Source organism: Billgrantia endophytica, assembly GCF_002879615.1.
GTDB classification, from domain to species: domain Bacteria; phylum Pseudomonadota; class Gammaproteobacteria; order Pseudomonadales; family Halomonadaceae; genus Halomonas; species Halomonas endophytica.
The window spans coordinates 72,311-128,705 of sequence record NZ_PNRF01000015.1 but is presented as its reverse complement, the minus strand read 5'-3'; the positions used below and the strand labels follow the sequence as shown (position 1 = coordinate 128,705).

Genomic DNA, 56,395 nt, shown 5'->3' with positions numbered 1-56,395 from the left:
AACTGGCCCGGGCGTTCAGGGATGGCAGCGGTTGGTGATGCCGGCCTAGTAGCCCAGTGGTTGGTCACCGGCGGCCGGTTCGCCACCACCTGTTGCCGGCACGCCGCCCTGGGGCATGGTGGTGCCGCCGCCGGGTGCCGTCTCCGGAACCGCTTCCGGCTGAGTGGCGGGGAGCTCTTCCATCGGGGTCGCCTCTTCGCTGGCCGGACCCATGCCCTCCTCGGGACGCAGTTGGATATCCTCGGACATGTCGCCGCGCTGCTCGATGTCGGTCAACTGGCCATTGGCGAAGGTCAGGGACACGCGGCGCTGTTGGACACCGCCATAGGCTTCGTCGAGACGGAAGATGTAGTCCCACTGGTTGGCGTCGAAGGGGGCTTCCAGCAGCGGGCGGCCCATCACGTTTATGACCTGCTCGCGGCTCATGCCGGGCTGGAGCTGTTCGACCATGCCTTCGGTAATGTAATTGCCTTGGGGCAGGTCGCGCTTGTAGACGCAGCCGCTGGCCAGTGTCAGGGCGAGAGTAAGGGTGGCGATTTTGATCAGCTTTTGCATTTGGGTCGGTTCTTCACTATCGTGGATTCGGTCGATCATACCCGACCCTACCTGATACTGCGAAGAGCAACCATGGCCGACCAGAACCATGAACTGCGCAAGGCGGGCCTCAAGGTCACCTTGCCCCGCGTGAAGATCCTGCAGATTCTCGAGAATGCTACGGGCCAGCACCACCTGAGCGCCGAGGATGTCTACAAGACGCTACTGGATGCCGGAGAGGACGTTGGCCTGGCCACCGTCTATCGCGTGCTGACCCAGTTCGAATCGGCTGGCCTGGTGATTCGCCACAATTTCGACGGTGGCCACGCCGTCTTCGAGATTTCCCAGGAAGAGCACCACGATCACATGGTGTGCCTGGACAGCGGCGAGATCATCGAATTCTTCGATGAGACCATCGAGCGTCGTCAGCGCGAAATCGCTGAGGAGCATGGCTTCGAGCTCGTCGATCATGCCCTGGTGCTCTATGTGCGCCCCCAAGGCTCCAGGACGACTCGCCAGGACGGCACGCAGCAGAAGAAATAGGCCGACAGATCGTGGGACAGCAGCCCGCTCACTCCAGTGCGGAGCTGCTGTCGTGCGTTCCGTTTGTGTCAGTGGCGTGCGTGCTGCTGGCTGGCATGGAGCATTTCCCGGGCATGGGCGAGGGTGCGGTCGGAGAGGCTCACGCCTCCCAGCATTCGTGCCAGCTCGCTGACCCGCCCGGCCTCGTCGAGCAGGGCCATGCGGGTCAGGGTGGTGTTGCGCTTGGCCTGCTTCTCGATATGCAGGTGGTGGTGAGCCTGGGCCGCCACCTGGGGCAGGTGGGTCACGGTCATGATCTGTCCATTCTCGCCCAGGCGGCGCAGCAACTGGCCGACGATCTCGGCGGTGGCACCGGAAATGCCGACGTCCACCTCATCGAATATCAGACTGGGGATGGTGGAGTGACGTGCCGCCACGACCTGTATGGCCAGGCTGATGCGCGAGAGCTCGCCGCCGGAGGCGACCTTGGCGAGGGGCCTCGGTGGCTGGCCCGGGTTGGCGCTGATCAGGAAGCGTACGCTCTCCATGCCGTCCGCCTGGGGGGTGTCGCGGCCCTCCACCTCGATCTCGAAGCGCGCCTTGCCCATGGCCAGGAAGGCCAGCTGTTCCTGCACCGCCTTGCCAAACCGGCCAGCGGCTTGACGCCGTGCTTCGCTCACGCTGCGCGCCTGGTTGCGCCAGGCATCGCGCAGCGATTCGACCTCGTTGCGCAGGGTATCCAGGTCCTGGCCACCCCCTTCGAGGCCCTCCAGCTCGGCTTGAAGCTGCCGATGCAGCGCGGGCAGTTCTTCCGGCATGACGTGATGCTTGCGGGCGATGCGGTGCACTTCCCCCAGGCGCGCCTCGACCCAGGCCAGTTGCTCCGGGTCCAGCTCGGTGGTGTCGACGAAGCGGTGCAGCTCCCGCGCCGCCTCCTCGATCTGGATGCGGGCGTCGCCCAGCATGGCCAATGCCTCGGCCAGGCTTCCCTGGGAGTGGCCTGGCAACACGGCAAGGCGGCTGGTGGCCTGGTGCAGAAGTGTCAGCGCGCCGCCTTCGTCATTGTCGCAGCATTCGGCGGCGAACTGGGCTTCCCGCAGCGTCTCCTCGGCATGGGCCAGCCGCTCCTGTTCGCGTTCCAGGCTTGCCAGCTCGTCGTCGGCCAGCGCCAGGGTGTCCAGTTCCTCGACCTGATAGCGTAATAGCTGGCGCCGGGCCTGTATCTCGTCGCCGCTCTCGGCCAACTGCTTGAGCCGGCGGTGGGTGGCCTGCCAGCGACGAAAGGTTTCGGCCAGCTCGGATACCGCCCCACGCTGGCCGGCGAAGTCGTCGAGCAGGCGCAGGTGGGTCTCCTCGCGCAGCAAGGCCTGATGGGCGTGCTGGCCGTGGATTTCCACCAGGTGTTCGCCCAGGGCCTTGAGGTCGGCGATGGTCGCCGGCTGGCCATTGATCCATGCCTTGGAGCGGCCGGCGGCAGTCACCACTCGGCGCAGCAGGCAGTCGTCGGCGGGGAGGTCGCGCTCCTCCAGCCAGGCGTGGGCGGCGGGCAGTTTGGAAATGTCGAAGCGTGCGCTGAGGTCGGCGCGCTCGCAGCCGTGGCGTACGCTGCCGGCATCGGCGCGTTCACCCAGGCACAGCCCCAGGGCGCCGAGCAGGATCGACTTCCCGGCACCGGTTTCGCCGGTGATGGCGGTCATGCCGTCGGCAAGCTCCAGGTCCAGGCGTTCCACGATGGCGAAGTCACGAATGGCAAGCTGAGTCAGCATCTTTCCTCCCGGCGCCTTTCCTCTCGACGGCTCGTCTCGATAGCAGGCCTGAGCGATAGGCTGGATATCCATACATGTTGTTTGGGTTTTTATACAGTAGACCAGGGCCTCTCTCAATGCACGCGTCAATTCCTTGGGAGATTTCTCTTGAGATTATGGCCGTGGCCCCCATATAGGCGGCAGATTGCGATGCTATCGCCAACCCGGATAATGTTCGGCCCGCAGGGCCGATTCACCGTTTCAGGAGATGCTCATGGCTAAAGAACCCCAGACCCCGCTGGACGACGAACTGGCCAGGCGCGAGGCAGAGGCCGAGCCGCAGCCCATGGAAGGCGAACTGGAGGATGTCGCCATCGAGGCTGCCGATGAAGCCGAAGAGCGTGCCGTTCAGATCGAAGAGGGCGACAACCCCGAGGCCGAGCTGCTGGCGGCTCAGGTCGAGGAACTCGAGCAGAGCCTGGCCGAGGCCAAGGATCAGGTGCTGCGCGCCGCCGCCGAGGCACAGAACGTGCGTCGGCGCGCCGAACAGGAAGCCGAGAAGGCGCGCAAGTTCGCCCTGGAGCGCTTCGTCAAGGAGCTTCTGCCGGTGGTCGACAGCCTGGAGAAAGCCCTGGAGGCCATGGGCGAAGATGCCAGCGAGGCCCATCGGGAGGGGGTCGCCATGACCCTGAAGATGCAGCACGACGTGCTGGGCAAGTTCGGTGTCGAGGCGATCGACCCGCAAGGCGAGCCATTCGATCCGCAGTATCACGAGGCGATGGCCATGGTGCCCAATCCCGAGCTCGAGCCCAATAGCGTGATGGACGTGATGCAGAAGGGCTACCAGCTCAATGGACGCCTGGTGCGTCCGGCCATGGTGGTCGTCAGCCAGGTCGCCGGCTGAGGTCGGTTCTCCGGAGAAGGCGAGGGAGGGCTTGAAAAATCACGCCCCGCCCCCCAGATAGACGACAACCCCGCGGCAAGCGCCGCAGAGACGAATTCAAGGCAACGACTTTTTCGAGGATTTCCTATGGGACGCATCATCGGTATTGACCTGGGGACCACCAACTCCTGTGTGGCCGTGCTAGACGGCGACAGTGCCAAGGTGATCGAGAACGCCGAAGGCACTCGCACCACGCCCTCCATCATCGCCTACACCGATGATGGCGAGACGCTGGTGGGGCAGTCGGCCAAGCGGCAGGCGGTCACCAACCCCGAGAACACCCTGTACGCCATCAAGCGCCTGATCGGCCGTCGCTTCAAGGACGATGTCGTTCAGAAGGACATCAAGATGGTGCCCTACAAGATCACCGAGGCCGACAATGGCGACGCCTGGGTGGAAGTGAAGGGCAAGAAGCTGGCGCCGCCTCAGGTCAGCGCCGAAGTGCTGAAGAAGATGAAGAAGACCGCCGAGGACTACCTGGGCGAGGAAGTCACCGAGGCGGTCATCACCGTGCCGGCCTACTTCAACGACAGCCAGCGTCAGGCCACCAAGGATGCCGGCCGCATCGCCGGCCTCGAGGTCAAGCGCATCATCAACGAGCCCACCGCGGCGGCGCTGGCCTATGGCATGGACAAGTCGCGCGGCGACAAGACCATCGCGGTCTACGACCTGGGCGGCGGCACCTTCGACATCTCCATCATCGAAGTGGCCGACGTCGACGGCGAGACCCAGTTCGAGGTGCTGGCCACCAACGGCGACACTTTCCTGGGTGGCGAAGACTTCGACATGCACCTGATCAACTACCTGGTCAGCCAGTTCAAGTCCGACAGCGGTATCGACCTGTCCGGCGACAACCTGGCCATGCAGCGCCTGAAGGAAGCCGCCGAGAAGGCCAAGATCGAACTGTCCAGCGCCCAGCAGACCGACGTCAACCTGCCGTACATCACCGCCGACAACACCGGCCCCAAGCACCTCAACGTCAAGGTGACCCGGGCCAAGCTGGAGTCGCTGGTGGAGGACCTGGTGGCCCGCTCGCTGGGGCCGTGCAAGACCGCCCTGGCCGACGCCGGCCTGTCCGCTTCCGAGATCGACGACGTGATCCTGGTCGGTGGCCAGACCCGCATGCCCATGGTGCAGAAGAAGGTCGCCGACTTCTTCGGCAAGGAAGCGCGCAAGGACGTCAACCCGGACGAGGCCGTGGCCGTGGGGGCCGCCATCCAGGGCGGCGTGCTGGGCGGTGACGTCAAGGACGTCCTGCTGCTCGACGTCACCCCGTTGACGCTGGGTATCGAGACTCTGGGCGGTGTGATGACCCCGCTGATCGAGAAGAACACCACCATCCCGACCAAGAAGACCCAGACCTTCTCGACCGCGGATGACAACCAGACGGCCGTGACCATTCACGTGCTGCAGGGTGAGCGCAAGCAGGCGGGCGGCAACAAGTCGCTGGGCCGCTTCGACCTGGCCGACATTCCGCCGGCACCGCGTGGCGTGCCGCAGGTCGAGGTCGCCTTCGACCTGGATGCCAACGGTATCCTCAATGTGTCCGCCAAGGACAAGGCGACCGGCAAGGAGCAGTCCATCGTCATCAAGGCCTCCAGCGGCCTCTCCGATGACGAAATCGAGCAGATGGTCCGCGACGCCGAGGCCCATGCCGACGAGGACAAGAAGTTCGAGGAGCTGGTGGCTCTGCGCAACCAGGCCGATGGTATGATTCACGCCTCGCGCAAGACCCTGGAAGAAGCGGGCGACAAGGCCGGCGGCGACGAGAAGCAGGCCATCGAGACCGCCATCAGCGACCTGGAAGAGGCGCTGAAGGGCGACGACAAGGAGGCTATCCAGTCCAGGCTGGATGCGCTGACCGAAGCCTCCGGCAATCTCGCCCAGAAGATGTACGCCGAGCAGGCCGAGGCCGCTCAGCAGGGCGGTGCGGAGGCTGGCGGCGAAAGCGGTGGCAAGCCGGACGAGGACGTGGTCGACGCTGAGTACGAAGAAGTCAACGACGACCAGAAGAAGCAGTAATCGCCAAGGCTATGCCACGGACGACGGCAGCGCGGGGGGATGACTCCCGCGTTGCCGTTTCCGCGGATCAGGCGTTGGTTGCCTAGACCAGGAGGCGCATGGACCCATGTCCAAACGCGATTATTACGAAGTGCTCGGCGTCGAGCGCGGGGCCGATCAGAAAGACATCAAGAAGGCCTACCGACGCCTGGCCCAGAAATACCATCCGGACCGTAATCCGGATGATGACAAGTCTGCCGAGCAGTTTCGCGAGATCTCCGAGGCCTACGAGGTCCTGAGTGACAGCGAGAAACGTGCCGCCTACGATCAGTTCGGCCATGCCGGTGTCGACGGCCAGGCCGGTGGCTTCGGTGGCGGCGGCTTCGGTGGCGCGGGAGCCGGTGGCTTCAGCGACATCTTCGGTGATGTGTTCGGCGACATCTTCGGCGGTGGCGGCGGTCGGCGCAGTCCGCATGCACCGCAGCGCGGCAGCGACCTGCGTTATAATCTGGAACTCGACCTGGAGAGTGCCGTCGCCGGTACCACCGTGGACATTCGCGTGCCCCGGCACATCGAGTGCGACCGCTGCGACGGCCACGGTGCCGAGCCGGGCTCCAGCAAGGAGACCTGCCCGACCTGCGGCGGTCATGGCCAGGTGCGCATGCAGCAGGGCTTCTTCGCCGTGCAGCAGACCTGCCCCACCTGTCACGGCAGCGGCGTGCACATCAAGGTGCCGTGCCACAAGTGCAACGGCGAAGGTCGCGTGCGCGAGACGCGTACGTTGTCGGTAAAGATCCCGGCTGGAGTGGATACCGGGGATCGCATTCGTCTCAACGGCGAAGGGGAGTCCGGTGTCAACGGTGGCCCGCCCGGCGACCTCTACGTCCAGGTGGCGATCAAGGCGCACCACATCTTCCAGCGCGACGGCAAGCACCTGCACTGCGAGGTGCCGATCAACTTCATCGATGCCGCGCTGGGCGGCGAGCTGGAAGTGCCGACGCTGAACGGCCGGGTCAAGCTCAAGATCCCCGCCGAGACCCAGACCGGCAAGCTGTTCCGCCTGCGCGGCAAGGGCGTCAAGCCGGTGCGTGGCGGCCCCCCGGGCGACCTGCTGTGCAAGGTGGTGGTCGAGACCCCGGTCAATCTCAACGACGAGCAGAAGGATCTGCTGCGTCAGCTCCAAGAGAGCCTGGACGGCAGCAACAGCCACAGCCACTCGCCCAGGAAGACCGGTTTCTTCGACGGCGTGAAGAAGTTCTTCGAGGACATGAAGCCGTAGGCGGTTTCTCCCCTTGAGCGCGACGACAGGGCCCCGGCATCACCATCGGATGCGGGGCCTTCTTGCTTCACCCCTCTGCCGTCGATACGTCGAGAATGGCAGAATAGGGGCCATTTACCTACGCGGCATGGGGAGCCCTTCATGATGGCGACGCTTCAGCGGCGGGGAGCTCGGTCCCGCGGATTCCGGTGCTTTCGTGGCCATGCCGGCGGCGAGTCGCGACCCGGGGGCGGCGCATGACCGCCGACCTGGCGATCGTGCTGGCGCTGCTGAGCGCGGCGGTGCTGATGTTCTCCTTCAACCGCCCACGCATGGATGTGGTGGCGCTGATCATGATGGTGGCATTGCCGTTGACCGGGGTGATCGGCGTGGAGGAGGCGCTGGCCGGTTTTTCGGACCCGAACATCGTGCTGATCGCGGCGCTGTTCGTGATCGGAGAGGGGCTGGTGCGCACCGGCATCGCGCAGCGCCTCGGCGACTGGCTCGTCAACCGTGCCGGACGCAGCGAGGCGCGGCTGGTCGTGCTATTGATGGTCATCGTCACCGGTGTCGGTTCGTTCATGAGCTCCACCGGTGTCGTCGCAATCTTCATCCCCATCGTGCTGCGCATCGCGCGCAACGCCGGTGCCGCTCCCGGCCGTCTGATGATGTCGCTCAGCGTCGCCGCCTTGATCAGCGGCATGATGACCCTGGTCGCGACCCCGCCGAACCTGATCGTGCATGGCGAGCTCATCCGCCACGGTTTCGACGGCTTTCATTTCTTCAGCTTCGCGCCGTTCGGCATTCCGATGCTGGTGCTGGCGATCGGCTATATGCTGGTGGCGCGACGTTGGCTGGGCGGCCCGGAGGAGAGCCCGTTGGCGCCTGGTACGCGCCCGCGTCTGGTGGAATGGGCCGAGGAGTATGAGCTTGTCGAGCGTGAACACCGCTTGCGTGTCATGAGGCACTCGCCGTTGATCGGCCGGCCGCTGGAGGCGCTCGACCTGCGCAGCGCCTCGGGGGTGAACGTCATCGCGATCGAACGTGGCGGCTACTTCTCTCGGCGGCTGATCCGGCCGCTGGCCGGGACCGAGCTGCAGGCGGGCGATGTGCTGTTCCTCGACCTGTTCGCCGGAACCGTCGACGTCGATGAGCTCTGCCGCCGTTTCGCGCTGGAGCGTCTGCCGCTGCTGGGTGCCTATTTCTCCGACCTTGCGCAGGAGATCGGCATGGTCGAAGTGATGATTCCCGACACCTCCCGGCTGATTGGCAGCTCGATCGTCGAGTCGCACTTCCGCTCGAAGTACGATCTGAACGTGGTCGGCCTGAAGCGCGGTCGCAAGGCGCATACCGGCCGCCTCATGGACGAGCGCCTGCAGCTCGGGGACACGCTGCTGGTGGCCGGCCCATGGCGTGCGATCCGCCGACTGCAACCGGACAAGCAGGACATGGTCGTCCTGAACCTGCCGGTGGAGTTCGACGATGTGGTGCCGGCGGCCTCGCGTGCCCCTTATGCACTGCTGGCCCTGGGGCTGGTCGTGGTGCTGATGGTCACCGGCGTGGTGCCGAACGTCCAGGCCGCGTTGATCGGCTGCCTGCTGATGGGGTGGTTCGGCTGCATCGGCATGGACTCCTCCTATCGAGCGATCCACTGGCAGAGCCTGGTGCTGATCGTCGGCATGCTGCCATTCTCGCTGGCACTGCAGCAGACCGGCGGCATCGACCTGGCGGCCCACCTGCTGCTCGGCATGGTCGGCGACGCCAGTCCGCGCATGGTGCTCGCCAGCATCTTTGTGGTCACCGCGGTGTTCGGGCTGTTCATCTCCAACACGGCGACCGCGGTGCTGATGGCCCCCGTGGCGCTGGCCATCGCCGAGGAACTCCAGGCCTCGCCGTATCCGTTCGCGATGACGGTGGCGCTGGCCGCTTCCGCCGCCTTCATGACTCCGGTCTCGTCGCCGGTGAACACGCTGGTGCTGGGGCCGGGCAACTACACTTTCTTTGATTTCGTGCGTGTCGGCGTGCCGTTCACCCTGGTGGCGCTGCTCACCAGCGTCGTGCTGGTACCCTGGCTGTTGCCACCGTGAAAGCGGCGGTGCGCCTTGAGGAACGCCTCGTTCATGGGCCAGCCACTGGCGTGGCCGCCGCCGCCGCCGTAGTCTTGAGTGCTCACCCATTCGTTAGAGGAAAGTGTCATGCCAATGTCGCGAACGGAGATCGCTACGGAATCAGCGGCGAAGCTGATGAATCGGCTGTGCAAGCACTGGGCGCACAAGCTGGAGGTGGAGCAGGGTGATACCGAGAGCCGTGTGGCCTTCGAGGATGGTTCCTGCCTCATGCAGGTCGAGCCGGGCAAGCTGATCGTGGCTATCGAGACGCTGGAGGAGGAGAGCCTCGACCGCCTCGAGGGTATCGTGAATGCTCACCTGGAGCGCATGGCGGGTGACGAGGACCTGGTTATCGTCTGGGAAAATTGAACGTCACGGCGTCGCCCCGTGCCGCCCACCTGGGCATGTTGCTGTGGTCGGTGCTGGTGGGCCTGTCGTTTCCCGCCGTCGAGCTGATGAGCCAGCTGCCGCCGCTGTCGCTCACGGCCCTGCGCTTCGCCATTGCCTGCGCCGGGCTGTGGTGGCTGGCGCGCCGTTCCGAGGCGTTCCTGCCACCGTGGCGGGTGTTTCCCCTCTATGCGTTGATGGGGCTTTGCCTGGCGGGCTTCTTCGGGGCCATGTTCTGGGCGGCCCACCATGCCACCGCGCTTTCCATGGCCACCCTCTATGTCACCGTGCCGCTGCTGGCCTTCCTGCTGGGGCTGGGCTTTCGTGTCGAACGGCTGACCTGGCAGCTGCCGGCCATCCTGGCGCTGGGCGCCACGGGTGCCTTGGGGTTGGCCTTGGCCGAGGCGGTGACTCATGGTGAGGGCCTGAGGTTCGGTATTGGCGAGGCGGTGTTCTTCATGGGCTGTGTCTCGTCGGGGCTCTATCCTGTGCTCAGCAAGTGGGGGCTTGCCAGGCAGTGGCTGCCCGAGTCGGCCGCGGTGCGCACTTTCTGGAGCCTGGGCCTGGGGGGCGTGCTGATCGGCCTGCTGGGCCTGGCGATCGAGCCCGTCGCCCAGCTGGCGACGATGAGCTGGCGAGACCTCCTGCTGGTCACCTACCTGGGTCTGTTCTCCAGCGCCCTGACCTTCTGGTTGATGCAGCGGGCCACCTCGGTGCTGACGCCGGGCGCCGTTACCGCCTATGGCTACCTGGTGCCCTTCGTCTCGATGCTGCTGCTGTTCGTTCAGGCTCCGGCGCGGATCGGCTGGCACTGGCTGCCGGGAAGTCTCCTGGTGCTCACGGCCATCGGGCTGTTGCTGCGTGACGGCCGCTCTTCTCGGTCCTCCCCATGATGAGCGCCGCATGGGCCCCCTCTGTTATACTGCGGCATCTTCATGCCATCGAATTCGCAGGAGTCCGCATGACCCGTATCGCCATCGTGGGTGTCGCCGGCCGCATGGGCCGCACCCTGGTCAATGCCGTGCAGCAGGACGCCGGAGCCTCCCTGGCCGGCGGCATCGTCGAGCCGGGCAGTTCGCTGGCTGGCGCCGATATCGGTGAACTGGCGGGCCTCGGCAAGCTGGGGGTGGCGGCCGTGGACTCGCTGGAGGCCATCGTCGATGATTTCGATGTGCTGATCGACTTCACCACCCCCCGGGTGACGCTGAACAATCTGGCGGCCTGCGCCAAGCACGGCAAGGGGATCGTCATCGGTACCACCGGCCTCGACGACGAGGAGCTGGCCGCTCTCGATGCCTACCGTGACAAGCTGCCGCTGGTCTTCGCCCCCAACATGAGCGTGGGGGTGAACCTGACCCTCAAGCTGCTCGCGACCGCGGCCAGGGCGCTGGGTGACGAGGGCTACGACATCGAGGTGATCGAGGCGCATCACCGCCACAAGGTGGACTCCCCTTCCGGCACGGCGCTGAAGATGGGTGACGTGGTGGCCGAATCCCTGGGGCGCACGCTCAAGGAGCATGGCGTCTTTGCCCGCGAGGGGCAGTGCGGGCCGCGCACCGACAAGGAGATCGGCTTCGCCACCGTGCGTGCCGGCGACATCGTCGGGGAGCACACGGTCATGTTCGCCACCGAGGGCGAGCGTATCGAGATCACCCACAAGGCGAGCAGCCGCATGACCTTCGCCAAGGGCGCGGTGCGCGCGGCCCGCTGGGTCGCTGGCCAGGGCAATGGCCGCTACGATATGCAGGATGTGCTCGGTCTGTGAGTTCCGACTAGTCTCTTGCCCCAAGCGTTGAGGAGTCTGGGGCCCCCGGCGCCCCTCTGGCGCCAAGGCAGGTTACTCCGCCGCTTACGTTCGACAGGGGTAGCCGCCGGGTGAGGTTTCCTGTAACATTCCAAAAATTTTGGCCGGGCGCCGGATGCTGCATCCACCATAGCGCTTGTTGAGTCGGCCACGGGCACACCGAGCAATGACAACAAGCGGGATGAAACCGGTCTTCACCGGGTTTCGTCCCGCTTTTTTACGACCTGGCTGCGGCCGGGTCGATTTCGAGTGCGAAAGGCGCTCGCCCGGCTCGAAGGGCGGAGCCGACTAGAATTCCTTGACGAGCATGGGAGGACGTTGCGTTGAACAGACCCGCGATACTGGCCTTGGAAGATGGCAGTGTATTCCACGGCACGGCCATCGGCGCCGATGGACAAACCAGCGGTGAGGTGGTGTTCAATACGGCCATGACCGGCTATCAGGAAATCCTGACCGACCCCTCCTATACCCGTCAGATCGTCACCCTCACTTATCCGCATATCGGCAATACCGGCATCAATGCCGAGGACGTGGAGTCGGACTCCATCGCCGCCGCCGGCCTGGTGATCCGTGACCTGCCGCTGATCGCCAGCAACTTCCGCTCCGAGCAGTCGCTGTCCGGCTACCTCGGGAGCCAGGGTGTGCTGGGCATCGCCGACATCGATACCCGGCGGCTGACCCGCATCCTGCGCGACAAGGGCGCCCAGAACGGTGCGATCCTGGCCGGTGCGGATGCCGAGGGTGACGATGCCGTGGCACGTGCGCTCGAGGCGGCGCGTGCCTTCCCCGGGCTCAAGGGCATGGACCTGGCCAAGGTGGCGTCCTGCCAGTCGCCCTACGAGTGGAGTGAAGGCGAGTGGCGGCTCGGCAGCGGCTATGCCGATGCCGCCGAGGCTGAGCGCCCGTATCACGTAGTGGCCTACGACTACGGTGTCAAGCGCAACATCCTGCGCATGCTCGCCAGTCGCGGCTGTCGCCTCACCGTGGTGCCGGCCCAGACCCCGGCCGCCGAGGTGCTGGCGATGAACCCGGACGGCGTCTTCCTCGCCAACGGACCCGGCGACCCCGAGCCCTGCGACTACGCCATCAAGGCGATCCAGGAAGTGCTCGAGACCGATATCCCGGTGTTCGGCATCTGCCTTGGCCACCAGTTGCTGGCGCTGGCCTCCGGCGCCAGGACGGTGAAGATGAACCATGGCCACCACGGCGCCAACCACCCGGTGCAGGACCTCGACAGCGGCCAGGTGATGATCACCAGCCAGAACCACGGCTTCGCTGCCGAGGAGTCGACCCTGCCGGCCAACCTGCGTGCGACGCACCGGTCGCTGTTCGACGGATCGCTGCAGGGCGTCGAGCGCACCGACCGCCCGGCCTTCAGCTTCCAGGGCCACCCCGAGGCGAGTCCCGGCCCGCGCGACGTGTCGCCGCTGTTCGACCGTTTCATCGCGATGATGCAAGCCCGTCGCTAGGCCCAGCCCCGAGAGCCGCCGTCATTCGTCATCCTTTTTCGCGGGAACCGTCATGCCCAAACGTACCGACATCCAGAGCATTCTCATCATCGGCGCCGGCCCCATCGTCATCGGCCAGGCGTGCGAGTTCGACTATTCCGGTGCCCAGGCCTGCAAGGCGCTGCGCGAGGAGGGCTACCGGGTCATCCTGGTGAACTCCAACCCGGCCACCATCATGACCGACCCGGCCATGGCCGATGCCACCTACATCGAGCCGATCACCTGGCAGACGGTGGAGAAGATCATCGAGGCCGAGCGCCCCGATGCCCTGCTGCCGACCATGGGCGGTCAGACGGCGCTGAACTGCGCGCTGGACCTGGACAAGCACGGCGTGCTCGAGAAGTACGGCGTGGAGATGATCGGTGCCAACGCCGATGCCATCAACAAGGCCGAGGACCGCGACCTCTTCGACAAGGCGATGAAGAACATCGGCCTGGAGTGCCCTCGTGCCAAGGTGGCGCACTCCATGGACGAAGCCTGGGAAATCCAGGCCGAGCTGGGGTTCCCCACCATCGTTCGCCCCTCCTACACCATGGGTGGTTCCGGCGGCGGCGTGGCCTACAACAAGGAAGAGTTCGAGGAGATCTGCACCCGTGGCTTCGAACTCTCGAACAACCACGAACTGCTGATCGACGAGTCGCTGCTGGGCTGGAAGGAATACGAGATGGAGGTCGTGCGTGACAAGCACGACAACTGCATCATCGTCTGTGCCATCGAGAACTTCGATCCCATGGGCGTGCATACCGGCGATTCCATCACCGTGGCGCCGGCGCAGACGCTGACCGACAAGGAATACCAGATCATGCGCGACGCATCGCTTGCGGTGCTGCGCGAGATCGGCGTCGAAACCGGTGGGTCCAACGTGCAGTTCGGCGTCGACCCCAAGACCGGGCGCATGGTGATCATCGAGATGAACCCGCGGGTAAGCCGCTCCTCGGCGCTGGCTTCCAAGGCCACCGGTTTCCCGATCGCCAAGATCGCCGCCAAGCTGGCCATCGGCTATACCCTCGACGAGCTCAGCAACGACATCACCGGCGGGCGCACCCCGGCCTCCTTCGAGCCGGCCATCGACTACGTCGTCACCAAGATTCCGCGCTTCACCTTCGAGAAGTTCCCCCAGGCCAACGACCGCCTGACCACCCAGATGAAGTCGGTGGGCGAGGTGATGGCCATCGGGCGGACCTTCCAGGAGTCGCTGCAGAAGGCACTGCGCGGCCTGGAAACCGGTAACGACGGCCTCGACCCCAAGTTTCCTGAGTACAAGGCCGGCGACTTCACCGACGATGCCATGGCGCATATCAAGGGCGAGCTGCAGGCCGCCGGCGCCGAGCGCATCTTCTTCATTGCCGACGCCATGCGCGCCGGCATGAGCGTGGAAGAGATCTTCACGCTGACCAATATCGACCCCTGGTTCCTGGTGCAGATCGAGGAACTGGTCCACATCGAGCAGGACGTGAGCAAGCGTTCGCTATCCGAGTTCAGCGCTCGCGAACTGTTCGGGCTCAAGCGCAAGGGCTTTTCCGACGCCCGCCTGGCGAGCCTGCTGGGTGTCGCCGAGAAGGCGTTCCGCAAGACGCGGCAGGAGGCCGGCATCCGCCCGGTCTACAAGCGCGTCGATACCTGTGCCGCCGAGTTCGTCTCGGACACCGCCTACCTGTACTCCACCTACGAAGAGGAGTGCGAGGCGGCGGTTTCGGACCGCCAGAAGATCATGGTGCTGGGCGGCGGGCCGAACCGTATCGGTCAGGGCATCGAGTTCGACTACTGCTGCGTTCACGCCGCCTTCGCCATGCACGACGATGGCTTTGAAACCATCATGGTCAACTGTAACCCGGAGACCGTCTCCACCGACTACGATACCTCCGACCGCCTCTACTTCGAGCCGGTGACTCTGGAAGACGTGCTGGAGATCGCCGACAAGGAGAAACCGGTCGGCGTGATCGTGCAGTTCGGCGGCCAGACGCCACTCAAGCTGGCCCGTGAGCTGGAAGCCGCCGGTGTGCCGATCATCGGTACCACCCCGGATGCCATCGACCGCGCCGAGGATCGTGAGCGCTTCCAGCAGATGATCGAGAAGCTGGGCCTCAAGCAGCCACCCAACGCCACCGCGCGCAGCTTCGACGAGGCCTTCGCCAAGGCCGAGACGATCGGCTATCCGCTGGTGGTGCGCCCCAGCTACGTGCTGGGTGGCCGGGCCATGGAGATCGTCTACGACGCCTCCGAGCTCGAGAACTACATGACCCATGCGGTCAAGGTTTCCAACGACTCGCCGGTACTGCTCGATCACTTCCTCAATGCCGCCATCGAGATCGATATCGACGCGGTCAGCGATGGCCAGCAGGTGGTGATCGGCGGCATCATGCAGCACATCGAGCAGGCCGGGGTGCATTCCGGTGACTCGGCCTGTGCGTTGCCGCCCTATTCGCTGCCCGCCGACGTGCAGGACGAGATGCGCGAGCAGGTCAAGAGGATGGCGGTGGAGCTGGGCGTGGTGGGCCTGATGAACGTGCAGCTGGCCTGGCAGGATGGCGAGATCTACGTGATCGAGGTCAATCCGCGGGCGTCGCGCACCGTGCCGTTCGTCTCCAAGTGCATCGGCATCTCGCTGGCGCAGATCGCCGCGCGCTGCATGGCCGGCAAGACGCTGGCCGAGCAGGGCTTCGAGCACGAGATCGTGCCGCACTTCTACAGTGTCAAGGAGGCGGTCTTCCCGTTCAACAAGTTCCCGGGGGTCGACCCGATTCTGTCGCCGGAGATGAAGTCCACGGGTGAAGTGATGGGCTCGGGGGACACCTTTGCCGAAGCGTTCTACAAGGCTCAACTGGGTGCCGGGGAGGCGATCCCGCGGCTCGAGGGGACGCGCCGGGCGTTTCTCTCGGTGCGCGATCCGGACAAGGTGGGTGTTATCGAGGTGGCCCGTTCTCTGTTAGCATTGGGGTTTGGCCTGGTCGCCACCCGTGGTACCGCTGTGGCGCTGGAAGCGGTCGGCCTGCCGGTGGAAATCGTCAACAAGGTCTATGAAGGCCGTCCGCATATCGTCGATCTGCTCAAGAACGACGAAATCGCTTACATCGTGAATACCACCGAGGGTCGTCAAGCGATCAATGATTCCTCGGTGATCCGTCGTACCGCGCTTGCCCGCAAGGTGCCCTATGCCACGACGCTGGCAGGGGCCAGTGCCGTTTGCATGGCGCTCGAATATGGCGATGCCATTACGGTACGGCGTTTACAGGAACTGCATGCAGGAGCTACGCAATGAACAAGGTCCCGATGACCGTTGCCGGCGAGGCGCGCCTGCGCAAGGAGCTCGAGCAACTGAAAGGCGAGGCGCGCCCCAAGGTGATTGCCGATATCGCCGAGGCCCGGGAGCATGGCGATCTCAAGGAGAACGCCGAATACCATGCGGCCCGCGAGCAGCAGGGCTTCATCGAGGGTCGTATCAAGGAGATCGAGAGCAAGCTCTCGGCGGCCCAGGTGATCGATGTCCAGAAACTGCCCAGAACCGGCAAGGTGATCTTCGGCGTCACAGTCGAACTGATCAATCTTGGCAGCGACGAGACCGTCACCTATCAGATCGTCGGCGAGGACGAGGCCGAGATCAAGGCTGGCAAGATCTCGGTGACGTCGCCCATAGCCCGTGCCCTGATCGGCAAGGAAGAGGGCGATGTGGTGGTGGTCAACACCCCCGGCGGTGAAGTGGAATACGAAATTGGCGGTGTCGAGCACCGCTGAAGCGCCGGCACCATGAAACAGCCCCCGCAGACGATGGTCTGCGGGGGCTGGTCGTTGCGATGAGGCGTGCCGGGCTCTGGTGGTGTCAGCCGCTCAGTGCCTGCCGTGATGCCCTTCGAAACGCTTGATGTTGGAGAGTTTGGGGTTGGCCTGGGGGTTGGCGCGATAGAGCAGCGCCATCTTGCCGATGGTCTGGACTCGTTCGGCGCGGCTGGCGGCCAGGATCTCTTCGAGCATGGCGGCGCGGTCGTCGCGCTCGGCCAGGGCGAGCTTGACCTTGATCAGCTCGTGGTCCTTGAGCGCGCGATCGAGCTCGGCCAGCAGCCCCTCGGATACGCCGTTCTCGGAGACCGTCACCACCGGGTTCAGATGGTGGCCGATACTGCGAAATGCTTTCTTTTGTGCCTGTGACAAGCTCATGGTATGTTGCGTCTTCCCGGTTGCGCTCAGCGCACCATGGTACGGTGAAACGTGCTTCGACGAAAGCAAACAAGCGCTTCGCGTCGCTCTGCCGTCTCGCTACGCATTTTGCCGATACAGGCATTGGCCTGCTTGCTGTCTCAGACCGTTGTTTCAAGATGTTTTCAAGGTGATGCCGTGGCTCGTTCCACTTCCCCTTCGCGCGGCAACGCGTCCAGCTCCCGCCCTGGCGACAAGCGCGCCGTCGGCAAGGCCGGTGGTGCCAAGGGTGCCAGCAAGACCAGCGCCGGCTGGCTGAAGGAGCACTTCGATGACCGGTTCGTTCAGCAGAGCTGGCAGGACGGGTATCGCAGCCGTGCCAGCTACAAGCTGCTGGCGCTGAATGAAAAAGACCGGCTGTTCCGGCCGGGGATGGCCGTGATCGATCTGGGTGCCGCCCCCGGGGGCTGGAGCCAGGTGGCTGCCGAACAGGTGGGGTCCGGCGGTGTGGTGATCGCCTCCGATATCCTGGAGATGGATGGGTTGGCCGGGGTCGACTTCATCCAGGGCGATTTCACCGACGAGTCGGTGCTCGAATCGATCCTGGCGATCCTGGGCGATCGACCGGTAGACCTTGTGATGTCCGACATGGCCCCCAATATGAGTGGTATGGCGGCCATCGACCAGCCTCAGGCGATGTATCTGGTCGAGCTGGCGCTGGACCTGGCACGACAGACTCTGGCGCCGGAGGGGCGCTTTCTGGCCAAGGTGTTCCAGGGCGAAGGGTTCGACGCGTATCTGAAGGAGCTGCGCGGCAGCTTCCGCAAGGTGGTGACCCGCAAACCGGAAGCCTCGCGCGCACGTTCACGTGAGGTCTACCTGTTGGCGGATGGATTCCGCGGTTGAGCCACGGCTCGGTCGCACGATAGTGAGGGGCCGGTTTGGCGTCGGCCCCCTGATAGGTTAAGACTAATAGCGCTATGGCCGGACAAGGCCGCCCAACTATGTCACAGTGTGGGCTGGCATGGTTCTGTGCAGCCGGGTGGAACGTGCCCGGGCTGCGCGGGGTCATATATGCCAGGCGTTTCCGGCCGACAGATGCTTGCAATGAGGGTGGTCCCTTGAATGATATGGCGAAGAACCTGATTCTGTGGTTGGTCATCGCGGCAGTGTTGCTGACGGTGTTCAACAACTTCAGCGTCGACACGGCACCGCAGACGATGAACTATTCCCAGTTCGTCCAGCAGGTGCAGAACCAGCAGGTCCGCAGTGTGACCATCGACGGTTACACCATCACCGGCGAGCGCGCCGATGGTTCCCAGTTCCAGACCATTCGGCCAGCGGCGGAAGACCCGAAGCTGATCGATGATCTGCTCTCCCACAACGTCACCGTGGTGGGCATGGAGCCACAGCAGCAGAGTCTATGGACGCGGCTGCTGATCGCCAGCTTCCCGATCCTGCTGATACTGGCCATCTTCATGTTCTTCATGCGGCAAATGCAGGGTGGCGCCGGTGGCAAGGGCGGGCCGATGAGTTTCGGCAAGTCCAAGGCCAAGCTGCTCTCCCAGGACCAGATCAAGACCACCTTCGCCGACGTGGCCGGCTGCGACGAGGCCAAGGAGGAAGTCGAGGAACTGGTCGATTTCCTGCGTGACCCCTCCAAGTTCCAGCGTCTGGGCGGCACGATCCCCCGTGGCGTATTGATGGTGGGTCCGCCGGGTACCGGCAAGACACTGCTCGCCAAGTCCATCGCGGGCGAGGCCAAGGTGCCCTTCTTCTCGATTTCCGGTTCCGACTTCGTCGAGATGTTCGTCGGCGTGGGTGCGTCACGTGTCCGCGACATGTTCGAACAGGCCAAGAAGCAGGCGCCCTGCATCATCTTCATCGATGAGATCGATGCCGTGGGCCGCTCTCGTGGTGCGGGCATGGGGGGCGGCAACGACGAGCGCGAGCAGACGCTGAACCAGCTGCTGGTGGAGATGGACGGCTTCGAGGCCAACGAGGGTGTCATCGTCATCGCTGCCACCAACCGTCCCGACGTGCTCGACCCGGCGCTGCTGCGTCCGGGCCGCTTCGACCGCCAGGTCGTGGTGCCGCTGCCCGATATCCGTGGTCGCGAGCACATCCTCAACGTACACCTGCGCAAGGTGCCGCTGGCCGATGACGTCAAGCCATCGCTGATCGCTCGCGGCACCCCTGGCTTCTCCGGCGCCGACCTGGCCAACCTGGTCAACGAGTCGGCCCTGTTCGCGGCGCGTCGCAACAAGCGCCTGGTGGGCATGGAGGAGCTGGAGCTGGCCAAGGACAAGATCATGATGGGGGCCGAGCGCCGCTCCATGGTCATGACCGACAAGGAAAAGCTCAATACGGCGTATCACGAGTCGGGCCACGCCATCATCGGCCTGGTGATGCCGGAGCACGACCCGGTCTACAAGGTCACCATCATTCCGCGTGGTCGTGCACTGGGTGTGACCATGTTCCTGCCCGAGGCGGATCGCTACAGCCTGTCGCGTCAGCAGATCATCAGCCAGATCTGTTCGCTGTTCGGCGGCCGTATCGCCGAGGAGATGACGCTGGGGCCCAACGGCGTCACTACCGGGGCCTCCAACGACATCAAGCGCGCTACCGAGCTGGCTCACAACATGGTCGCCAAGTGGGGCCTCTCCGAGGAGATGGGGCCGATCATGTATGATGAGGACGAGTCCCACCAGTTCCTCGGTGGCCCGGGCCAGGGCGGCAAGCTCAAGTCGGGCGAGACCACCTCTCGCATCGACAAGGAAGTGCGCAAGATCATCGACGAGTGCTACAACAAGGCCCAGCAGATTCTCGAAGAGAACCGCGACAAGCTGGATGCCATGGCGGATGCGCTGATGCTGTATGAAACCATCGATGCCGATCAGCTCAAGGACATCATGGAAGGCCGTCCGCCGCGTCCGCCCAAGGACTGGGAAGACGGAGGCTCTGACACCGGATCGCCGATCACTGGTGACGAGACGCCCCGGGGCGAGGAGCCCCAGGCCGAGCCGACCGATACCGGAGGTGATGGTGGCAATGACACTACCGGCGACAGTGGCGACGGAGAGGAAGAGGATGACGAGCCACGCCGCCGTCCCTCCGATCCACTGGGCGGACCCGCCGGGTCCTGATCCCGGACGCTTTGCAGGCAGGCGCCCCAATGGGGCGCCTTTGCCATGCGGGGCAGCCATTTTCAGACAGCTTGCCGCCACAGGACCCACTGCATGATTGAAACTGCTTCACCGACCTGGCTGCCGTGTGGTCGGCATCGGCTCGATCTCTCCTATCCCCGTGTCATGGGGATCCTCAACGTGACTCCCGACTCCTTCTCCGATGGCGGCCGTCATATTGCACTGGATGATGCCCTGCGCCATGCCGAGCGCATGCTGGCCGAGGGGGCGGCGATCATCGATGTGGGCGGAGAGTCCACCAGGCCAGGCTCCCGGCATGTCTCGGCCCAGCAGGAGCTAGATCGTGTGGCGCCTGTGGTGGAACGCCTGGTTGTCGAACTCGATGCTCTGGTCTCGGTGGATACCAGTAGCCCCGAGGTCATGCGTGCCACCGCCGCGCTGGGTGCGGGCATGATCAACGACGTACGGGCACTGCGGCGAGAGGGGGCGCTGGAGGCGGCGCTGGGCACGGCCCTGCCGGTGTGCCTGATGCACATGCAGGGCGAGCCGCACGACATGCAGCAGGCGCCTCGCTATGATGTACCGGTAGAGGAGGCGGTAGCCGACTTCCTCCAGCAGCGTGTGGCGGCCTGCGAGGCGGCAGGGTTGCGGCGTGAGCGGTTGCTGCTGGATCCGGGGTTCGGTTTCGGCAAGAGTGTCGAGCACAACCTGAGCCTGCTCAATCGCATGGAGCGATTGTCACGCCTGGGCTTGCCCTTGCTGGCAGGAATGTCGCGCAAGAGCATGATCGGCAAGGTACTGGGCCGGCCGGTCGAGGAGCGCTTGTCTGGCGGCCTGGCGCTGGCGTCGCTGGCGGTGGAACGTGGTGCACGGATTCTGCGCGTTCATGATGTTGGCCCGGTCATGGATGCGGTGAACATGACATGGGCCGTGCTACAGGAAGGCTGCGAGCATGACTAGACGTTATTTCGGAACCGACGGTATCCGTGGAACAGTAGGTGAGTATCCGATTACTGCCGACTTCATGCTGAAACTGGGCTGGGCCATGGGGCGAGTGCTCGCCCGTGAATCAGGGCGATCACGCGTGCTCATCGGCAAGGACACGCGTATTTCGGGCTACATGTTCGAGTCGGCGCTGGAGGCGGGGCTTTCTGCTGCCGGGGTCGACGTGGCGCTGCTTGGCCCGATGCCGACACCCGGGATCGCCTATCTGACACGCACGTTCCGTGCCGACGCGGGCATCGTCATATCGGCCTCGCACAATCCCTTTGCCGACAATGGCATCAAGTTCTTCTCCACCGAAGGCACCAAGCTGGCCGACGAGATCGAGGAGAGGATCGAAGCCATGCTCGACGAGCCGCTTACCACCGTGGCGGCGGACCGTCTGGGCAAGGCCATGCGTATCGATGATGCCGCCGGCCGCTATATCGAGTTCTGCAAGTCGACCATTCCCAACCGGTTCAGCCTCCACGGATTGAAGATCGTGCTGGACTGCGCGCACGGCGCCACCTATCACATCGCGCCCAGCGTGTTTCGCGAGCTGGGTGCCGAGATCAGCCTGGTGGGAGCGAGCCCCGACGGGCTGAACATCAACCGGGACGTGGGCTCCACCTACCCGGCCACGCTGCGTGCCGCGGTGATCCAGCAGGGCGCCGACCTGGGCATCGCCTTCGATGGTGACGGCGACCGGGTGCTGATGGTCGACTCCGATGGTCGCGAGATCGACGGCGACGACATGCTTTACCTGATTGCCCGTGACCGTCACGAACGTGGCCGGTTGAACGGCGGCGTGGTCGGCACGCTGATGACCAACTTCGGGCTGGCCATGGCGTTGGAGGCGATGGGCGTGCCGTTCGAACGCGCCAAGGTGGGTGACCGCTACGTCGTGGAGCGGCTGCTGGCCAATGGCTGGCAGCTGGGTGGTGAATCGTCCGGACATATCGTCTGCGCCGATGTTCAGAGCACTGGTGACGGCATTGTCTCGGCACTGCAGGTACTGGCGATCATGGTCAGTGAGGGCAAGCCGCTGAAGGCCCTGCTGGCCGGCCTGGAGAAGGTCCCCCAGGTGCTGGTGAACGTCCGCCTGACGCCGGGCAGCGACCCCAAGGCCTTGATGAGCAGCTCGGCGGTGAAGGATGCCGTGATCGCCATGGAGGCGGAATTGGGCGATGAAGGCCGCGTGTTGCTGCGTCCTTCCGGCACCGAACCGCTGATCCGGGTCATGGTCGAGGGGCGGGCGCACCTTGATGTCGACGGCCTGGCCCATCGACTGGCCGCGGAGGTGGAGGCTCAACTGGGCTGAAGGCAGCGTAGACGGTTGTCTTGGCACGGCACCTCCTATACCATTTCGCACCACTTTGATAGAGGATGCAGCATGCGAACGCCGCTGATTGCCGGGAACTGGAAGATGAACGGCTCGGCTTCCCTGGTCGAGGATTTCGGTCATGCTTTTACCGATACCGCGCTCCCGGCGTCGCTGGACGTGCTCATCCTGCCGCCCTTCCCCTATCTGGATGCGGCGCGGCGGGCCTTTGACGGCACTCCGCTCAAGCTGGGCGCTCAGACACTGAATCCGCTGCACTCCGGTGCCCGAACCGGTGAGGTGAGCGGGCGAATGCTCAAGGAGTTCGGGGTCGAGTACGCCCTGGTAGGGCATTCGGAGCGACGTCAGCTCTATCGCGAGAACGACGAGGCCGTACATGATCGGCTGCTGGCGGCACTGAGCGCGGATATCACGCCGATACTCTGCGTGGGCGAGACGCTTGAAGAGCGCGACGCGGGCCGCACCATGGAGGTCGTGTTGCGCCAGGTGGGCCATGTGATGGCGCGCCTTGAGCCGGAACAGCGGCCCCGGGTGGTCATTGCCTACGAGCCGGTCTGGGCAATCGGCACCGGGCGCACGGCAACCGCGGAGCAGGCCCAGCAGGTGATGGCGGCGATCCGCGAGTATCAGGCCAGTTTCGATCGCGACCTGGCTTCAGGGATGCGATTGCTATACGGCGGCAGCATGAATGCAAACAACGCGGCTGAGCTGCTGTCCCAGCCGGACATCGACGGCGGCCTGGTGGGCGGTGCTTCGCTCAAGGTCGACGATTTTCTAGCCATTTGTCAGTCAGCAGGTTGAACCCATGCAAGTTGCCATTCTCATGATCCACGTGGCGATCGCCATCGCCCTGGTCGTCCTCATCCTGCTGCAGCAGGGCAAGGGCGCCGAAGCGGGTGCCGCCTTCGGTGGCGGTGCCTCCCAGACCGTATTCGGTTCTCGCGGTAGCGGCGGGTTCATGTCCCGCACCACGGCCGTTCTGGCGGTAGGCTTCTTTGCCACGTCCCTGACCCTGGCCTGGTATGCCACCCAGGCGAGTCAGGCGCCCGAGGCCGGCATTCCCGATGCGCGTCTCATCGAGCAGCAGAGTCGCGTGCCGACCCTTGACGATGATGCCCGCGACGTGGATAATACCGCGCCAGTGCTGGAAGAAAGCAACGACTGAGGTCGCCTTCCAGTCATCAAGAAAAGCCGAAGTGGTGGAATTGGTAGACACGCTATCTTGAGGGGGTAGTGACCGTATGGTCGTGCGGGTTCAAGTCCCGCCTTCGGCACCATCTGAAACGCTGTGGTCCGAATGAGCTGTAGTAGCGAAGTCGTTCGAGGTCATGGGTCGTCAGAAGCAGGATTGGCACCAGGAATGGTTGTAGGACAAGCAGCGGATGCCGCTTGACTCAAGCGCATCAGGCACCTACAATCGCCGACCTGGAATGTTGCGGGGTGGAGCAGTCTGGTAGCTCGTCGGGCTCATAACCCGAAGGTCATCGGTTCAAATCCGGTCCCCGCTACCATCTTCCGGTCACGTATCCCGATGGGATGCGCATGCCGAAAGTGGTACTACAGGTTTCTTGTGAAAGGCCCCTTCCTGTGAAGGGGCTTTTTGTTAGCAGCTTACTGCCGGTTTCGACCGGCAGCGCTTATCCGAGCAACGCCAATCAGCCACCTAGCTTTCCTGTTTACTCCTGGCCAGGTGCCTGATGCAACGGCTGTAGGAGCTTCTCTGTGGCACTCAAGGACGCTGCGCTGTATGCGCTGATCGAGCCGGTGGTCACCGCCATGGGTTTCGAACTCTGGGGCATCGATTTTCGCTCCCAGGGGAGGCATTCCCAATTGGTGATCTACATTGATCATGCCGATGGTGTGAGCGTGGACCACTGCGCCGACGTCAGTCGTCAGGTCAGTGCCGTACTCGATGTCGAGGACCCCATTGCCGGCGAATATCGCCTTGAGGTCTCTTCACCGGGAATGGATCGTCCACTGTTCACTCTCGACCAGTTCACGCGTTTCGCTGGTCACCAGGTGTCACTGAAGCTGCGGGTCCCCTTCGATGGGCGCCGCAAGTTCCAGGGACTACTGGCCGGGACCGAGGGGGACGAAGTGCTGTTGCAGCTTGACGGCGAGGAGTATTGCTTTCCCATCGAAAGCATCGATCAGGCACGGATCGTGCCCCGGTTCGAAGACTGAGGTCGCGGATCGAGACCGATGCATAAGGACAGGTTTTCTGGCGAGGCAAAGGCATGAGTAAAGAAATTCTGACAGTCGTCGATGCGATCTCAAACGAGAAAGGCGTACCGCGCGACGTGATCTTCGAAGCCGTCGAGGCGGCATTGGCCAGCGCATCACGCAAGCGTTTCGAGGGCCGGGAGGTCAGCGTGCGCGTTCATATCGATCGCACCACGGGCGACTACGAAACGTTTCGCCGCTGGGAAGTGGTCGAGGATGACGAGTTCGAGAGCCCGGACGCGGAAATCAAGCTGTCGTTCGCCGAGCGTCGCGATCCCCCCCTGGGGCTGGGCGACGTGGTGGAGGAGCAGATCGATAACGCCGTCTTCGGTCGTATCGCTGCCCAGACGGCAAAGCAGGTCATCGTGCAGAAGGTGCGCGAGGCCGAGCGGGCCGAGGTGGTTCGCCAGTACGCCGAGCGTGAGGGCGAGTTGGTCGCCGGTATCGTCAAGAAGACCACTCGCGACGGATTGATCATCGATCTGGGCGACAATGCCGAGGCATTCCTGCCGCGCAGCGAGATGATCCCGGGGGAGCGCTACCGCATGAACGATCGTGTGCGGGCGCTGCTGACCAAGGTGGATGCCGACGCACGTGGCGCTCAGTTGATCCTGTCACGCACCTGCCCGGAACTGATTATCGAACTGTTCAAGATCGAGGTGCCGGAAATCGCCGAGCAGCTCATCGAGATCAAGGGGGCTGCCCGCGATCCCGGTTCCCGGGCCAAGATCGCGGTGAAGACCAACGATCGCCGCATCGATCCGGTGGGTGCCTGTGTCGGCATGCGCGGTTCACGGGTGCAGGCCGTGTCGAGCGAACTGCAGAACGAGCGCGTCGATATCATTCTCTGGGACGACAACCCCGCGCAACTGGTGATCAACGCCATGGCGCCGGCGGATGTCGGCTCGATCCTCGTCGATGAAGACGCCCACGCAATGGACGTGGCGGTCGCCGAGGACAACCTGGCTCAGGCCATCGGCCGCAGCGGCCAGAACGTGCGCCTGGCTTCGGAGCTCACCGGATGGCGGATCAACGTCATGACCGAGGGTGAGGCCGAGGACAAGCGTGAGCAGGAGATCGACAGCCTGGTCGAGCATTTCATTCAGCACCTGGAGATCGAGGATGACCTCGCCCGGCTGCTGGTGGAAGAAGGCTTCACCACGCTGGAAGAGATCGCCTACGTGCCCCTCGAGGAAATACTCGAGATCGAGGAGCTCGACGAGGAACTGGTGGAAGAGCTGCGCGCGCGCGCCAAGGATGAACTGCTGAACCTGGCCATTGCCTCCGAGGAGGAGTTGGACGGCGCTCAGCCGGCCGACGACCTGCTGGAAATGGACGGCATGGAGCGCCACCTGGCCTTCATCCTGGCCAGCCGGGGCATTGTCACCATGGAAGACCTCGCCGAGCAGTCTGTCGACGATCTGATGGATATCGAGGGCATGGACGAGGAGCGCGCTGCAGCACTGATCATGACTGCCCGTGCGCCCTGGTTCGCGAACGAACAGTAAACGGGTCACGGGCTGAGGAGGGTCAACATGTCAGAAATGACCGTTAAGGATTTTGCAGCGAAGGTGGGGCGCGACGTCCCCCGCCTGCTGGAACAGATGAAAGAAGCCGGGCTCGAGCACAAGGCCGAAACTGATGCGGTGTCCGAGGAGGACAAGCGTCAACTGCTCGACTATCTCACCAAGAGCCATGGCGGCGGCGGTGCGGGGGCCAAGAATCGCATTACCCTGACCCGCAAGACCAGAAGCCGCATCAAGACCGGTGAGCGTGGCAAGACCATCGAGGTGCAGGTGCGCAAGAAACGCACCTACGTCAAGCGCGCCGAGGACGAGGCGCCGGCTTCCGAGTCGGTGGAAGACGCCGGACCGCGCCAACTGGTGGGCGACATGGCGGATTCAGAGGCCAAGCGCGAGGCGCTTGAGGCCAAGGAAGCCAAGGAGGCCGAGGAGCGTGCTGCCGAACAGGCTGCGCGTGACGAGGCGGCCAAGGCGGAAGCTGCTGCGCCGGCCGAGAAGCCTGCCAAGGTGGCCGAGGTGCCGAATATTTCGGTACCCGATCTCGAGTCGGGTGAGCCGCCCGCCGAGCCGCCGGCCCCTCCCAAGGAGGGACGCAGTGACCGCCGTACGGCGCCACCGAAGAAGGCGGCCGCCAAGAAAGGGCGAGGTCGTGATGACGACGATCGTGGTGATCGTGAAGAGCGTCGTCGTGGCGGTGCCAAGAAGGCGAAGCGCTCCGAGCGCCGTGGCAGCCGCCGTGGCGGCTCCCAGGGTGGCGGCCAGCATGGCTTCCAGAAGCCGACCCAGCCGATCGTTCGCGAAGTCTCGATCCCTGAGTCGATCAGTGTTGCCGAATTGGCCGACAAGATGTCGATCAAGGCCAACGAAGTGATCAAGGCGATGTTCACCATGGGCGCCGCGGTGACCATCAACCAGACCATCGACCAGGACACCGCCGCCATCGTGGTGGAGGAGATGGGCCACAAGCCCAAGCTGGTCAAGGACGATGCGCTGGAAACCGAAGTGCTGTCCGGAATCTCCTACGAAGGCGACGAGATCACCCGTTCGCCGGTGGTCACGGTCATGGGTCACGTCGATCACGGCAAGACCTCGCTGCTCGACTATATCCGCAAGGCCAAGGTGGCCACCGGTGAAGCTGGCGGCATCACCCAGCACATCGGCGCCTATCACGTGGAAGACAAGCACGGTGGCGTGACCTTCCTCGACACTCCGGGCCACGCGGCGTTCACCGCCATGCGTGCCCGCGGTGCCAAGGCCACCGACGTGGTCATCCTGGTGGTGGCCGCCGATGACGGCGTCATGCCCCAGACGATCGAGGCGATCGAGCACTCCAAGGCGGCGGAAGTGCCGATGGTGGTGGCGGTCAACAAGATCGACAAGGAAGGCGCGGACTTCGACCGTATCCGCAATGAGCTGTCCCAGCACGGCGTCATCTCCGAGGAGTGGGGCGGCGACACCCAGTTCGTGCACGTATCGGCCAAGACCGGTGAAGGTATCGATGCCCTGCTGGAAGCGGTACTGCTGGTCTCTGAGGTCCTCGAGCTCAAGGCCGTGCCGGATGCGCCCGGCAAGGGCGTGGTGGTCGAATCGCGTCTCGACAGGGGCCGTGGCCCGGTGGCCACGGTTCTGGTCCAGAACGGCACCCTGCGCAAGGGCGATATCGTCCTGGCCGGCCTGCACTACGGACGTGTCCGTGCGCTGACCAACGAGCTCGGCCAGCAGGTCGACGCCGTGGGTCCGGCGATGCCGGTGGAGATCCAGGGGCTTGACGGAACCCCGGACGCCGGTGACGACTTCATGGTCGTGGCCGACGAGAAGAAGGCCCGCGAGGTCGCCAACTTCCGCCAGGGCAAGTATCGCGAAGTGCGCCTGGCGCGCCAGCAGAAGGCCAAGCTGGAGAACATGTTCAGCCAGATGGGCCAGGACGAGGTGGCCAAGGTCAACATCGTGCTGAAGGCCGACGTGCAGGGCTCGCTGGAAGCCATCAAGGGTGCTCTGGAAGAGCTCTCCACCGGCGAAGTGGAAGTGGCCGTGGTGTCCTCCGGCGTGGGTGGCATCACCGGTACCGACGCCAACCTGGCGCTGGCTTCCGAGGCCATCGTGGTCGGCTTCAACGTCCGTGCCGACGTCGCCGCCCGCGAGATCATCGAGCGTGAAGGCCTGGATCTGCGCTACTACAGCGTCATCTACCAGCTGATCGACGAGGTCAAGCAGGCCATGAGCGGCATGCTGGCACCGGAGTGGAAGGAAGAGATCGTCGGCGTGGCCGAGGTTCGTGACGTCTTCCGCGCACCGAAGATCGGCGCCGTGGCCGGCTGCATGGTGGTCGAGGGCAGCGTGCATCGCAACAAGAAGATTCGCGTGCTGCGCGACAACGTGGTCATCTACGAAGGTGAGCTCGAGTCGCTGCGGCGCTTCAAGGACGATGTCAACGAAGTGCGCAATGGCATGGAGTGCGGCATCGGTGTGAAGAACTACAACGACGTCCAGGTCGGCGACAAGATCGAGGTCTTCGATCAGGTCAAGGTCGAGCGGACGCTCTAACCGCCCGAGGAGTCGAGCATGCGCGAATTCAAGCGTACCGACCGAGTCGGCGACCAGCTGCAGAAGGAGCTGGCGGTACTCATCCAGCGCGAGGTCAAGGACCCGCGGCTGGGAATGGTCACCGTCAGCGGGGTCACGGTCAGCCGTGACCTCGGCTATGCCGACGTGCATGTGACCCTGTTGGGCGAGGATGATCCCGAGCGCATCAAGGAAAATCTCAAGGTGCTCAAGCAGGCCGCCGGTTTCCTGCGCAGTCAGGTCGCCCGCCGCATCAAGTTGCGCCATGTCCCGGAGCTGCGCTTTCATTACGACGAGAGCGTGGTGCGTGGCCAGCGGCTGTCATCGCTGATCGACGAAGCCGTATCCCATGACCGTGCCCGTAACGAGGCCGACCACGACACGGATGACGGCGGCGCTTCGGGCAATCACGGTGGCAACGTCAGCGATAGCCAGGATCGAAACGACGATGAGGGAGAGCGGGGCTGATGGCGCGACGCCGCCGCGGTCTACCGGTCAATGGAATATTGCTGCTCGACAAGCCCTGGGGCGTGTCGAGCAACCATGCCCTGCAGCGTGCCCGGCGTCTGTTCCAGGCGCAGAAGGCAGGCCATACCGGCACCCTCGACCCGATGGCGACCGGGCTGTTGCCGGTCTGCCTGGGAGAGGCGACCAAGTTCTCCTCGTACCTGCTCGAGGCCGACAAGGTCTACCACACCCGCGTTCAACTGGGAGTGGTGACCGATACCGGCGACGCCGAGGGCGAGGTGGTCGAACGCCATGCGGTGCCGTTCCTGAGCGAGGCTGACCTGGAAGGCGTGCTGGCGCGTTTTCGCGGCGAGATCGAGCAGGTGCCGCCCATGTATTCGGCGCTCAAGCACCAGGGCCGCAAGCTCTACGAACTGGCCCGTGAGGGCAAGACGGTTGAGCGTGCAGCAAGGCGTGTGACGGTGTATGATGCGCGCCTTCTGGCTCATGAAGGCGACGCCTTCACGCTGGAGGTGCGGTGCAGCAAGGGCACCTATATCCGCACCCTGGCCGAGGATATCGGCTGGGCACTCGGATGTGGTGCTCACATTACCGAGCTGCGGCGGTTGAAGACCGGCCCCTTCGAGGCTTCCGGCATGGTGACCTTCGACACGCTGGAGGCGAAGCCGGGTCAGGTTGAACGCGAGGCGATGCTGCTTCCCGTTGATGGGCTGGTGGCACACCTGCCCGAGCTGACCCTCGACAGCGAAGGGCTGAAACGGCTGCGGTACGGCCAGTCGGCGCCGATCGATCCCGCGTCCATGGGCGAGGGCGAGACGGCAAGACTCTATCACGGCGGGTCCTTTCTGGGTCTCGGCGTGGTCAGGGTGGCAGGGGAAATCGCTCCCCGCCGCCTGCTGAGCACCGCGACAGCGGGCTCGGCATGACACCAGCGCCTTCGGGCGCAGGCATGGGGACTGCAAATATGCGTGGTCTCCGACATTCATTACTCAGGCATATTGCTTACTGGAGAGACAGATGGCACTGACCGCTGAAAAAAAGGCCGAAATCGTCAATGAGTTCGGTCGTGGCGACAACGACACCGGTTCCCCCGAAGTGCAGGTAGCCCTGCTGAGCGCCAATATCGACGGCCTGCAGGACCACTTCAAGACCAACAAGCAGGATCACCACTCACGTCGTGGCCTGATCCGCATGGTCAACCAGCGCCGCAAGCTGCTTGACTACCTGAAGCGCAAGGATTTCGAGCGCTATCAGGCTCTGATTCAGCGCCTCGGCCTGCGTCGTTAAGAAAAGGGTCATTCGCTACTGCGCTCGATATCCTGAGCCGTCGGAACGCGAATGTCACCTTCTCTTGGGTAAACGTCAAAACGGGTAGCCCCATGGGGCTGCCCGTTTTGCATTCCCCGGTGTCAATGTGCGGCTATTGGTGGCCCTCGCGCCCGTCAACCCCTAAAATAGTCGCCGAGTCAAAACGACCCAGACATCGAAAAGTTGAAGGAAATCGCCGTGAATCCGGTCAAGAAAACGTTTCAGTACGGTCGCAGTACCGTCACCCTGGAAACCGGGCGTATCGCCCGCCAGGCCACCGGTGCCGTGATGGTCACCATGGACGACACCGTCGTGCTCTGCACCGTTGTCGCCAGGAAAGAGCTCAAGCCAGGCCAGGACTTCTTCCCGCTGGCGGTGTTCTATCAAGAGAAAACCTATGCGGTCGGCAAGATACCGGGTGGCTTCTTCAAGCGTGAGGGGCGTCCCACCGAGAAGGAGACCCTCACCTCGCGTCTGATCGATCGCCCGATCCGCCCGCTGTTCCCGAAGGGGTTCATGAACGAAGTACAGGTGATCTGTACCGTGCTCTCCACCGATCGCAACCATGATCCGGATATTGCCGCGATGCTCGGCACCTCGGCGGCCCTGTCGATTGCCGGTGTCCCGTTCAATGGACCGCTGGGTGCCGCGCGCGTGGGCTTCGACGAGGAGAAGGGCTATTTCCTCAACCCCACCGTGGAAGAGCTGGCCAACTCCGAGTTGGACATGGTCGTCGCCGGTACCGAAAAAGCGGTGCTGATGGTGGAATCCGAGGCCAAGGAACTGCTCGAGGACGAAATGCTGGGCGCCGTGCTCTACGGCCATCAGGAGATGCAGGTCGCCATCCAGGCCATCAAGGAGTTGACCGCCGAGGCCGGCAAGCCGAAGTGGGACTGGCAGCCGCCTGCCGAGAACACCGCCCTGAAGGACGCCGTGGCCCAGGCTTTCGAAGCCAGGGTGGGCGAAGCGTACCGTGTCACCGACAAGATGGCCCGCCAGGACGCCCTCTCTGCGCTGAAGGCAGAAGCCGTCGAGCAGCTCGCTGGTGAGGAAGAGGGCAGGTTCGACGCCGATGACGTCAAGGGCGCCTTTGCCAGCCTCGAGAAGCGTGTGGTGCGCTCCCGCGTGGTCAAGGGCGAGCCTCGCATCGATGGCCGTGACCAGAAGACCGTGCGTCCTCTGAACATCGAGGTGGGCAGCCTGCCCAAGACCCATGGCTCGGCCATCTTCACCCGCGGCGAGACCCAGGCGATCGTCATCGCTACCCTGGGCACCCTGCGCGATGCCCAGTTGATCGAGTCGCTGGAAGGCGAGCGCAAGGACCGCTTCCTGCTGCACTACAACTTCCCTCCCTACAGTGTTGGAGAAGCCGGTTTCATGGGTGGTCCCAAGCGTCGCGAGATCGGCCACGGTCGTCTGGCGCGCCGCGGTGTGCAGGCCATGTTGCCTTCCGCCGACGACTTCCCCTACACCATCCGTGTCGTTTCCGAGATCACCGAATCCAACGGCTCGAGCTCCATGGCCTCTGTATGTGGTTCGTCACTGGCACTGATGGACGCCGGCGTACCGATGAAGGCGCCGGTGGCCGGTATCGCCATGGGCTTGGTCAAGGACGAGGATGGTTTCGCCGTGCTCACCGATATCCTCGGTGATGAGGATCACCTGGGTGACATGGACTTCAAGGTGGCGGGTTCTGCCGCCGGTGTGACCGCCCTGCAGATGGACATCAAGATCGAGGGCATCAACGAGGAGATCATGGAGGTCGCCCTCCAGCAGGCCAATGAGGCACGGTTGCACATCCTCGAGCAGATGAACGACGTGATCGCTCAGAGCCGTACCGAGGTCTCCGAAAACGCGCCTTCCATGGCGACCATCAAGATCGATCCGGACAAGATCCGCGACGTCATCGGCAAGGGCGGCGCCACCATTCGCAAGATCTGCGAAGATACCGGCGCCTCCATCGATCTCGACGACGACGGTACCGTGCGTATTTACGCCGAGGACAAGGCGGCTGCCAAGAAGGCCATCGATACCGTGCTGGCGATTACCGCCGAGGCGGAGATCGGCAAGCTCTACCGCGGCAAGGTGGTGCGTATCGCCGACTTCGGTGCCTTCATCAATATCATGCCGGGTACCGACGGTCTGGTGCATATTTCGCAGATCGTGCCGGAGCGTGTCAACGACGTGCGCGACTTCCTCAACGAGGGCGACGAGGTCATCGTCAAGGTGCTCGACATCGACAACCGCAACCGGGTGAAGCTTTCCATCAAGGAGATCACCGTGGAAGAGAAGGCCGCCTTCGAGGCCGAACAGGCCGAGACCGCGCTGTAAGCCGTACTCGACACAAAAGCGAACCGCCCCCATGGCCATGGGGGCGGTTTCGTATCTGCCTCTTATAAGAGGAAGCGCTGATTCATGTCGCGAGCGATGAGAGGCTGATCGCCGGCGGTCAGATATCGAGCGCAGGAATGAATCAGGGTTTTCTCACCTCTCGATCGCGAGGGCAACACCTTGCCCACCGCCGATACACAGGGTGGCAAGGCCTTTCTTGGCATCCCGGGCGATCATCTCGTGCAGCAGGGTGACCAGTACCCGGCAGCCGGAGGCCCCGATCGGGTGGCCAAGGGCGATGGCGCCACCATTGACGTTTACCTTGTCGGTGTCCCACCCCAGCTCCTTGTTGACGGAGAGTGCCTGGGCGGCAAAGGCTTCGTTGGCTTCGACCAGGTCCAGGTCATCCAGCGACCAGCCGGCCTTTTCCAGGCAGCGACGTGTGGCCGGCGCCGGGCCGATACCCATGATGGCCGGGTCGACGCCGGCATTGGCGTAGGCCGCAATGCGTGCCAGGGGCTCGAGGCCCAGGGCCTTGGCCTTCTCGGCCGAACAGATCATGACCACGGCGGCACCGTCGTTGATCGAGGAGGCATTGCCGGCGGTGATGGTGCCATCCTTCTTGAACGCCGGACGCATGGTACCGAGTTTCTCGGCGTCGACTTCGCGTGGGTTCTCGTCAGTGTCGAACACGACCGGATCGCCCTTGCGCTGGGGGATCTCCACCGGAACGATCTGGCCCTTGAACTTGCCTTCGCGAATGGCCGCGGCCGCCTTCTGCTGGGATGCCGCGGCGAACTCATCCATCTGTTCGCGGGTAATGCCGTACTTCTCGGCGAGATTCTCGGCGGTAACGCCCATGTGGTAGTCATTGAAAGCATCCCACAGGCCGTCATGGACCATGGTGTCGATGGCCTTCCAGTCGCCCATGCGCTGGCCGTTGCGCGAGTTGGGCAGCACATGCGGGGACGCCGACATGTTCTCCTGGCCGCCGGCGATGATCAGCTCGGCATCGCCACAGCGAATCGCCTGGGTGGCCAGATGCAGGGCCTTGAGGCCGGAACCGCAGACCTTGTTGATGGTCATGGCAGGCACGGTATCCGGCAGGCCGGCCTTGATGGCAGCCTGTCGGGCCGGGTTCTGCCCCACGCCTGCCGTCAGTACCTGCCCGAGGAGCACTTCATCGACCTGGTCGGCGGCGACGCCGGTATTGGCGAGGATATCCTTGATTACCAGAGCGCCCAGATCACTGGCGGGGATGCCGGCCAGGGAACCCCCGAAGGCCCCGACGGCGGTACGGCGGGCAGCAACGATCACCACTTCTTGCATGGGAAATACTCCTGAAGTCGGTCGCGGACATTAACGGGCTTTGACCGTGTCAGCATAGGCGACCCTTGTGCGCTGCGGCAATGCCCAATAGGGCGTAAGGCCGCTTCCGGACAGGCGGGCCGCCCCCGGTGTTCATGATGCTCAGGCGAGCTGGACGGGAATGGCATTGCTGGTATGGCTGACCTCGTTGCCTTCCTGCAGATAGACCAGGGCCGGCTGGTGGCTTTCCAGTTCCGCATCGCTGTAATGGGCGTAGCTGCAGATGATCACCCGGTCACCCGGACCGGCCAGATGGGCAGCGGCGCCGTTGATCGAAATGACCTTCGAGCCTTCCTCGGCGCGAATGGCATACGTGGTGAAACGCTGGCCATTTTCCACGTTGTAGAGCTGTATCTGTTCGTTTTCGCGAATGCCGGACATCTCCAGGAGGTCGCCATCGATGGCGCAGGAACCTTCGTAGTCGAGCACGGCATGGGTGACGCGGGCCAGGTGCAGCTTGGCCTTGAGCATGATGGTATACATGGAACAGGGGGTCCTCTTGGGCTCGATGGCAGCTGATGCTGCCAGGGACAGTCAGTGCGGTAGCGTCAGGGTCAGGTTGTCTATCAGGCGCGCAGGCCCGAGCTGGGCCGCGGCCAGCAGCACCGCCTGGCGCGTTTTTCCGGTAACGGGGCCCAGGTCGTCGGCGCGCAGTTCCAGGTAGTCGGGCTCGAAGCCGGACTCACGCAGCCGAGCATGGGCGTCATCAAGTGCCGAGTCGGCCGGATCGCCGGATTCCAGGGCGGCGCGGGCCTGGCATAGCGTGCGGTAGAGGGCTGGCGCCCGGGCGCGCTGCTCCGCGGTGAGATAGCCATTGCGCGAGGAGAGCGCCAGGCCGTCCTCGGCGCGTACGGTGGGAACGCCAATGATGTCGATGGGAAAGTGCATGTCATCGGCGAGCTTGCGGATCACCGCCAGCTGTTGGTAGTCCTTCTCGCCGAAGCAGGCCACATCCGGCTGGGCCAGATTGAACAGGATGCTCACCACGGTGGAGACACCATCGAAGTGGCCCGGGCGAGCTCCGCCGCACAATCCTTCACTCACTGCGGGTACGCAGACCCGGGTCTGCTCTTCCAGGCCTCTGGGATAGAGCATCGCCGTGTCCGGGGTGAACAGCAGGTCACAGCCGGCCTCTTCCAGCTTGGCCTGGTCATCGGCAAGGGTCCGGGGATACGCGTCCAGGTCTTCGCCCGCGCCGAACTGCAGCGGATTGACGAAGATGGTCGCCACCACCACATCGGCATGACGACGGGCGGTCTCCACCAGGGCCAGGTGGCCTTGGTGGAGGTTGCCCATGGTGGGGACCAGGGCGATGCGCCGGCCGTGGCGGCGAAACTCGCCGAGGGTTTCGCGCAGCGCGGGAATCTCTCGTAGGGTACGCATCAGCGGGCTCCAGGAAGAGGGAACACTAGAAACAGTGCTCCTCGGCCGGGAAACGGCGAGACTTGACGTCCTCATGGTAGCGATGGAAAGCACCCGAGATGTCGTCGGCCTCGGCCATGAAGTTCTTGACGAAGCGTGGGACGCGTCCGTGGGTGACGCCCAGCGCGTCATGCATCACCAGGATCTGGCCGTCCGTATCGGGTCCGGCACCGATGCCGATGACGGGTACGTCCAGCGCTTCGCTGACGGCCCGGCCCAGGCTCGCCGGGACGCACTCCAGCAGGATTACCGAGGCGCCGGCTTCTACCAGGGCACGGGCGTCCTCCAGGATCTGTGCGGCGCGCTCGGCGTCGCGGCCCTGTACCTTGTAACCGCCCAACTGGTAGACGGTCTGAGGTGTCAGCCCCAGGTGGGCACAGACAGGCACGCCCCGGCGGGTCAGCTCGCGGATGCCGTCGGCCATCCAGGCCTCGCCTTCCACCTTGACCATCTCGGCACCGGCACGCATCAATTCTCCTGCATCCTGCAGCAATCGTTCCTGGCTCGAATTGCTCATGAACGGCAGGTCGACCATCAACAGGCTCGATCCCTTGCCGCGTGCCACGCAGCGGGTGTGGTAGCAGATGTCGTCCAGGGTCACCGGTAAGGTGCTGGCATGGCCCTGCAGGACCATGCCGAGGGAATCGCCAACCAACAGTACCTCGATACCGGCCTCGCTGGCGGTTCGGGCGAAGGAGGCGTCATAGGCGGTCAGGCAACTGAACGTTTCGCCTGCGCGCTTATGGGCTTGCAGCGTGCTCAGGGTGACGGTTTTCATTATGTGCTCTCGTGTTGTCCTCGGGGTGGCTGGCCTGGGCCATGCCTCCTGCGATGCGCATGATAGTTACCAGAATGCGATTGCAGTGTCGATAGGTAACACCTCAGGCTCTTTTTGGGGAGCATGGTAACGCCTGGATCATTCCGGCTGTACCCGTGCTCCCGGCCAGTTCATCGATCAGGTCGGCAATGCGCCTCCCATCGGGAAGCCGCAGGGCCGGGGTCAACTCGGCGAGGGGGAGCAGGACAAAGGCGCGCATGCACATTTCCGGGTGTGGTATGCGTAGCCGGGGAGACTCGATGACCTGTTCTCCGAACAGTAGCAGGTCCAGGTCCAGAGTGCGGGGTCCCCAGCGGTACTGCCGGACCCGCCGGTGGTGCTGTTCGAGCGCTTGCAGCTGGTCGAGCAGAGCCAGGGGCGAGAGCCGCGTCTCGAGCCGAGCCACGGCATTGATGAAATCGGGCTGGTTCTGGGGGCCGACAGGACGGCTGGCATACAGGCGAGAGGCATGCATGCAATGCGTCAGGGGCAGGCTATCGAGCGCTTCCAGGGCTCGGCTGACCTGTTCCCGGGGCTGGTCGAGATTGCTGCCGAGCCCGATGTAGACGTCGGCCACCGGGGTCATGAGCCATCGGGAGGAGAGCTGCGCCGACGGCGCTTGCGCGGACGGCGGCGCTTTGGCCGCGTGCCGGGGCCGGCGTCATCGCCTGCCTTGTCGAGCAGGCGCTGTTGCTCGTGCTCGTCGCCTTCCTGGTAGGCCGTCCACCAGTCGCCCAGCCCCGGCTCGATTTCACCCGCTGCCTCGCGCAGCAGCAGGAAGTCGTAGGCAGCCCTGAAGCGAGGATGTTCCCGAGTCAGGATGGCGCGCTTGCCACGGCGCTGGGGCAGGCGTTGCTGCAGGTCCCAGATGTCCCGCATCGGCATGCTGAAGCGTTTGGGAATCGAGATGTGCTGCAACTGGCGGGAGAGGACCTGTTGCGAGGCCAGTTGCAGTGCGGGTGTGGGCGGCATGTCCTCGGCTTCCAGGGTGGCCTGGCGCAGTTGCACGGGCCCCCAGAGCAGCGCGGCGAACAGGAAGGCAGGCGTCACGGGGCGCTCTTCACGGATACGCTTGTCGGTGCTGGCCAGGGCCTGCTCGATCAGTCCTTCGGTCCAGGGCAACCTGGCGATGGCCTCTTCGGTCTCGGGAAAGAGCATGGCGAACAGGCCATAGTGGCGGAGCATATGAAACGTATCGACGCCGTGGCCGGCCATGAACAGCTTGAGTATCTCGTCGAACAGCCGGGCTGGCGGGATCTGCAGCAGGAGCGCGGCATGCTCATGGATCGGCGCCTCCGAGTCCGGCGCGATATGGAAGCCGAGCTTGGTGGCGAACCGCACTGCGCGCAGCATGCGCACCGGGTCTTCACGGTAGCGGGTTGCCGGATCGCCGATCAGGCGCAGGGTGCGGGACTCGATGTCGCGAACGCCGTTGGCAAAATCGTGTATCGAGAAGTCGGCGATGCTGTAGTAGAGCGCGTTGATGGTGAAATCGCGTCGTATGGCATCTTCCTGGATATTGCCCCAGACGTTATCGCGCAGCAGCAAGCCATGCTTGGATTGCTGGGCGAGATGGTCGCCGTGGTCATCGTTGGGTCGGCCCCGGAAGGTGGTGACCTCGATGACTTCGCGGCCGAAGCGCACATGCACGATGCGGAAGCGCCGTCCGATGATCCGCGAGTTGCGAAACAGCTCACGAATCTGCTCCGGTGTCGCGTCGGTGGCGACATCGAAATCCTTGGGCATCCTGCCGAGCAGGGAGTCGCGGATGCAACCGCCGACCAGGTAGGCCTCGTAGCCGGCGTTGTGCAGGCGATAGAGTACCTTGAGCGCCGCCTCGCTGAAGTGTTGACGCGATACGGGGTGCTCGTCGCGGGGAATGATGCTTGGACCGACTTGGTGACCGGCGGCGGCATCCTCGGGGCCGAAGAGTGACCTGAAGTGCTCGCCAGGGCTCTGCAGAAAGCGGGTAAATCCTTTGAACATGCGGTGATTTCGACTCGCAGTGTGCGAAAGTTGTTGAGTGTAGCCGACCACCGACACCTTGCAAAGCGATGAGCCGGTTTACGTTCGGGCAAAAGCAAAAGAGGAGGCCGATTGGCCTCCTCTGACAAGCGTGAAATGTGCTGCGTCCATGCGGCTGTTTCTTCTTCGTGATGGCACATCGCCTTGAATACGCACCACAGTCACCAAGGATTTCACAGGCAAGCAATGTTGTTGTGATTGTTGACGTTCCTGGTGGCGACCGCCTCGTATTCAAAACAATAATCCAAGCACGACGGCATGAAGATATGCCTGCCTCCGGCTTGTTGATGTTGTTGCCGAAGGTGCGCGTTTGCGGCCATTGTTCTTGTTGTTGGCCGGGGTTGGCGCATCGCGTCCTGTTGGATCCGGTGCTTCGAGCCTGTATTGGAATTATTGCTGGCATCGAAGGGCGGACATGTCGGGATGGCGATTGTTCTTGTTGCTCCCGCTTCCGCATCGTTCCACGGCCCGGCGTTATTGTTGTTGGCGCGGGCCCTGTCTCGCCTGGCCGCCTTGTTGTTGTTATTGGCGCGGGTGACAGCCGGATGTTGTTTTTCTTACACAGGAATATTGCATGGCACATGCCATGTCGATTACTGGACAAGAAAAACAGACAGTTATGGCGAGTCACCAAGTGCGGCCTGCTAGATCCCTCCGAGGGTGTTACCCATCTTGCGTCATGGTGGGGCGGATTCTGGGTGGGAAGGTAACACCTGGTGCAGAGTCTCCCGTGGTGCACGAAAAAGCGCCCGTGGAGGAGGGCCACGGGCGCCTGGACAATAGTCTTGGAAGCCGATATTCGAGGGGGGGTGCGATGTCGATCAGGCGCTGCTGCGTCTGGCCTGCTTCTTGCGTGGAATGCCCAGGCGCTGGCGACGCTCCCACAGACACTTGCGACTGATGCCCAGTTTCTGGGCGAGCTCGGTTTCGCTCATCTGATCCTGGTGCTCCAGCACGAAGTGCTGGAAGTAATCTTCCAGGGAGAGATCGTCGCCGTCTTCCTGTTCCCGCTCGATCCTTTCGACGGGGCGAAGCGGTGGCTCCTCCGGCTGACGGGTGGCCATGGGGCGCCCAGGCTTCAGGCCCAGGTCATCGGGGTGTATCAAGTGGCCCTCGGCGAGTATCACGCCGCGCTCCAGGGCATTTTCCAGTTCGCGGACATTCCCAGGCCAGGGGTAGTCGTGGATCTCGCGACGAGCGGCACGGGAGAGGCGCAGGCCACTGCGTTCATGGCGAGTGCACGCCTTCTCCAGCAGCACGTCGGCTATTACCAGCACATCTTCTTCCCTGTCGCGCAGGGGGGGCAGGTCGATCTGCATCACGTTGAGGCGGTAGTAGAGGTCCAGGCGGAACTCGCCGGTCTTTGACAGGGCGCGCAGGTCCCGGTGGGTGGCGGCGATCAGGCGGACATTCACATGACGGGTCTCCACCGAGCCGATACGGCGGATTTCGCCTTCCTGCAGCACGCGCAGCAAGCGCGCCTGGGCATCCAGTGGCAGTTCGCCAATCTCGTCGAGGAACAGGGTGCCGCCATCGGCCGCTTCGACCAGGCCGGTCCGGGCGGCGCTGGCACCGGTAAAGGCGCCCTTCTCGTGGCCGAACAGCTCGGATTCGATCAACGTTTCGGGAATGGCGGCGCAGTTCACGCAGATCAATGGCGCCGCCACGCGCCGACTTTGCTGATGAATGGCGCGTGCCACCAGCTCCTTGCCGGTGCCCGATTCCCCCTGGATCAGCACCGTGACATCGGCGGGAGCGGTCTTGCGGATGCGGGTGTAGACCGCCTGCATGGCCGGACATTCGCCGATCATCTGCTGCCGGGAGCCGCCTGCGTCGGTAATGTCGGGGGGCGTGGAGCGGTGCGACGCCTGCTGATGCAGCACTCGGGCCACGGTCTCGAGCAGTTCATCATGGTCAAAGGGCTTGGCCACGTAGTCCACTGCCCCCTGCTTGAGGGCCTCGACTGCCGAACGCATGCTGGCGTAGCTGGTCATGATCAACACGGGAACCGGCGATGCGGGCCTTATCAGCTCGGTGCCGGGTTCGCCGGGCAGCCGAAGGTCGCTGATCACCAGGTCGAAATGCTGGGGCCCCAGGGCCAGCGCCTCGTCCACCGAGCCGGCTTCGCTGACTCGGTAATCATGGCGCTCCAGCAGCCGTCGCAATGCGGTGCGGATGATGGCTTCGTCTTCAACGATCAGAATTCGGCTCATTGATGTCTTCACCATCCTGTCGTTCGGTGGGCAGCCACAGGCAGATGCGGGTACCTCGCTCCTGCCCGGGGGGCGGTGATTCGATTTCGATCCTGCCATGATGCTCGGCAATGATGCTGTAGACCAGCGGCAGGCCCAGTCCGGTTCCTTCGCCTGGCGGCTTGGTTGTTGTGAAAGGTTCGAAGAGATGATCGCGGACCCGGGCATCGAGTCCGTGCCCCTCATCGGTGACGGTCACTTTCAACAGGCTGCCTTCGGGTTCGGCGGCGATCACGATGTCGCCGCCTGGGTCACTGGCGTCCCGAGCGTTGCTGAGCAGGTTGATCATGACCTGCTGTAGTCGCTGCACATCGCCAATGACCTTAGGCTCGAGGGGGCAATGGTTATGGTACCTGACATCCTCGCCCGAGCGTGCCAGCCGGATCAAGTGCAACGCCTCATCGGCGACAGCGGCGACGGAGACCGGGACGAGGCCGGTACCGCTCACATGGCGCCCACCGTGGGCGAAGCCTACCAGCGAGCTGACGATACGCGAGACGCGATCGGTCAGCTGCTGTATCTGTTCGGCCGTCTCCAGTATCTGGGGGTCGTCCGTGTCATAGCGCAGGTTCTGGGCCAGGGACGAGATGCCGGTAATCGGGTTGCCGATCTCGTGGGCCACGCCGGCGGCAAGCTGCCCGATGGAGGCCAGGCGGGCGGCGTGCACCAGTTCATCCTCCAGCCACTTCATCTCGCTATGATCCTCGATCAAGATCACGGTCCCGCCGAGTATGTCGCCATCCGCCTTCAGTTCGGCCCGGTGCAGCGTGAGATAACGCGTGCCATCCTCGAGTTCCACGGCCTGCTTGTAGAGAGGGTCGTGCCGGTCGGCGAGCAGGCGGCCCAGCAGTTCCCCCCAGGGGGCGGGCAGGCCGTCGCGACGAGCACCGACCACGCTGGTGCCATCGATGCCGGAAAGTTCGGCCAAGGCGTCGTTCCACATGAGCAGCTCATCGTCGACACCGAAGGCACATAGGCCAACCGGCAGGCGGGTGAGGATGCGGCGATGGTAGCGACGCAGTCCATCCAACTCCCGGGCCAGGCCGGTGAGCCGCGAGCGGTAGGCCTCGAGACGGCTCTCGACGAAGTGAATGTCGTCGGTGGGCTCCTGTCCGCCGCGGCGGTAGGGCAGGTAGCGATCGACAATGTCCTGAGCCACCGAAGGGCCCATCAGGCCGGAAAGGTTGGCCTGGATACGGTCGCGAAGCCGCCGTAGCGCATAGGGGCGCCCATCCAGCGGAGAAAGCCCCAGGTCGGTGAGGGCCCGCGCCACTTCCCGCTCGGCGACTTCTTCGCCGAGTGCTCTGGCCAGTGGCTGTTTGAATTCCTCCCCCGTGGCTGCCAGCAGCGGCAATCGCTTGGGCCGGATCACGGCATCCACTGAACAGGCTTCGGCAGCCGCACGCTCGCCGTCGGACGTGTGGGTAGCCAGCGAGACGATGATGAACGTCAGACTGTTCACGGCCAGCGACACCAGGGTCACGACATACCAGTCCGGCTCATCGGCCAGCATTTCCAGGCCTGGCGGTATCAGGACGACGGCGGACAGCCCGGTCAGCAGCGGCAACCAGAGGCCCAGCAGCCAGATGAGGGTGCCGGCGATCAGTCCGGTCACCATGCCCTTCCGGTTGGCTCCCGGCCAGTAGAGCAGGGCCAGCAGCCCCGGCAGGCACTGGGCCATGCCAACGAAGGCGGCCAGCCCCAGGGTGGTGAGGTCATGGTTGACCCCGACGGTGCGGTAGAAGAGCCATCCGCCCAGAATGACGGTGGCGATCAGCGCCTGACGTAGCCAGCGCAGCCAACGGTAGAGGTTCGGTTTGGCTTCGGGCGGGTGGGCGACCAGCAGCACGTGGTTGAGGATCATGCCGGACAATGCCAGGGCGATGAGCACCATGGTGCCGCTGGTGGCCGCCAGGCCGGCGATGAATGCCAGGGCCTGGACCCAGAACGAGTCCGAAAGCCCGAAGGCCAGGTAAGCGGAGCCGATCACCTGATCGCTGCCCAGCCGTTGCCCGGCCCACAGGATCAGCGGTACCGGGATGGCCAGCAGCAGCAGGAACAGCGGCAGCGACCAGCTGGCCTGCAGCAGGGTGTGACGGGAGAGGGTTTCGGCGAAGGTGATGTGGAAGATGTGCGGCATCAGCAGAGCGGCGGCGAAGAACAGCAGCAACAGGGTCCGCCAGTGTGCCGAGTCCGGCTGGATGACCCCGGCCTGGTGCGCCTGACCGGGGCCGTCCAGCCAGACCTGCAGGTCGGCGGGGCCGTCGAAGACCACGAAAAGTGCAATGGCGCCCAGCGTCAGCATGGCCGCAAGCTTGATGATGGAAGAGAGGGCGATGATGGCCAGCAGCGTATCGTGACGGGCATGCGGGCGGCTGTGGCGTGCGCCGAAATGCATGGCAAACAGCGCAATCAAGGAACAGAAGGCCAGTGCCAGCAGAGTTGGCGAGGCGGCGCCGGTCATCAGGAAGATGGCATCGCCCAGGGTCTGTACCTGAAGGGCGAGCAGGGGAAGCACGGCGAACAGGCTGATCACGGTGATCAGGGTGCCGACCCAGCGTGAACGAAAGCGGAAGGCGAACAGGTCGGCCAATGAAGAGAGCTGGTAGGTGTGGGTCATGCGTTGGATCGGCACCAGCAGCACCGGTGCCAGCAGGAAGGCGCCGGCCACCCCCAGGTAGTAGGCCAGGTAGCCGTAGCCTGAACGGGAGGCCAGCTCCAGACTGCCGTAGATCGCCCAGGCGCTGGCGTAGACACCCAGCGCCAGGGTGTAGACCGCTGGATGCCGGGTAATGCGCCGGTCGATCCAGCCGCGCTCCACGGCCAGCGCACACAGAAACATCAAGAGCAGATAGCTGGCGCCCAAGGCGAACACGCTGGTCAGGCTAGTGCTCATCGAGCTTCCTCTTCTGCTCCAGCCACAGTGTCAGGGCAATCAGAATGCCCCAGATGACGAAGGGGCGATACCAGGCGACACCGGGGCTGGACCAGCCGCTCATCAGCAACGGCGACAGCAGGTAACCCCCGAAGACCAGCAGGAGCATGATGCGATAGACGTACATGTCGTGCTCCTTGCTCAGGCTGGGGAAGGCGGGCTGGTGGCATGGTCGTCGGCCCGCCGGGCGGGATCGGGGCTGATGCGGCCCACATCCCAGTGCGCGATCGCCCAGGCCAACTGTTCGTCGACCGGGCCGGTGGCGAGCGCCGGGGGTGGCGATTGATCCAGTGCCACCAGGGCCTGGTGCAACAGTGGGCGAACGGCGGCATCTTCCAGGGGCAGGGCTGGTGCCAGGTTCTGCTTGGAGAGCTTTTGGCCATCCCGGCTCATGATCAAGGGCAGGTGCAGGTAGCGTGGCTCCGGCAGCCCGAGGGCGTGCTGCAACTGGCGCTGCCAGGGTGTGTTGTCGAGCAGGTCGAAGCCGCGTACCACGTCGGTGATGTCCCGGTCGGCATCGTCCACCACAACGGCCAACTGGTAGGCCCAGAGACCCTCCTTGCGCTTGAGGACCACATCGCCCAGTTCGGCAGGGTCGAAGGACTGGGTGCCGAACAGCCTGTCCTCCCAGGATACCGGGCGTAGCCCCAGGTCGCTGCGCAGGCGCCAGGCCACCGGCTTGTCAGGCTCGCACACACCGTCACGACACCAGCCGGGATAGATGGGATGGTTGTGCCACTGCTTGCGCGAGCAACTGCAGGGATAGGCCAGGCCCAGGGCCTCGAGGCGCTCGAGAGCGGCGCCGTAGGCATGGTCGCGGTCATGTTGCCGGTATACCGGGCCATCCCAGTACAACCCGAAGGCCTCGAGCTGATGTTGAATGGCATCGGCGGCGCCGGGTGGGCAGCGCGGCGGATCGATATCCTCGATGCGCAGCAGCCACTCCCCGCGCGCCTGGCGGGCATCCAGGTAACTGGCTACGGCGGCGATCAGTGAGCCGAAGTGGAGTGCCCCCGAAGGGGTTGGCGCGAAGCGGCCGCGGTATGGGGTCATGGTCGACTCCCGTCGTGTGCGACTGTCACGCAAACGGGCACCCTGGGGTGCCCGTCACGACGTGCTACCCGGCTCATCGGCTTATCCGCCGAGCTGTTTTTCCTTGAGCTCCGCCAGTGTCTTGCAATCCACGCACAGGGTCGCGGTGGGACGAGCCTCCAGGCGCCTGATACCGATCTCGACGCCGCAGGCCTCGCAGAAGCCGTAGTCGTCCTCATCGATCTTCTCGATAGTCTCGTTGATCTTCTTGAGCAGTTTGCGCTCGCGATCCCGGGTGCGCAGCTCCAGGCTGAAACCCTCTTCCTGGGTAGCGCGATCGGCCGGATCGGCGTAGTTGTTCGCCTCTTCCTGCAGGTGGCGAACGGTCCGGTCCACCTCTTCCATGAGTTCCTGTTTCCAGCCCAGCAGGATCCCCCGGAAGTGCTCCAGTTGCTGCTCGTTCATGTACTCTTCACCCGGTGCCGACTCGTAAGGGGTGAATTTCTTGGGCGCTTCCGTTCTCTTGTCTGCTACTGGCATGGGATTGCCTCTTTAACTTTAGTGACTGCTGATCAATACCTGCCTCGATGCATTGCAAGGTATCTCACGCCAAAGGCATGCTTGTTTAGCGGATATTCGCCGGCTTTGCAATAGCAAGTGTTGTGTCGGCTTGGCATGGCCCTGCGTTGTCGCCGCAAAAATCAGTAGAATGATGCTATAGACCGCCTGCGATGAAAATATATCGTTTCGGCCCCAAATATTTCACTCGGGAGTCAGTTCCATGTCGTGGAATCCGCGTGTCGATCGCGTCGCCCCCTTTCGCGTGATGCGCTTGCTGGAAATTGCCCAGGCACGCGAGGCAGCCGGGCACGACGTCATCCACCTGGAAGTGGGTGAGCCGGACTTCGCAACCCCGGAGCCGGTCCTGGCCGCCGGTCGGCAGGCCCTGGCGGATGGGCAGACGCGCTATACACCTGCAACGGGCCTGCCGGCGCTGCGTGAAGCGATTGCGCGACATTACGCCGAGCACTTCGGTGCCGACGTGGATCCACGGCGCATCCTGGTCACACCCGGTGCCTCCGGTGCGCTGCTGCTGGCCAGTCAGTTGCTGGCCGGGCCCGGCGATCGCGTGCTCATGGCTGACCCCAACTACCCCTGCAATCGGCATTTCATGGCCCTGGCCGGGGCGGAGGTGGACGCCGTGCCGGTGGGGCCGGAAAGTGGCTGGCAGTTGGATGCGGCCCTGGTTGCCCGACACTGGCAGGACGATACCCGGCTGGCCATGGTGGCCTCGCCATCCAACCCGACCGGGCATATGCTCGACAAGCCACGGCTGGAGGCGGTAGCCGAAGCCGTGACACTGCGAGGGGGAGAGCTGCTGGTCGACGAGATCTACCAGGGGCTCTGCTACGATCTCGACCCGCTGTCGGTGGCGGCCATCTCGCCCGACGCCTTCGTGGTCAACAGCTTCTCGAAGTATTTCGGCATGACCGGGTGGCGCCTGGGCTGGCTGCTGGCCCCCGAAGCCGCCGTGGAACCCCTCACCCGGCTGGCCCAGAACGTCTTCCTGGCGGCTCCCACGCCTTCCCAGCACGCGGCATTGGCGGCCTTCACGCCAGAATGCCGTGATATTCTCGAGTCGCGTCGTGCCGAACTCGGACGCCGGCGTGACGCCTTGCTGGCTGGCCTCGCGCGGCTGGGGCTGGCGCCCTCGCTGCCGCCCCAGGGGGCTTTCTATCTATGGCTGGATATTTCCCGCTACAGCTGTGACAGCCAGGCCTTCTGCCAGCAACTGCTCGAAGAGGAAAACGTGGCGATCACGCCTGGGGTCGATTTCGCGCTGCTGGGTGGTGAGCGTCATGTTCGCATCGCCTTCACGGCCGGCATCTCGCGTCTCGAGGAGGCGGTGAGTCGCCTCGAGCGCTTCCTGACAAGGCGATAGGTCTCTGCCATGAAGTATCCCGCCCTGGTGCCCGGCACCCTGCTGCGCCGCTACAAGCGCTTCCTGGCCGACGTGCGGCTGATCGATGGCCGCGAGGTGGTAGCGCACTGTCCCAATACCGGTTCGATGCGGGCGGTAAACGTGCCAGGCTGTCGGGTGTGGCTGACGCCCAGCGACGACCCGGCGCGCAAGCTGGCCTGGACCTGGGAACTGATCGAGCTACCGCAGCCGGACGGCCGCATGGCGCTGGCTTCGGTGCATACCGGGCGCGCCAACCGCATCGTCGAGGAGGCGCTGCGTGACGACCGGATACCGACCCTGGCCGGCTATGCCGCACTGAAGCGCGAGGCCAAGGTGACATACGAAGGAGGCCGGAAGGCCGCCCGGCTCGATTTCCGCCTGGACGATCCGCAGAAGGGCTCTGCCTACGTCGAGGTCAAGCAGGTTACCCTGAAGGAGGTCGATGGCCACGGCTACTTCCCCGATGCGGTGAGCGAGCGGGGCAAGAAGCATCTCGATGCGCTGGTTGCTCTCGCCGCGCAGGGGCATCGTGCCGTACTGCTTTTCTGCGTGGCGCATGAAGGGATCGGCGATGTGGCACCCGCCGACCACCTGGATCCGGCCTACGGGGCTGCGCTGCGGCAAGCGGCAACACGAGGCGTGGAAGTGGTGGCCCATGGCTGCGGGTTTGAACGGCAGGGAGAACTTCCGACCGTCATTCGCCTGGGAGAGCCATTGCCGGTATCACTCACCCGCCAGTTGGATGTCACCCTCGGCATCGATTGAGATCGCGACTGGCGTCAAGTGGCGCCCCTGGCAGGGGCCGAAGACGCATTCGCCGGTATCGGGCAGGAACAGGGCGCCGTGCATGGCGCACTGGATCAGTTCACCCCCTGCCTCGAGAAAGACGTCGGCCTCGACCTGCAGCGACAGGTCCTGGTGGGGGCAGCGGTTCTCGAAAGCGCTGACATTGCCGTGCACCCGAACCAGCAGCAGCTCCCGCCCATCGGGGAGATGGACCCCCAGGGCCGAGGTGGCATCCAGCTGACGCAGGTGGGCGATGGGAATACTCGCCGTCGATGTCATTCGCGCTCGATATAGAAGCGCTGGATGAAACTCACCCTGGCAGGCTCCCGGTTGCGGTCATAGCGCACCTGAAGGTCGAAGCGCATCGGCTCGTCCTCGATGATGCGAAAGGTCGCGATTTGTGACTGGGCATCGCCGTCGCGCAGGGAGCGGAAGGAGAGCGACGCTGGCGAGGTGCTGCCGACTTCACCGACCTCGCCGGTGACCGGCGCATTGACCGGGCGGGTGGTGCCGTCCTCGAGCTCTTCCAGCACGCTGACATTGAGCAGCGCCATGGCCGGGCTGCGCTGAATGCCGTGGTTGGCAGCCACTTCCGGGCTGAGAAAGCTGGTGCTGACGGCGCTGTAGTGTATCTGATGGTTGCCCACCTGCTCGTACTGCTGGGCCTGCAAGGGAAGCGCCAGGCAGAGCAGCAGCAGGCCAGCCAGATGGGTCGGGGCGGTTCGATGTCTCATCATGATTCCCTCTTGTCGCGGTCAAGGCACCGTGAAAGTGTCGCGTCGGACTCAGTCCTGCCGTCGGCTGATGCGGAAGATGGCGATTTCTCCGAACAGGTTGGGCCGCCAGCGTGAGGTCCAGTGACCTTCGTGGTCGCGAATGCCCACCGCACGGTCGGTGATGACCAGGTCCTTCTCGCGACACAGGTGCTCGAAGTCGTTGAAGGTCGACAGGTGGATGTTGGGCGTATCGTACCAGGCGTGGGGCAGGGATTTGGAGACTGGCATATAGCCGCGAATGCCCAGGTGTACCCGGTGTCGCCAGTAGGCGAAGTTGGGGAAGGTGATGATGCACTCATTGGCGACACGCAGCATCTCGTCGAGCATGCGGTCGGGCCGGCGCAGTGCCTGCAATGCCTGGGTCATCACCACCAGGTCGTAGGTATCGTCCTCGAAGTTGACCAGCCCCTCGTCGAGGTTCTGTTCGATGACGCTGACTCCCTTCCCGATACAGGCGGTAATGCCCTCGGGGTCGATCTCCAGCCCGTAGCCACTGACTCCCTTGTCACGGGCCAGGGCCTCGAGCAGGGTGCCGTCGCCACAGGCCAGGTCGAGGATATGGGCACCTTGGGGTATCCAGCGATGGATCAGTTCCAGGTCGGCTCGCATCATGCGTGCTCCTCCAGGCCCAGCTCTCGGGCGGCCCGGGACATGAAGGCGCCAAAGACCGACTGGTAGCGGGGCTCCGGCAGCAGGAAGGCGTCATGCCCATGAGGGGAGTCGATGTTCACGTAGCTCACCGACTTGCCGGCACGAATCAGGGCGTTTGCCAGTTCCCTGGAGCGTGACGGAGGGAACCGCCAGTCGCTGGTGAAGCTGACTACCAGGAAGGGGCATTCCGCGGGTGCCACGGCCCTGGCCAGTACGCCACCATGCACGGCGGCCGGGTCGAAGTAGTCCAGGGCCTTGGTCATCAGCAGGTAGGTATTGGCATCGAATGAGCTGGAGAAGGTATCGCCTTGATGGCGCAGGTAGGATTCGACCTGGAACTCCACGTCATAGCCGAAGTTGAGATCCTCGCTGCGCAGGTCGCGGCCGAACTTGCTGCCCATCGCGTCTTCCGACAGATAGGTGATATGGCCCACCATGCGTGCCAGCTTGAGGCCACGGCGCGGTACGGTGCCGTGCTCGTCATACCAGCCGTTATGGAAGTCGGGGTCGGAGCGAATGGCCTGCCGGGCCACCTCGTTGAAGGCGATGTTCTGTGCCGACAGCTTGGGGGTGGCGGCGATGACCACGGCGTTGGCGATGCGCTCGGGGTAGGTCAGCGCCCACTGCAGTGCCTGCATTCCGCCCAGGCTGCCGCCGATCACCGCGGCGAAGCGCTCGATGCCCAGGCGGTCGGCCAGGCGTGCCTGGCTGTGCACCCAGTCGCCGACGGTCACCATCGGGAAGTCCGGACCCCACTGCCGGCCGGTATCGGGGTTTTCGCTCACCGGGCCCGTGCTGCCGTGGCAGCCGCCCAGGTTGTTCAGCGACACCACGAAGAAACGGTTGGTGTCGATGGACTTGCCGGGCCCGATATGGGCATCCCACCAGCCTGGCTTGTGCTCGTCGGCTGCATGATAGCCGGCCGCATGGTGGTGACCCGACAGGGCATGACAGATCAGCACCGCATTGGTGCCTTCGGCGTTGAGCGTGCCATAGGTTTCATACACGAGGTCGTAGGCCGGCAGGGTCTTGCCGCAGGCCAGAGCCAGGGGGTCGTCGAAGTGCGCCGTCTGAGGCGCTACCAGGCCGACCGAGTCGCAGGGAAACTCGGGCATTTGTCGTTCTTTGTCCAGTCGTTGAGGTCCGGCGCGGGCGGACAAGGGCTCACAGGCCAACCAGTGCGCCGGCGATGCCGGCGGCACGGGTCAGCGAACCAACCACGATACCATCGATGATACTGATGGCGATGAAAACCACGATCGGTGACAGGTCGATCATGCCCAGCGGGGGGATCACCTTGCGCACCGGGGCCATGATCGGCTCCACCAACTGCATGACCAGCAGCGCCCCGGGGTGGCTGGCGTTCGGGGCGACCCAGCTGAGGATGATCATCACGATCAGGGCGAAGAAATAGATCTTCAGAATGGCGTTGGCAACGGCGGCCAAGGCACCGATGGCGACATCAGCCACAGGCGGCATGCCGAAGCCCGCGATCTGCAGGATCACCACGATACTCACCGCCTTGAGTACGAAGGCGGCTGCCAGGGTCGCCATGTCGAAGCGGCCCATCACCGGGCCGAGAAACCCCTGGAAGGGCCGAACCACCGGCTGGGTGATTTTCACCACCGACTGGCTGATGGGGTTGTAATAGTCGGCATGTGACGCCTGCAGAAGAAAGCGCAGCATCATCAGGAACAAGTAGATGTTGATCAGGGTGTTGACCAGCAGCAGGCCAGCATTTCCCATGTTGGACTCCTTTTCAATTTTTGGGAGGCCGCCGCGGTCTGCGGACGGACTCGAAAAGCTAGCGCTGGCCGAATTCGTCGGCCATTTCGCGGGCGCGCCTGGCGCAGGCTTCCATCGCCTTGGCCATGGTGTCACGCAGGCCGGCATGCTCAAGATACTCGACGGCACGCTCGGTGGTACCGCCCGGCGACATCACGTTGCGCTTGAGCCGTGCCGGGGTCAGGTCGCTGCCCTGGGCCATGCGGGCGGCGCCGAGTGCCGTCTGGAGCGCCAGGCGGCGGGCGGTTTCTGCGGACAGGCCCAGCTTGACGCCTGCTTCCTCCATGGCTTCGAACATCAGGAAGAAATAAGCGGGGCCACTGCCGGATACGGCGGTGACCGCGTCCAGCAGCCCTTCTTCTTCGACCCACTCGACCAGGCCTACGGCCTCGAGCAGCCCAGTGGCCTGGGTGCGCTGTTCCTCGCTGACCTGCGGCGAGGCGAACAGACCAGCGGCCCCGGCGCCGACCAGCGAGGGGGTATTGGGCATGCAACGGATCAATGGCAAGTCGCCACCCAGCCAAGCCTGCAGGGTGTCGGCGTCGAGACCCGCGGCGACCGAGATGATCAGCGGGCGCTGGCGCTGCAGGGTATCACGCAGCCCTTCGCAGACGTCACGCATGACCTGAGGCTTGACCGCCAGCACGACGATATCGGCGTCGCGAACTGCCGTCGTGTTGTCGGTGTTGGTGCGAATACCGTAGCGCTCGTGGATGGGCTCAAGGAATGCATCGCTGGGCGATGTGGCGGTAATGGCGGTGGCCGGATGCCCGTTGCTGATCATTCCGCCGATGATGGCGCTGGCCATGTTGCCGGCGCCGATGAAGGTGACTCTGCTGGCCATGCGATCTGTCCTTTTTCTGATTTGACGCGCATCGGCCATCGGCCGGCACGCACGTGTGTCGTTAGTGGGCCACGGTGCCTCGTTCGCCGAAAATGGCTGTGCCCAGTCGCACCAGGGTGGCGCCTTCCAGCACGGCGGCCTCCAGGTCGGCACTCATGCCCATCGACAGCGTATCCAGCGGCGCGTCGGGGAATCGTTCCCGCAGCATTTCCAGGGCCTGGCGGAGCCGAGCCAGGGGTTTCCGCTGGGCCGCCATGTCCTCGGCCGGGGCGGGAATGGCCATCAGGCCCCGTAGCCGCAGGGCCGGCATCTTGAGCACGGCTGCAGCCAGCTCTGGTAGTTCGTCGACCATCACGCCCGATTTGCTCGTCTCGGCGCTGATATTGACCTGAAGGCAGACATTCAGCGGCTCCAGACTGGCCGGGCGCTGATCGTTCAGGCGTCGGGCAATCTTCTCCCGGTCTACGCTATGCACCCAGGAAAAGTGCTCGGCAACCTCCCGGGTCTTGTTGGACTGCAGCGGACCGATGAAATGCCAGACGATATCCTCCAGATCCGACAGCTCGGCCTGCTTGGCCAGTGCTTCCTGGAGGTAGTTCTCACCAAAGTCCCGTTGTCCCGACTGCCAGGCTGCCCGAATCATGCCGGCAGGCTTTGTCTTGCTGACGGCCAACAGGCGTGCGTCATCGGCGGGTCGTCCAGCGTTGACCAGCGCCTGGGCCAGCCGCCTGCGCGTTGCCGCCAATGACTCGGAAAGAATGAGATCTGTCATGTCGCTCACATGGCGTCCATCACGTCGAGAGGTCTGGCATACTGAAGAGATCCTTGCCCGGGAGTAGGGGAACCGCATGGATATTACCGAACTGCTGGCGTTCTCGGCAAAGCAGAACGCCTCCGACCTGCATCTGTCGGCCGGGTTGCCACCCATGATCCGTGTCGATGGCGACATCCGCCGGCTCAATGTCCCGGCCATGGAAGACCGCGAAGTCCGCAAGCTGATCTACGACATCATGGGGGACCGGCAGCGCCGCGACTACGAGGAATTTCTCGAAACCGACTTCTCCTTCGAAGTGCCGGGGGTCGCGCGCTTTCGCGTCAATGCCTTCCGTCAGGCCCGAGGCGCCGGGGCGGTTTTCCGCACCATTCCCAGTGACGTGCTGACAATGGCCGATCTGGGGCTGGGCGACGTTTTCCGTCGCCTGGCACTGCTGCCCCGCGGCCTGGTGCTGGTAACGGGTCCTACCGGCTCGGGCAAGAGCACCACCCTTGCCGCGATGATCGACTATATCAACGATCACCGCTACGACCATATCCTTACCATCGAAGACCCGATTGAATTCGTTCACCGCAGCAGGCGCTGCCTGATCAATCAGCGGGAGGTGCATCGCGATACCCATGGTTTCTCCCAGGCGCTGCGGAGCGCCCTGCGCGAGGATCCGGACGTGATCCTGGTCGGCGAGCTGCGTGACCTGGATACCATCCGGCTGGCGCTGACAGCCGCCGAGACCGGCCATCTGGTATTCGGCACGCTGCACACCACCTCGGCCGCCAAGACCATCGACCGCATCATCGATGTCTTTCCGGGTGACGAGAAGGCCATGGTGCGCTCGATGCTCTCCGAGTCGCTGCAGGGGGTGATCTCACAGACCCTGCTCAAGCGTCAGAGCGGGGGCCGCGTGGCGGCTCACGAGATACTCATCGCTACCGCGGCGGTTCGCAACCTTATCCGCGAGGATAAGGTGGCGCAGATCTACTCGGCCATCCAGACAGGCGGAAGCCTGGGCATGCAGACCCTGGACGCCGCCCTGGCCCAACTGATCTCCGATAACGTGGTGGATCGGGCAGAGGCCCAGGCGCGCGCCAAAAGCACGCTGGCGTAAAGTAAGAAGGTATCGATAGGCCAAGGCAAACGACCTGCGCATGATGATCAAGTACGGCGACGAGGGCAGCGACACGTTGGCCAAGGTACAGGGTACGGCGCGCAGGCTAGCCCTGCGAGACGAGGACGATTTCTAGAATGCGATTTGCCCAGGCCTAGTGGAACGCTCTTTCAATGAAACGGAATCACGGCGCATAGACACCGCCGAGCACGCGCGGGCCGGCGGCACCGGTGACGCTGGGCAGGTTGCCTGGCAGCCCCTGGAGCCGCCGCCAGGCGAGCCAGGCGAAGGCGCCCGCTTCCAGCCAATCGGCCGGCCAGCCCCAGTCGACGCTGGGCACCAGCGGCGTCTCGGGCATGTGGCGCGCCAGGCGTGCCAGCAGGTTCGGGTTGTGGGCGCCACCGCCGCAGGGAATCAGGGCGGCCGCTGGCGGTGCATCGAGCCGTTCGCGAGCCATCTCCACGCCAAGCGCGATGCTGGTAGCGGTGAGTTCCGCCAAGGTGGCTTGTACGTCCTCCGTCGCTTCCTGTCCCGTCAGGTGGTGTGCCAGCCAGCCGAGATGAAAGACTTCTCGGCCAGTGCTGCGCGGCGGCGGACGGTGGAAGAAGGGCTCGGTCAGCAAGCGCTCCAGCAGGGCTGCATCGACTCGTCCCGAGGCGGCCCAGGCGCCGTCCGGGTCGAAGCGGCCGCCGCGATGGCGGGCGTGCCAGCCATCCAGCAAGACGTTGGCGGGGCCGGTATCGAAGCCGATGACATCGGTGTCACTCTCGGCCGGTGGCAGCAGCGTCAGGTTGGCGAAGCCGCCCAGGTTGAGCACCATCAGCCACTCCCTCTTCCGGCGAAACAGCGCTTCATGAAAAGCGGGGGCCAGGGGAGCCGCCTGCCCGCCGGCGGCCAGGTCGCGGCGGCGGAAGTCCGCCACCACGGTGCAGCCGCTCAGTTCGGCCAGCAGGCTGGGGTTGTCCAGTTGCAGGGTGTAGGCAGGGCCCTTGTCATGGCCCCTGCCATGCCCCCAGGGGGCATGCTCGATGGTCTGGCCATGGCTGCCGATTGCCACGATGGCATCGGGAGGCGTGTCGTTGGCGGCAAGCAGGCGCTCCACGGCAGTTGCCTGCAGGCGACAGAAGGCATCCTCGGTGGACGCCAGTTCGGCAAACTCGACGCGCTCGGCCTGGCAGAGTCGCAGCAATGGCTCGCGCAGCGCCTCCGGCATGGGCTCGGCGTGGGTGGCGAGCAGGCGCGCCTTGCCGGCACCGTCGATTTCCACCAGGGCGGCATCGATGCCGTCGAGACTGGTGCCGGACATCAGGCCGATGAACAGTGTCATTCCTCTACTCCAGTTGCTGAGCCCCCTCCGCGAGGCGCCAAGTCATGCTAACATTCTGCCCCATTCAATGGACCCTGCGGGCAGGGCCTGGCAACTGTATTGTGTGGAGTCGGAGACGATGACCGATGTCGCGAGCGCGCTGGCGCTTCTGAAGCGTGGCACCCACGAGATCCTGATCGAGGGCGAGCTGGTCAAGAAGCTCGAGTCCGGGCGCAAGCTGCGTATCAAGGCGGGTTTCGATCCCACCGCCCCTGACCTGCACCTCGGTCATAGCGTGCTGTTGACCAAGATGCGACTGTTTCAGGAGCTCGGGCACGAGGTCATCTTCCTCATCGGCGATTTCACCGGACGCATCGGCGATCCCACCGGCAAGAACGTCACGCGCAAGCCGCTTACCGAGGAGGAGGTCCGCGCCAACGCCGAGACCTACAGGGAGCAGGTGTTCAAGATCCTCGATCCCGAGAAGACCGAGGTACGCTTCAACTCGGAGTGGTTCTCCGCCATGACCGCGGCCGACATGATCGAGCTGGCCGGTCAGAGCACCGTGGCACGCATGCTCGAGCGAGACGACTTCGACAAGCGCTACAAGTCCAGCCAGCCGATCTCCATTCATGAGTTTCTCTATCCGCTGGTGCAGGGCTACGACTCGGTGGCGCTCAAGGCCGACGTGGAAATGGGTGGCACCGACCAGAAATTCAACCTGCTGATGGGACGCGAGATCCAGAAGCACTTCGGCATGGAGCCCCAGGTCGTCATCACCATGCCGCTGCTCGAGGGCCTCGACGGCGTACAGAAGATGTCCAAGTCGCTGGGCAACTATGTCGGCGTGGATGAGGCGCCCGGCTCCATGTTCAATAAACTGGTTTCTCTGCCCGACAGCCTGATGTGGCGCTACTTCGAGCTGCTCTCGCTGAAGAGCAACGAGGAGATCGAGGACCTCAAGCGCGATGCCGAGCAGGGCGCCAACCCTCGTGACATCAAGATGGTGCTGGCACGCGAATTGATCGCTCGCTATCACGGCGAAGAGGCCGCGGCCAATGCCCACAAGTCTGCCGGCAACCAACTGGCCGAGGGCGAGCTCCCCGAGGACCTGCCCGATGTCGAGGTCGATTTCGAAGGCAGTCCCCAGGCACCCATCGCCGCCGTGCTCAACCGTTCGGGGCTGGCCAACAACAGCGCCCAGGCCAAGGACATGCTGGGCAATGGCCGGGTCAAGGTCGATGGCGAGGTGGTCGCCAAGGACCATATGCTCGATATCGGCAAGAGCTATGTGATCCAGGCAGGCAAGAAGCGCTATGCGCGGGTGACCCTACGCTGAGTCCAATGCGTCTGTTTCCAGTGTCATTGATTGCAAGTCAGTTGCCCTGCCAACGCCCGCCATGTGCGGGCGTTGTCGTCTCTGGGCTGGGTATTCCATCCACAGGTACCTGGCCCAAAGGCTTGTGGAAAACGCCTGTGGATGGTTTGGCTGCTCATCGTTCTGTCATTGGCCGGTCATCTTCCTGAAATTTTTTTACAAGGCCCCTTGCAGGGGGGCGGGGAAAGCCGTAAAGTACGCATCCGCTGCCGGCAACGGCTAACGTTGCCAGCGGTGGAAGTGGAGAAAGTGCTTGTTTCTGTTTGGTTTTTTCGAATCGGTTAGAGTGATTCGCGATTGACAGAAGCGCCGGAGACGGTAGAATGCACGCCACGCTGAAGGCCGCCGGC

52 protein-coding genes and 2 tRNA genes are annotated in these 56,395 nt (G+C 64.1%); 31 read left to right on the top strand and 23 right to left on the bottom strand.

Annotation, left to right across the window (positions count from 1 at the left end):
- Nucleotides 1-45: 45 nt before the first annotated feature.
- Complete coding sequence (locus tag C1H69_RS08500; RefSeq protein ID WP_102652986.1) at nucleotides 46-555, bottom strand: outer membrane protein assembly factor BamE; 510 nt, start codon at nucleotides 553-555, stop codon at nucleotides 46-48.
- 72 nt (nucleotides 556-627) lie between these two features.
- On the opposite strand from C1H69_RS08500, the gene fur reads away from it, so the two are divergent.
- Nucleotides 628-1,077, top strand: coding sequence for a ferric iron uptake transcriptional regulator (fur, locus tag C1H69_RS08495; protein WP_102652969.1), 450 nt, complete (start codon nucleotides 628-630; stop codon nucleotides 1,075-1,077).
- 68 nt (nucleotides 1,078-1,145) lie between these two features.
- On the opposite strand, the gene recN is transcribed toward fur, so the two are convergent.
- Nucleotides 1,146-2,822 (bottom strand): DNA repair protein RecN, encoded by a 1,677-nt coding sequence (recN, locus tag C1H69_RS08490; protein ID WP_102652968.1) that lies wholly within the window; start codon nucleotides 2,820-2,822, stop codon nucleotides 1,146-1,148.
- A gap of 253 nt (nucleotides 2,823-3,075) precedes the next feature.
- On the opposite strand from recN, the gene grpE reads away from it, so the two are divergent.
- The 10 genes from grpE (at nucleotide 3,076) to greA (ending at nucleotide 16,542) form a co-directional block, all read left to right on the top strand.
- Nucleotides 3,076-3,705 carry a nucleotide exchange factor GrpE gene (grpE, locus tag C1H69_RS08485; RefSeq protein ID WP_102652967.1) on the top strand — a complete coding sequence of 210 codons (630 nt, stop codon included), beginning with the start codon at nucleotides 3,076-3,078 and terminating at the stop codon, nucleotides 3,703-3,705.
- Nucleotides 3,706-3,831: 126 nt separating this feature from the next.
- Nucleotides 3,832-5,766 carry a molecular chaperone DnaK gene (gene dnaK / locus C1H69_RS08480; protein ID WP_102652966.1) on the top strand — a complete coding sequence of 645 codons (1,935 nt, stop codon included), beginning with the start codon at nucleotides 3,832-3,834 and terminating at the stop codon, nucleotides 5,764-5,766.
- A gap of 106 nt (nucleotides 5,767-5,872) precedes the next feature.
- Nucleotides 5,873-7,024 carry a molecular chaperone DnaJ gene (gene dnaJ, locus C1H69_RS08475; RefSeq protein ID WP_102652965.1) on the top strand — a complete coding sequence of 384 codons (1,152 nt, stop codon included), beginning with the start codon at nucleotides 5,873-5,875 and terminating at the stop codon, nucleotides 7,022-7,024.
- A gap of 236 nt (nucleotides 7,025-7,260) precedes the next feature.
- On the top strand, nucleotides 7,261-9,090 hold the full coding sequence (locus C1H69_RS08470) for an SLC13 family permease (protein WP_102652964.1): 1,830 nt from the start codon (nucleotides 7,261-7,263) through the stop codon (nucleotides 9,088-9,090).
- Nucleotides 9,091-9,198: 108 nt separating this feature from the next.
- Nucleotides 9,199-9,480: a DUF2218 domain-containing protein gene (locus tag C1H69_RS08465; RefSeq protein ID WP_102652963.1), complete on the top strand. Its 282-nt coding sequence runs from the start codon at nucleotides 9,199-9,201 to the stop codon at nucleotides 9,478-9,480.
- On the top strand, nucleotides 9,477-10,391 hold the full coding sequence (locus C1H69_RS08460) for a DMT family transporter (RefSeq protein ID WP_240609882.1): 915 nt from the start codon (nucleotides 9,477-9,479) through the stop codon (nucleotides 10,389-10,391). Before C1H69_RS08465 ends, C1H69_RS08460 begins: the two co-directional genes overlap by 4 nt.
- 68 nt (nucleotides 10,392-10,459) lie before the next feature.
- On the top strand, nucleotides 10,460-11,263 hold the full coding sequence (gene dapB / locus C1H69_RS08455) for a 4-hydroxy-tetrahydrodipicolinate reductase (RefSeq protein WP_102652962.1): 804 nt from the start codon (nucleotides 10,460-10,462) through the stop codon (nucleotides 11,261-11,263).
- Nucleotides 11,264-11,625: 362 nt separating this feature from the next.
- Nucleotides 11,626-12,771, top strand: coding sequence for a glutamine-hydrolyzing carbamoyl-phosphate synthase small subunit (carA, locus tag C1H69_RS08450; RefSeq protein WP_102652961.1), 1,146 nt, complete (start codon nucleotides 11,626-11,628; stop codon nucleotides 12,769-12,771).
- Nucleotides 12,772-12,823: 52 nt separating this feature from the next.
- Nucleotides 12,824-16,069 carry a carbamoyl-phosphate synthase large subunit gene (gene carB / locus C1H69_RS08445; protein ID WP_102652960.1) on the top strand — a complete coding sequence of 1,082 codons (3,246 nt, stop codon included), beginning with the start codon at nucleotides 12,824-12,826 and terminating at the stop codon, nucleotides 16,067-16,069.
- Nucleotides 16,066-16,542 (top strand): transcription elongation factor GreA, encoded by a 477-nt coding sequence (greA, locus tag C1H69_RS08440; protein ID WP_102652959.1) that lies wholly within the window; start codon nucleotides 16,066-16,068, stop codon nucleotides 16,540-16,542. The genes carB and greA overlap by 4 nt, the downstream gene beginning before the upstream one ends.
- 93 nt (nucleotides 16,543-16,635) lie before the next feature.
- Here the strand turns inward: greA and yhbY are convergent, their stop codons facing one another.
- Entirely contained in the window at nucleotides 16,636-16,962 is a 327-nt protein-coding gene (gene yhbY / locus C1H69_RS08435; protein WP_102652958.1) for a ribosome assembly RNA-binding protein YhbY, read from the bottom strand.
- A gap of 177 nt (nucleotides 16,963-17,139) precedes the next feature.
- Between yhbY and rlmE the strand changes: the two genes are divergently transcribed.
- From rlmE to pnp, 15 genes are all read left to right on the top strand, one after another.
- The gene (gene rlmE, locus C1H69_RS08430) at nucleotides 17,140-17,847 is read left to right on the top strand and encodes a 23S rRNA (uridine(2552)-2'-O)-methyltransferase RlmE (protein ID WP_102652957.1); all 708 of its coding nucleotides are present in this window, start codon (nucleotides 17,140-17,142) and stop codon (nucleotides 17,845-17,847) included.
- 215 nt (nucleotides 17,848-18,062) lie between these two features.
- A complete protein-coding gene (gene ftsH, locus C1H69_RS08425; protein ID WP_102652956.1) occupies nucleotides 18,063-20,087 on the top strand; it encodes an ATP-dependent zinc metalloprotease FtsH in 2,025 nt (674 codons plus the stop codon).
- 93 nt (nucleotides 20,088-20,180) lie between these two features.
- Entirely contained in the window at nucleotides 20,181-21,047 is an 867-nt protein-coding gene (gene folP, locus C1H69_RS08420) for a dihydropteroate synthase (protein WP_479688538.1), read from the top strand.
- The gene (gene glmM, locus C1H69_RS08415) at nucleotides 21,040-22,389 is read left to right on the top strand and encodes a phosphoglucosamine mutase (RefSeq protein ID WP_102652955.1); all 1,350 of its coding nucleotides are present in this window, start codon (nucleotides 21,040-21,042) and stop codon (nucleotides 22,387-22,389) included. The genes folP and glmM overlap by 8 nt, the downstream gene beginning before the upstream one ends.
- A 72-nt stretch (nucleotides 22,390-22,461) precedes the next feature.
- The gene (gene tpiA, locus C1H69_RS08410; protein ID WP_102652954.1) at nucleotides 22,462-23,211 is read left to right on the top strand and encodes a triose-phosphate isomerase; all 750 of its coding nucleotides are present in this window, start codon (nucleotides 22,462-22,464) and stop codon (nucleotides 23,209-23,211) included.
- Between the two features lie 4 nt (nucleotides 23,212-23,215).
- The gene (gene secG, locus C1H69_RS08405; RefSeq protein ID WP_102652953.1) at nucleotides 23,216-23,575 is read left to right on the top strand and encodes a preprotein translocase subunit SecG; all 360 of its coding nucleotides are present in this window, start codon (nucleotides 23,216-23,218) and stop codon (nucleotides 23,573-23,575) included.
- A gap of 25 nt (nucleotides 23,576-23,600) precedes the next feature.
- A tRNA-Leu gene (locus C1H69_RS08400) sits at nucleotides 23,601-23,687 on the top strand.
- A 157-nt stretch (nucleotides 23,688-23,844) separates the two neighbouring features.
- Nucleotides 23,845-23,921: transfer RNA gene (locus C1H69_RS08395), tRNA-Met, on the top strand.
- A gap of 211 nt (nucleotides 23,922-24,132) precedes the next feature.
- The gene (rimP, locus tag C1H69_RS08390; protein WP_102652952.1) at nucleotides 24,133-24,594 is read left to right on the top strand and encodes a ribosome maturation factor RimP; all 462 of its coding nucleotides are present in this window, start codon (nucleotides 24,133-24,135) and stop codon (nucleotides 24,592-24,594) included.
- Between the two features lie 53 nt (nucleotides 24,595-24,647).
- A complete protein-coding gene (gene nusA / locus C1H69_RS08385; protein WP_102652951.1) occupies nucleotides 24,648-26,141 on the top strand; it encodes a transcription termination factor NusA in 1,494 nt (497 codons plus the stop codon).
- Nucleotides 26,142-26,168: 27 nt separating this feature from the next.
- Complete coding sequence (gene infB, locus C1H69_RS08380) at nucleotides 26,169-28,700, top strand: translation initiation factor IF-2 (RefSeq protein WP_102652950.1); 2,532 nt, start codon at nucleotides 26,169-26,171, stop codon at nucleotides 28,698-28,700.
- Nucleotides 28,701-28,718: 18 nt separating this feature from the next.
- Nucleotides 28,719-29,186, top strand: coding sequence for a 30S ribosome-binding factor RbfA (gene rbfA / locus C1H69_RS08375; protein WP_102652949.1), 468 nt, complete (start codon nucleotides 28,719-28,721; stop codon nucleotides 29,184-29,186).
- Nucleotides 29,186-30,112, top strand: a complete 927-nt coding sequence (gene truB / locus C1H69_RS08370) for a tRNA pseudouridine(55) synthase TruB (protein WP_102652948.1) — start codon at nucleotides 29,186-29,188, stop codon at nucleotides 30,110-30,112. The genes rbfA and truB overlap by 1 nt, the downstream gene beginning before the upstream one ends.
- 91 nt (nucleotides 30,113-30,203) lie before the next feature.
- Nucleotides 30,204-30,473, top strand: coding sequence for a 30S ribosomal protein S15 (rpsO, locus tag C1H69_RS08365; RefSeq protein ID WP_043512930.1), 270 nt, complete (start codon nucleotides 30,204-30,206; stop codon nucleotides 30,471-30,473).
- A 219-nt stretch (nucleotides 30,474-30,692) separates the two neighbouring features.
- On the top strand, nucleotides 30,693-32,825 hold the full coding sequence (gene pnp / locus C1H69_RS08360; protein ID WP_102652947.1) for a polyribonucleotide nucleotidyltransferase: 2,133 nt from the start codon (nucleotides 30,693-30,695) through the stop codon (nucleotides 32,823-32,825).
- Nucleotides 32,826-32,978: 153 nt separating this feature from the next.
- On the opposite strand, the gene C1H69_RS08355 is transcribed toward pnp, so the two are convergent.
- The 6 genes from C1H69_RS08355 to pcnB all read right to left on the bottom strand — a co-directional run bounded on the left by C1H69_RS08355 (nucleotide 32,979) and on the right by pcnB (nucleotide 38,418).
- Nucleotides 32,979-34,154 (bottom strand): acetyl-CoA C-acetyltransferase, encoded by a 1,176-nt coding sequence (locus C1H69_RS08355; protein ID WP_102652946.1) that lies wholly within the window; start codon nucleotides 34,152-34,154, stop codon nucleotides 32,979-32,981.
- A gap of 141 nt (nucleotides 34,155-34,295) precedes the next feature.
- Complete coding sequence (gene panD / locus C1H69_RS08350; RefSeq protein WP_102652945.1) at nucleotides 34,296-34,676, bottom strand: aspartate 1-decarboxylase; 381 nt, start codon at nucleotides 34,674-34,676, stop codon at nucleotides 34,296-34,298.
- Nucleotides 34,677-34,727: 51 nt separating this feature from the next.
- A complete protein-coding gene (panC, locus tag C1H69_RS08345) occupies nucleotides 34,728-35,576 on the bottom strand; it encodes a pantoate--beta-alanine ligase (RefSeq protein WP_102652944.1) in 849 nt (282 codons plus the stop codon).
- A gap of 25 nt (nucleotides 35,577-35,601) precedes the next feature.
- A complete protein-coding gene (gene panB, locus C1H69_RS08340; protein WP_102652943.1) occupies nucleotides 35,602-36,393 on the bottom strand; it encodes a 3-methyl-2-oxobutanoate hydroxymethyltransferase in 792 nt (263 codons plus the stop codon).
- 103 nt (nucleotides 36,394-36,496) lie between these two features.
- A complete protein-coding gene (gene folK / locus C1H69_RS08335) occupies nucleotides 36,497-37,018 on the bottom strand; it encodes a 2-amino-4-hydroxy-6-hydroxymethyldihydropteridine diphosphokinase (RefSeq protein ID WP_102652942.1) in 522 nt (173 codons plus the stop codon).
- On the bottom strand, nucleotides 37,015-38,418 hold the full coding sequence (gene pcnB, locus C1H69_RS08330) for a polynucleotide adenylyltransferase PcnB (protein WP_102652941.1): 1,404 nt from the start codon (nucleotides 38,416-38,418) through the stop codon (nucleotides 37,015-37,017). The genes folK and pcnB overlap by 4 nt, the downstream gene beginning before the upstream one ends.
- Before the next feature lie 423 nt (nucleotides 38,419-38,841).
- On the opposite strand from pcnB, the gene C1H69_RS23245 reads away from it, so the two are divergent.
- Nucleotides 38,842-39,105, top strand: a complete 264-nt coding sequence (locus C1H69_RS23245) for a hypothetical protein (RefSeq protein WP_133154960.1) — start codon at nucleotides 38,842-38,844, stop codon at nucleotides 39,103-39,105.
- Nucleotides 39,106-39,278: 173 nt separating this feature from the next.
- On the opposite strand, the gene C1H69_RS08325 is transcribed toward C1H69_RS23245, so the two are convergent.
- The 5 genes from C1H69_RS08325 to dksA form a co-directional block, all read right to left on the bottom strand.
- Nucleotides 39,279-40,670, bottom strand: coding sequence for a sigma-54-dependent transcriptional regulator (locus C1H69_RS08325; RefSeq protein WP_102652940.1), 1,392 nt, complete (start codon nucleotides 40,668-40,670; stop codon nucleotides 39,279-39,281).
- Nucleotides 40,648-43,605: an ATP-binding protein gene (locus C1H69_RS08320; protein ID WP_102652939.1), complete on the bottom strand. Its 2,958-nt coding sequence runs from the start codon at nucleotides 43,603-43,605 to the stop codon at nucleotides 40,648-40,650. The genes C1H69_RS08325 and C1H69_RS08320 overlap by 23 nt, the downstream gene beginning before the upstream one ends.
- Nucleotides 43,595-43,771, bottom strand: coding sequence for a hypothetical protein (locus C1H69_RS23545; RefSeq protein ID WP_165789442.1), 177 nt, complete (start codon nucleotides 43,769-43,771; stop codon nucleotides 43,595-43,597). Before C1H69_RS23545 ends, C1H69_RS08320 begins: the two co-directional genes overlap by 11 nt.
- A gap of 14 nt (nucleotides 43,772-43,785) precedes the next feature.
- Complete coding sequence (gene gluQRS, locus C1H69_RS08315; RefSeq protein WP_102652938.1) at nucleotides 43,786-44,697, bottom strand: tRNA glutamyl-Q(34) synthetase GluQRS; 912 nt, start codon at nucleotides 44,695-44,697, stop codon at nucleotides 43,786-43,788.
- Nucleotides 44,698-44,778: 81 nt separating this feature from the next.
- Nucleotides 44,779-45,216: an RNA polymerase-binding protein DksA gene (dksA, locus tag C1H69_RS08310; RefSeq protein WP_102652937.1), complete on the bottom strand. Its 438-nt coding sequence runs from the start codon at nucleotides 45,214-45,216 to the stop codon at nucleotides 44,779-44,781.
- Between the two features lie 241 nt (nucleotides 45,217-45,457).
- On the opposite strand from dksA, the gene C1H69_RS08305 reads away from it, so the two are divergent.
- Together C1H69_RS08305 and sfsA are read left to right on the top strand one after the other, a co-directional pair.
- The gene (locus C1H69_RS08305) at nucleotides 45,458-46,618 is read left to right on the top strand and encodes a pyridoxal phosphate-dependent aminotransferase (RefSeq protein ID WP_102652936.1); all 1,161 of its coding nucleotides are present in this window, start codon (nucleotides 45,458-45,460) and stop codon (nucleotides 46,616-46,618) included.
- Nucleotides 46,619-46,627: 9 nt separating this feature from the next.
- Nucleotides 46,628-47,404, top strand: coding sequence for a DNA/RNA nuclease SfsA (gene sfsA / locus C1H69_RS08300; protein ID WP_102652935.1), 777 nt, complete (start codon nucleotides 46,628-46,630; stop codon nucleotides 47,402-47,404).
- On the opposite strand, the gene C1H69_RS08295 is transcribed toward sfsA, so the two are convergent.
- The 7 genes from C1H69_RS08295 to C1H69_RS08265 all read right to left on the bottom strand — a co-directional run bounded on the left by C1H69_RS08295 (nucleotide 47,363) and on the right by C1H69_RS08265 (nucleotide 52,253).
- A complete protein-coding gene (locus C1H69_RS08295) occupies nucleotides 47,363-47,704 on the bottom strand; it encodes a Rieske (2Fe-2S) protein (protein WP_102652934.1) in 342 nt (113 codons plus the stop codon). The two genes, sfsA and C1H69_RS08295, sit on opposite strands and share 42 nt — an antisense overlap.
- Nucleotides 47,701-48,162, bottom strand: coding sequence for a DUF4426 domain-containing protein (locus tag C1H69_RS08290; protein ID WP_102652933.1), 462 nt, complete (start codon nucleotides 48,160-48,162; stop codon nucleotides 47,701-47,703). Before C1H69_RS08290 ends, C1H69_RS08295 begins: the two co-directional genes overlap by 4 nt.
- A 48-nt stretch (nucleotides 48,163-48,210) precedes the next feature.
- Nucleotides 48,211-48,810, bottom strand: a complete 600-nt coding sequence (metW, locus tag C1H69_RS08285) for a methionine biosynthesis protein MetW (RefSeq protein WP_102652983.1) — start codon at nucleotides 48,808-48,810, stop codon at nucleotides 48,211-48,213.
- A complete protein-coding gene (gene metX, locus C1H69_RS08280; protein ID WP_102652932.1) occupies nucleotides 48,810-49,967 on the bottom strand; it encodes a homoserine O-succinyltransferase MetX in 1,158 nt (385 codons plus the stop codon). The genes metW and metX overlap by 1 nt, the downstream gene beginning before the upstream one ends.
- Nucleotides 49,968-50,016: 49 nt before the next feature.
- On the bottom strand, nucleotides 50,017-50,598 hold the full coding sequence (locus tag C1H69_RS08275) for a YggT family protein (RefSeq protein ID WP_102652931.1): 582 nt from the start codon (nucleotides 50,596-50,598) through the stop codon (nucleotides 50,017-50,019).
- A 58-nt stretch (nucleotides 50,599-50,656) separates the two neighbouring features.
- Entirely contained in the window at nucleotides 50,657-51,481 is an 825-nt protein-coding gene (gene proC / locus C1H69_RS08270; protein WP_102652930.1) for a pyrroline-5-carboxylate reductase, read from the bottom strand.
- 61 nt (nucleotides 51,482-51,542) lie between these two features.
- Entirely contained in the window at nucleotides 51,543-52,253 is a 711-nt protein-coding gene (locus C1H69_RS08265; protein ID WP_102652982.1) for a YggS family pyridoxal phosphate-dependent enzyme, read from the bottom strand.
- A gap of 76 nt (nucleotides 52,254-52,329) precedes the next feature.
- Here C1H69_RS08265 and C1H69_RS08260 point away from each other — a divergent pair, with 76 nt between their 5' ends.
- Entirely contained in the window at nucleotides 52,330-53,361 is a 1,032-nt protein-coding gene (locus C1H69_RS08260) for a type IV pilus twitching motility protein PilT (protein ID WP_102652929.1), read from the top strand.
- 184 nt (nucleotides 53,362-53,545) lie between these two features.
- Here the strand turns inward: C1H69_RS08260 and C1H69_RS08255 are convergent, their stop codons facing one another.
- Entirely contained in the window at nucleotides 53,546-54,688 is a 1,143-nt protein-coding gene (locus C1H69_RS08255; RefSeq protein WP_102652928.1) for an anhydro-N-acetylmuramic acid kinase, read from the bottom strand.
- Between the two features lie 118 nt (nucleotides 54,689-54,806).
- Between C1H69_RS08255 and tyrS the strand changes: the two genes are divergently transcribed.
- A complete protein-coding gene (gene tyrS / locus C1H69_RS08250) occupies nucleotides 54,807-56,006 on the top strand; it encodes a tyrosine--tRNA ligase (RefSeq protein ID WP_102652927.1) in 1,200 nt (399 codons plus the stop codon).
- 154 nt (nucleotides 56,007-56,160) lie between these two features.
- Here tyrS and C1H69_RS23795 read toward each other — a convergent pair.
- Nucleotides 56,161-56,395, bottom strand: a 235-nt coding sequence (locus C1H69_RS23795; protein ID WP_205738438.1) for a hypothetical protein, incomplete at its 5' end; no start/stop codon positions are given.

What these genes read in the sequence shown, in the direction of transcription:
- dksA (WP_102652937.1), bottom strand. Translation starts at nt 45,216, where the DNA reads ATGCCAGTAGCAGACAAGAGAACGGAAGCGCCCAAGAAATTCACCCCT.
- panD (WP_102652945.1), bottom strand. Translation starts at nt 34,676, where the DNA reads ATGTATACCATCATGCTCAAGGCCAAGCTGCACCTGGCCCGCGTCACC.
- C1H69_RS08260 (WP_102652929.1), top strand. Translation starts at nt 52,330, where the DNA reads ATGGATATTACCGAACTGCTGGCGTTCTCGGCAAAGCAGAACGCCTCC.
- C1H69_RS08465 (WP_102652963.1), top strand. Translation starts at nt 9,199, where the DNA reads ATGCCAATGTCGCGAACGGAGATCGCTACGGAATCAGCGGCGAAGCTG.
- panC (WP_102652944.1), bottom strand. Translation starts at nt 35,576, where the DNA reads ATGCGTACCCTACGAGAGATTCCCGCGCTGCGCGAAACCCTCGGCGAG.
- C1H69_RS08305 (WP_102652936.1), top strand. Translation starts at nt 45,458, where the DNA reads ATGTCGTGGAATCCGCGTGTCGATCGCGTCGCCCCCTTTCGCGTGATG.
- metX (WP_102652932.1), bottom strand. Translation starts at nt 49,967, where the DNA reads ATGCCCGAGTTTCCCTGCGACTCGGTCGGCCTGGTAGCGCCTCAGACG.
- C1H69_RS08325 (WP_102652940.1), bottom strand. Translation starts at nt 40,670, where the DNA reads ATGAGCCGAATTCTGATCGTTGAAGACGAAGCCATCATCCGCACCGCA.
- rpsO (WP_043512930.1), top strand. Translation starts at nt 30,204, where the DNA reads ATGGCACTGACCGCTGAAAAAAAGGCCGAAATCGTCAATGAGTTCGGT.
- C1H69_RS08255 (WP_102652928.1), bottom strand. Translation starts at nt 54,688, where the DNA reads ATGACACTGTTCATCGGCCTGATGTCCGGCACCAGTCTCGACGGCATC.
- carB (WP_102652960.1), top strand. Translation starts at nt 12,824, where the DNA reads ATGCCCAAACGTACCGACATCCAGAGCATTCTCATCATCGGCGCCGGC.
- folP (WP_479688538.1), top strand. Translation starts at nt 20,181, where the DNA reads ATGATTGAAACTGCTTCACCGACCTGGCTGCCGTGTGGTCGGCATCGG.
- C1H69_RS08470 (WP_102652964.1), top strand. Translation starts at nt 7,261, where the DNA reads ATGACCGCCGACCTGGCGATCGTGCTGGCGCTGCTGAGCGCGGCGGTG.
- C1H69_RS08355 (WP_102652946.1), bottom strand. Translation starts at nt 34,154, where the DNA reads ATGCAAGAAGTGGTGATCGTTGCTGCCCGCCGTACCGCCGTCGGGGCC.
- yhbY (WP_102652958.1), bottom strand. Translation starts at nt 16,962, where the DNA reads ATGAGCTTGTCACAGGCACAAAAGAAAGCATTTCGCAGTATCGGCCAC.
- metW (WP_102652983.1), bottom strand. Translation starts at nt 48,810, where the DNA reads ATGCGAGCCGACCTGGAACTGATCCATCGCTGGATACCCCAAGGTGCC.
- C1H69_RS08295 (WP_102652934.1), bottom strand. Translation starts at nt 47,704, where the DNA reads ATGACATCGACGGCGAGTATTCCCATCGCCCACCTGCGTCAGCTGGAT.
- fur (WP_102652969.1), top strand. Translation starts at nt 628, where the DNA reads ATGGCCGACCAGAACCATGAACTGCGCAAGGCGGGCCTCAAGGTCACC.
- gluQRS (WP_102652938.1), bottom strand. Translation starts at nt 44,697, where the DNA reads ATGACCCCATACCGCGGCCGCTTCGCGCCAACCCCTTCGGGGGCACTC.
- recN (WP_102652968.1), bottom strand. Translation starts at nt 2,822, where the DNA reads ATGCTGACTCAGCTTGCCATTCGTGACTTCGCCATCGTGGAACGCCTG.
- C1H69_RS08290 (WP_102652933.1), bottom strand. Translation starts at nt 48,162, where the DNA reads ATGATGAGACATCGAACCGCCCCGACCCATCTGGCTGGCCTGCTGCTG.
- C1H69_RS08500 (WP_102652986.1), bottom strand. Translation starts at nt 555, where the DNA reads ATGCAAAAGCTGATCAAAATCGCCACCCTTACTCTCGCCCTGACACTG.
- infB (WP_102652950.1), top strand. Translation starts at nt 26,169, where the DNA reads ATGTCAGAAATGACCGTTAAGGATTTTGCAGCGAAGGTGGGGCGCGAC.
- greA (WP_102652959.1), top strand. Translation starts at nt 16,066, where the DNA reads ATGAACAAGGTCCCGATGACCGTTGCCGGCGAGGCGCGCCTGCGCAAG.
- dnaJ (WP_102652965.1), top strand. Translation starts at nt 5,873, where the DNA reads ATGTCCAAACGCGATTATTACGAAGTGCTCGGCGTCGAGCGCGGGGCC.
- pcnB (WP_102652941.1), bottom strand. Translation starts at nt 38,418, where the DNA reads ATGTTCAAAGGATTTACCCGCTTTCTGCAGAGCCCTGGCGAGCACTTC.
- C1H69_RS08320 (WP_102652939.1), bottom strand. Translation starts at nt 43,605, where the DNA reads ATGAGCACTAGCCTGACCAGCGTGTTCGCCTTGGGCGCCAGCTATCTG.
- folK (WP_102652942.1), bottom strand. Translation starts at nt 37,018, where the DNA reads ATGACCCCGGTGGCCGACGTCTACATCGGGCTCGGCAGCAATCTCGAC.
- nusA (WP_102652951.1), top strand. Translation starts at nt 24,648, where the DNA reads ATGAGTAAAGAAATTCTGACAGTCGTCGATGCGATCTCAAACGAGAAA.
- rbfA (WP_102652949.1), top strand. Translation starts at nt 28,719, where the DNA reads ATGCGCGAATTCAAGCGTACCGACCGAGTCGGCGACCAGCTGCAGAAG.
- C1H69_RS08265 (WP_102652982.1), bottom strand. Translation starts at nt 52,253, where the DNA reads ATGACAGATCTCATTCTTTCCGAGTCATTGGCGGCAACGCGCAGGCGG.
- C1H69_RS08275 (WP_102652931.1), bottom strand. Translation starts at nt 50,598, where the DNA reads ATGGGAAATGCTGGCCTGCTGCTGGTCAACACCCTGATCAACATCTAC.
- panB (WP_102652943.1), bottom strand. Translation starts at nt 36,393, where the DNA reads ATGAAAACCGTCACCCTGAGCACGCTGCAAGCCCATAAGCGCGCAGGC.
- C1H69_RS23545 (WP_165789442.1), bottom strand. Translation starts at nt 43,771, where the DNA reads ATGTACGTCTATCGCATCATGCTCCTGCTGGTCTTCGGGGGTTACCTG.
- dapB (WP_102652962.1), top strand. Translation starts at nt 10,460, where the DNA reads ATGACCCGTATCGCCATCGTGGGTGTCGCCGGCCGCATGGGCCGCACC.
- truB (WP_102652948.1), top strand. Translation starts at nt 29,186, where the DNA reads ATGGCGCGACGCCGCCGCGGTCTACCGGTCAATGGAATATTGCTGCTC.
- secG (WP_102652953.1), top strand. Translation starts at nt 23,216, where the DNA reads ATGCAAGTTGCCATTCTCATGATCCACGTGGCGATCGCCATCGCCCTG.
- sfsA (WP_102652935.1), top strand. Translation starts at nt 46,628, where the DNA reads ATGAAGTATCCCGCCCTGGTGCCCGGCACCCTGCTGCGCCGCTACAAG.
- glmM (WP_102652955.1), top strand. Translation starts at nt 21,040, where the DNA reads ATGACTAGACGTTATTTCGGAACCGACGGTATCCGTGGAACAGTAGGT.
- tyrS (WP_102652927.1), top strand. Translation starts at nt 54,807, where the DNA reads ATGACCGATGTCGCGAGCGCGCTGGCGCTTCTGAAGCGTGGCACCCAC.
- tpiA (WP_102652954.1), top strand. Translation starts at nt 22,462, where the DNA reads ATGCGAACGCCGCTGATTGCCGGGAACTGGAAGATGAACGGCTCGGCT.
- proC (WP_102652930.1), bottom strand. Translation starts at nt 51,481, where the DNA reads ATGGCCAGCAGAGTCACCTTCATCGGCGCCGGCAACATGGCCAGCGCC.
- dnaK (WP_102652966.1), top strand. Translation starts at nt 3,832, where the DNA reads ATGGGACGCATCATCGGTATTGACCTGGGGACCACCAACTCCTGTGTG.
- grpE (WP_102652967.1), top strand. Translation starts at nt 3,076, where the DNA reads ATGGCTAAAGAACCCCAGACCCCGCTGGACGACGAACTGGCCAGGCGC.